The organism is Acidimicrobiia bacterium (genome assembly GCA_040880805.1).
GTDB lineage: Bacteria > Actinomycetota > Acidimicrobiia > IMCC26256 > DASPTH01 > DASPTH01.
The window spans coordinates 1-41,557 of sequence record JBBDHW010000069.1 but is presented as its reverse complement, the minus strand read 5'-3'; the positions used below and the strand labels follow the sequence as shown (position 1 = coordinate 41,557).

The window sequence follows — 41,557 nt, the reverse complement described above, 5'->3', positions numbered from 1 at the left end:
GGGTTGGCGCCGCCTTCGGCGGCGAACGGCTGTACGGCCTGCCGTGCGATCTCGTCGATCTCGCCGGCATCGACCGTGGGGCGCGCGGCCAGCCCGGCGGCGTACTCGGCCGCGTACTGTCCCGCGCGCCGGCCGAACACAACGAGATCGGAGAGCGAGTTGCCCCCGAGCCGGTTGGCCCCGTGCAAGCCGGCTGCGCACTCGCCGGCGGCGAACAACCCGGGGACCGTAGATTCCTGGCTCTCGGCGTCGACTCGCACCCCACCCATCATGTAATGGGCGGTGGGTCCGACCTCCATCGCTTCCTTCGTGATGTCGACGTCGGCGAGCTCGAGGAACTGGTGGTACATGGACGGCAGCCGGCGGATGATGTAGTCCGCGTCGCGACGGCTCGCGATGTCGAGGAACACTCCCCCGTGGGGACTTCCCCGACCGGCCTTGACCTCGCTGTTGATCGCACGCGCCACCTCGTCGCGGGGGAGGAGGTCGGGGGTGCGGCGCGCGGTCTGCTTGTCCGTGTACCAGCGGTCGGCTTCCTCCTCGGTTTCGGCGGTCTCGGCCGCGAACATCGGAGGGATGTACCGGAACATGAATCGTTCGCCCAGTGAGTTCTTGAGCACGCCGCCGTCGCCGCGCACCCCCTCGGTGACGAGGATCCCCCGCACCGACAAGGGCCACACCATTCCGGTGGGGTGGAACTGCACGAACTCCATGTCGATGAGATCGGCACCCGCCCAGAGCGCGAGCGCGTGGCCATCCCCGGTGTACTCCCACGAGTTCGAGGTGATCTTGTAGGCCTTGCCGATCCCACCCGTGGCGAGCACGACGGCGGGAGCCCGGAAAGCTACGAAGCGACCGGTTTCCCGCCAGTAGCCAAAGGCACCCGCGATGCGGTCACCGTCCTTGAGCAGTCGGAGGATGGTGCACTCCATGAACACTTCGATGCCCTGGTGGACGGCGTGCTGCTGCAGCGTGCGGATCATCTCGAGCCCGGTGCGGTCACCCACGTGCGCGAGCCGGGCGTACTTGTGACCACCGAAGTCGCGCTGGAGGATGCGGCCGTCGGGAGTGCGGTCGAAGAGCGCGCCCCAATCCTCGAGCTCGAGCACCCGGTCGGTTGCCTCTTGGGCATGGATCTGCGCCATCGCGTAGTTGTTGACGAACTTGCCTCCCCGCATGGTGTCGCGGAAGTGCACCTGCCAGTTGTCTTCGGGGTACACATGGCCGAGCGCTGCGGCGATCCCCCCTTCGGCCATCACCGTGTGTGCTTTGCCGAGCAGCGACTTGCAGATGAGCGCGGTGCGTGCACCCTTCGCGGAGGCTTCGATCGCCGCGCGCAGGCCCGCGCCTCCCGCCCCCACGACGATGACGTCGAACTCGTGCGTCTCGTAGTCGGCCATCAGAAGATCCGCGGGTCGGTGATCGTGCCGTTCGCGACGAGGCGGATGTACACGTCGGTGAGGGCAACGGCGAAGAGGCTCACCCACGCGATCAGCATGTGGCGTTCGTTGAGCACCGAGACGAACTTCCATGCCTGGTACCGGCGCGGTGATCGCGACAGCAGGTCGAGGCGCCCGCCGCAGAGGTGTCGGCACGAGTGGCACGAGAACACGTAGGCGCCGAGCAACAGGGCGTTGGTGAGCAGGATCAGCGTGCCCAGGCCCATACCGAAGCCGTCGGGGAAGTCGAACGCCTCGATGGCGTCGAACAACAAGATGAACGGGAACGGCAACACGAGGTAGAAGAAGAAGCGGTGGACGTTCTGGAGGATGAAGGGGAACCGCGACTCGCCCGAGTAGCGCGACCGGGCGTCGGGGATGGCACAGGCGGGCGGCGACCAGAAGAACGCCCGGTAGTACGCCTTGCGGTAGTAGTAACAGGTGAGCCGGAAGCCAAGCGGTATCGGCAGGATGATCAGCGCGGGAGAGATCGTCCACCAGCTCCCGACGACATTCCACGAGGGGCCCTGGCAATTCGTGGCCAGGCACGGTGAGTAGAAGGGCGAGAGGTAGGGATCCGCGAAGTAGTTCTTGTTGACGAACGTGACGTAGAGGCCGTAGATCACGAACGCGCCGAGCACGAGCACCGTGAACACTGGTGCGACCCACCATCGATCGTTCCGGCGGGCGACGCTTGCTTCCGGAAGCCGCGCGTCGCGCACCCGCAACTGATCCGTGGCAGCCGTCATTCCCCGTGCCCCTTTGCGTCGGTGGCGGCGACAACCTAGCTGCCCGCGACGCGGTGAGCGGACTTCTGCGGCTGGGCGGCCGTCAGGTCGCGGCGGCTACTCGAGGGGCTGTTCCGCCTCGGCCGGGCGAGGATGGAGCGTGTTCGCTCTCTCGAGTGCGCGCGGCATCGCGGCCTTCCACGCCCTCCGTGTTCTAGCTATAGTTCTGGCTATGACGTTTGCTGATCACGTTCCCCTCGCCGACGCGAAAAATCGGCTGTCGGAAGTGGTCGAACGGCTCGAACGCGAGCACGGCCGAGTCGTGATCACCAAGCACGGACGGCCCGCGGCCGTGATGCTCAGCATCGAGGACCTGGAGTCGCTCGAGGAGACGTTGGAGATCCTGAGTGATCCGGCCTTGATGCGATCCATCCGGCGCGCTCAGCGGGAGGCGGAGTCGGGCAGGGCGATTCGCTTGAGCCGAGACGAGGCACTCGGTCGGATCAAGCGTTCGTGACCACGGGCAAGCCGTTCGAGATCGCGTGGTCGCCCAGCGCACTACGGGACTTGGCGAAGCTTCCCGAGAAGGTAGCGACGGCGGTCGTGGAGTTCGTGTACGGCGGCCTCGCTGACAACCCTCGACGCGTCGGTCACGAGCTTCGTTTCGAGCTCGAGGGTAAGCACAGCGCGAACCGTGGTGACTACAGGATCGTCTACGAGATCGACGACAAAGTCCGTACAGTCACGATCTTCGCGATCGATCACCGGAGCAAGATCTACCGGTCTCGGTGAGCAGCACGCGGAGTGATGTGGGAGCTATCCCGGGGGTAGTTCCCGAATCATGAGGCGCAGGATCGGCCGCGGCCACCTCGAAACGGCCGATCGCCAACAGTCGGGCATCTCAAGGACAAGGGCCTACGAGCTTGTACGCGCAGTCGCCGGGCTGGTCGACGATCGCCGGCTTCCAGAAGGCGACTTCGGTGGTCGGCCCTCCTTGCGTGGCCATTCCTCGACGAATCGATTCAAGCTCGGCCGCGTCCAGACGGGTCCGGAAGCGAGCGTTGCGACAGCAGCCGGGAACGCCGGTGTCTTCGCGAGTGCGGATGCGCGCTGGCGCGTGACCCCGAGGATGTCAGCGATCTCGCTCACGCCGACGAGTCCTGGGAAGTTCGGCGTTTCGATCTCACGGTCGAGCTCATCGAACCTGAGCGCTTCGGCACGCACAACCGGCCAGCGCGGCAGCCCCGCCTTCTCAGCAAGGGCGGTGAAGACGTCGTGACCGAGTGCCACGGCCGCTGTTGCATTCTCGACGCCTTCCTCGAGGCTGAACGTCGCGCCGTACCGATCTCCCGCGGTCGAACAACTGACCGCACCACCGCGATCGACCAAGAGGTCCACGAATTCCTCGAGGGCGTCGTCGAGCCTCGCGGGGGCTTCGCCGTGCACTTCGAAACTCACCGTCCAACGCATTCAAGTCACCCCTTCGGTGGCGGCCAGATGAAGCCACCTTTCGTCTGCTTGGCGCGCCAACCCTGGCGCTCCGCGTGCCGGACCAGCTCGCTCGACCTCACTCCAGCACTCAACTATTGACGATGGCAATAGTAAGATCACAGCCGCGCACCTGATTCCGGGCGACACCCCTCGCGTTGGATACGCCGTTGCCCGATCTCTGTCACGGTGCGTTCGTCGAGCGTGACGACGCGCGCGTTGGCCGTCTTTGTCGGAACGTCCTCACAACTGGTTGGCCGTCACCGCGCACGCGCTGCCGTCGATGATGAGGCGATCACGGTCGACGTCGTCCCAACGAAGTGGCGACGCTCGAAAATCGGCTGCGGAGCCCGGAACCTGGAATCACCGAATGTGCATGCCGGAGATGGCGCGCGCGATGACCAGACGCTGGATCTCGCTGGTTCCTTCGAAGATCGTGGAGGGCCTCCACGGGAGTCCACACGTTGCGTTGCAGTGCTCTGACGTGCGCTTTCGCGACCAGTGCGTCTTCCCAATCACGGGCTTTCCATCCAGTTGTAGGGATGAAAGTAGGGATGGATGCGCGTTACTCGAGCGGCCCGAGTGCGTCGAGCACCGCGGGCAGGTCCTCGGTGACGGTGGCCCAGAGCACGTCGGTGTCGATGTCGAAGTAGTGATGCACAAGACGGTCGCGCATGCGCGCCGCATCGATCCACTGAAGGCGCGGGTATCGAGCGCGAGTTTCGCTGCTGACCTGTTTTGCAGCTTCACCGACAATCTCGACGAGCTTCGTCAACGCGAGCCGCAACATCTCGTCGTCATCGAGATCAGCCCGGTCGCGCCCCTGCGTAAACGCGATCGCGCTTGCCGCCGCGTCTCGCAGGTGTCGGAGGCGTATGTCGTCAGCCGACAGCGTCATAGAGAGGGGTGGCGGTCGAGCGGACCTTGTCGCGGAAGTAGCGGCTGAGGTCGCCGTAGGTACGGAGATCGACTCGGCGCCCGCCAAACATCGCGTGTAGTTCTCGCTCCATGGCCGAGAGACGGATCATTCCAGGCGTGGATCCTGGCTCGAACTCGACAAGCAAGTCGATGTCGCTGTCAGGACGGAAGTCGTCGCGCAAGGCAGATCCGAACAGCGCGAGCTGCCGGATGCCGTTGCGGCGGCAGAAGTCGCGCAGCGCTTCCTCGTCAACATCGACGTCCGGTCTGAGCGGCACCCTGTCATTCTCGCACTCGCGCCGCGACCACTGGATCCGCCGTTTCGTCCGCGATCATTCGCTGATACTGAGCTGGGTGGACCTGGCATCACGTCCAGCCTCAGGTGGCGTTGCCGCTCGGCGTCGACGTCGCGTTTCCCGGCGGGGCGGCCCCGTCGGGGAGCAGCGCTCCGCATATCTGGTCGGCGGCCTGGAAGGTGGGGTCGTTGCGGTCGAGGTTGCGCAGAGCGGCGGACGAGGGCACTTTCACGCCGTGGTCACCGAGGCAGCTCAAGTAGGCCTGGAACTGACCCGACTGCGCGCCGCCGGAGCCGCCGAAGCCACCGGCGGGGAGCTTGCTCTGGCACGCCTTCTGCGCGGCTTGGTACTTCTTGAGGGTCACGCCCTTGGGGAGGTTTGGCGGCACGAACGTCCCCGAGCCGGAGCCGGAAGCGGCGGCCGCCGCGCCGTTCGGGGGCACCCCACCAGGAGGGTTGGCGTCGGGGTTGTTTCGACCGCCGGTGGGAACGGTGAGCTTCACGCCGTGTGCCTTCATGCACGAGCGGTAGGCGTTGAATGCTTTTTGGGCGGGCCTCGTCGTCGTCGGGGTGGTCGCCGCGAAGGCGGGTGGCGCCACCGCGAGCACGCCGAGTGCGATCGCCACGCCGGCGATCGCGCGGAGCGGATGGCTCGTGATCATTCCATGCCCTTCCTATTGCCCGCCTGTGGGCGTTCCGCTGGCGGTGTTCGAGGTAGCGGTGATCGAAGTGGCGCTGACGGTCCCGTCGGTGCCGGTGGTACCGCGCACGACAACCGTGTCGCCGAGCTCGAGCGCGTCGAGTGTGGTCGTTTGCGCGGTCGAGATCGTCGAGCTCGGCGACGTCGACACCTTCACGGTGTTTCCTTGCGCGTCGACGATGTAGAGGTTCGTCCCGTCGATGAGCTTGATCTGACCCGAGGTTCCGCCCCCGAAGCCGGCACCCCCGGGAACGGCATTTGCTGCGCCGGCACCGCCCGCGCCGGCACCTCCGGCGCCGAAGCTCTGGGCCAGCGCGGCGAACGAGTCCGCGCCGCTCGTCGTCGAGTTGTTCTGATTCTTCTCGATCAGCACACCCACCAGGAACCCCGCAGAGATCCCGAACGCCACCAGCAGACCGATGGTGAGCCCCGTCGTGGTCCGTGAACGCCGCGAGATCGGCAGCGTGTCACGGACCGCGAGTGGTTCGGCCTCGATGAGCGCGTCGCCGGGCGGGTTTGTTGTTGTCATCGAAGTGCTCCTCTACTCGTGACGTAGCGCGTCGATCGGCCGCATGGAGGCGGCGCGGTTGGCGGGATAGATGCCGAAGAAGAGGCCCACGGCGAGCGCGACGCCGAACGCGAGGAACACCGAATAGGTCGCGACGACCGGAGTGATCCCGACGACGCGGAAGTGGCTCCCGATCAGGCCGGCGACCACGCCGAGAATCCCGCCGATCATCGTGAGGAGCACCGCCTCGATGAGGAACTGGCCGAGGATGCTCCCGTGCTGAGCACCGAGCGCCTTGCGGATGCCGATCTCACGCGTCCGCTCGGTCACCGTCACCAGCATGATGTTCATCACCCCGATCCCGCCGACGAGCAGCGAGATGGCGGCGACGGCACCGAGCAGCGTCGTGAAGACACTGCTCGTGTTGCTCGACGTCTCCAGCAGCTGGCCCTGGTTCAAGACCCTGATGCCCGAGGCCTGCTCCGGGGTCAGATGGTGATTCGCGGTGATCGTGTCGGTGATCTCCGTCGAGGCTCTGTCCATCGCGTCGCGCGAGGTCGCCTCGACCGCGATGCTCTGAAGGGTCGAGGCATTGCCGGTCAGTGTGTCCTGCACTGCGGTGTAGGGCGCGATGACGATGTCGTCCTGGTCTTGGAAGCCGTTCGTCCCCTTCGACGCCAGCACGCCGATGACGGTGTACGTAGCGTTGCCGAACTTCACGTTCTCCCCGACTGGGTTCTTCGTGCCAAAGAGATTGGAGACCACCGTCTGGCCGAGCACGGCGACACGCCGATGATCGTCGACGTCGTCGTGCGTGAAGAACGACCCGGCGACCGTGCTGTAGTTGCGGATTTCCGAGTACTCCGAAGTGGTGCCGATGAACTGTCCGGGGCTGTACGTGGCGCCCTGGTACGAGCCGGTCACCGAGCTCGCCTGGACCACCGGCGCGACCTTCTCGACGTCGGGCGCGTTCACGCGGTCACGCAGCGCCTTGACGTCGGCCAGGGTCAGGACGGCCTCGCTGCTCTGGGTCCCGAGCTGGCTCCGGCCACCTCCGCCACCGAACCCGCCGAAGCCGCGCGAGACGATCAGGGTGTTGGTGCCGAGGCTGTCGATCTGCTTCTGCACCGCGACCTTCGAGCCATTGCCCACGGCGACGAGCATGATGACGGCGCCGACACCGATCATGATGCCGAGCATCGTCAGCGCCGACCGCATCCGGTTGGCGCGCAACCCGTGGCCGGCGATGCGGAGGCTCTCGAAGAACGTCAACTCGCCGCTGCTCCCACTGCGTGCTTGGGCAACCTTCGGTCCTCGACGACCAGCCCGTCGCGCAACACGGCGACGCGGTCGGTGTGGCTCGCGACCTCGTCCTCGTGGGTGATGAGGATCACCGTCCGGCCCTCGCGGTTGAGCCGCACGAAGACCTCCATGATGTCGTGGCTCGTGCTCGAGTCGAGGTTGCCGGTCGGTTCGTCGGCGAGGATGATCGCGGGATCGTTCACGAGCGCACGCGCGATGGCGACGCGTTGCTGCTCGCCCCCGGAGAGCTCGTTGGGCATGTGCCGCATGCGATCGACGAGCCCGACCTGCTCGAGCGCGCCCTCTGCGCGGTTTCGCCGCTCCTTGGACTTGACGCCCGCGTACACCAACGGGAGCTCGACGTTCGAGACCGCTGACGTGCGCGGGATCAGGTTGAAGCTCTGGAACACGAACCCGATGAGCAGGTTCCGGATCTGCGCGAGCTCGTACTCGCCGAGGTCGGCGACGTCGATGCCGTCGAGCACGTACCGTCCTGACGACGGCACGTCGAGGCATCCCACGATGTTCATGAGCGTGCTCTTGCCACTCCCCGACGCGCCCATGATCGCGACGATCTCGCCGTGGTGGACCGTGAGCGAGACGCCACGCAGCGCCTGCACCTCGATCTCGCCGAGTTGATATGTCTTCGTGACGTCAAGAAGCGCGAGCGCGGGGTACGCGCGACCGTTCACGGTCCGCCCCGCCCGGCTCCGCCACCGGGGAACGCGCCGCCGCCGAGCCCGCCGCCGGCACCACCGAGCCCACCCGTGCCGGTCCCTGCCCCCGTCCCTGTGCCTGTTCCCGTTCCCGTCCCGGTGCCCGTCCCCGTGAAACTCCCGCTGCTCGTCGACACGACGATCGTCTCGCCGGACGTGACGCCGCTCGTGATCTGTGTGTACGAGTCGCCGCGGAGCCCCACACCGACGACGACCGGGGACTGCTTGCCCTTCTTGACCACGGTGACGGTCCCCGTGGTATTCCGTCCCGTCACCGCCGCGCTCGGTACACGCGTCGCGTTGTCCTGCTGCGCCGTCGTGACCGTCGCCGTTGCGGTCATCCCCGTCTTGACGTTCGCGGGCGGCTGTTCGAGCCCGATGGTCACGTTGTAGGTGACCACGTTGCTGACGACGGTGGAGTTCGAGTCGATCGCCACGACCGTGCCGGTGACCGTCGTTCCCGTCAGCGCCGAAAACGTCACCGAGGCAGGCTGGCCCACCTCGATGTTGGCGGCATCGCTCTCACTGAAGCCCGCCTTCACCTGCAGGCTGCTCACATCGGAGATCGTGATGAACGCCGACGACGAGCTACTCGACGACGACGACGTCGACGACGTCGGCGACGTCGATGCGCTGTTGGCGTTCGACGACGAGGACGAGTCGCTCGACGACGAGGACGACGAGGACGACGACGAGCCGCCGCCCGACACGTTCGTGCCGACGGTGCCGTTGATCGCCGAGACGGTCCCCGCGGACGGTGAGAGCAGCGTGGTCTCGTTCTCGGTCTTCTGGGCACTCACCACGCCCGCCTGCGCCGAGGTCACCGACGAGTGTGCCGAGGTCACCGACGCCTGCGCCGACGAGAGTGAAGCGGGGTTCCCCTGCTCCGCGGTCGCGAGTGCGATCTGCGCGGATTGGAGTGCGTTCTCCGCGCTCGTCAGCTGATTCTGCGCGGTCACGATCGCCTGCTGGTCGGCGATCGACTTGGCGTATTGGTTCGACAGTGCCTGACCCAGCGCGAAGTAGTCGGCCGTGACCTTGGTCCACGCTGCCGGGCAGGTCGACGGGTCTGTCGGCGAGGTGGGCTGGCCGGGTGGGTTCGGCACCGCGGCCGGCGGTTTGGGCGGCGCCGGCAGCGACTCGCCGCAGGCGGCTTCCGCCGTGTCGTTGTCAGCGTTGAACGTGTTCGTCGCCTGCGTCACCGCGTTCTGCTGCGATGTCGCGTCGGTCTGCCCGTTCACCTGCGCGTTCGTGACCCCCACCTGCGCAGTGGAGAGGCCCTGCTGCGCGGCGACGACCGCTTGCTGCTGGGACGGAAGATCGAGGGACTCCTCGACTTGCGTGAGATGCGCCTGCGCGGAAGCGCTGTTTGTCTGAGCCGAAGCGAGGTTCGCGTTGGCGGTGGCCAGGCTCGCCGCCTGGGTCGTGTCGTTGATCTTGGCGAGCGGTTGGCCCGCCTCGACCGGCTGGCCGACCGAGACATAGATCGCCGCGAGCTGTCCGCCCGACTGGAAGTTCGCGGTGACGCTGCTCGGTGACTGCACATTCCCGCTGGCCGACACCGTCTGCGACACAGTGCCGGTCGTGACGGTACCGGTGCGGACCGTCGTAGTGGTTTCGGAATCGCGCTGGAGCGCGAAGACCCCGACAACAACGCACACGATGGCCGCGACCGCGATCGCAGCGTTGAGGAACACGCGCCTTCTCCGCAGCCGGTTGATGTTCTTCAACTGCTGGTTCGCCCGCGTAACGAGGTCGTCCCCCGCGTCGGGACCCGGCGATTGCTCCACCGGCGCCTCGAAGAGGACGCTCTCTGCATTGGTCACGTCAAGATCTCCATGTCGCCCCTCAGCCCGGTCGCCATGCCTCGCGTCCCCACGCGCGCACGCATGCCTGCCATCCGAGCGCGTGCAATTGAGAGTCCTCTGTGAATCAGCCGTGAGTTTCTGAGGTCAGTGCCTTCCGGCGTCCTCGGAAGCTTCAGAGCGCGCGGGTGCGCCTTGGGCGAGGGGCAGCTCCACCCGCACCGTGGTTCCGACGCCGATGGCGCTTGCGAAGGACGCCGTGCCCCCGTGCGCTTCGGCGATCGCCTTGACGATGGCGAGCCCGAGCCCTGACCCGCCACCGTTGCGCGACCTCGAGGCGTCGGCGCGCCAGAACCGCTCGAAGGCTCGCGCCGCGTGTTCGGGCAGGAGACCTGGGCCTTCGTCTTGCACTTCGACGACACCGCGCGACCCGAGCGTACGCACGCGGACGACGACGGGCGCGCTGTCGGGTGTGTGAAGCAGCGCGTTCGCGACGAGGTTGGCCAGCACCTGACGGATGCGGTCCTCGTCACCGTGCACCGTCACGCCCTCTGCGACGGCAGCCTCGATCGAGCGGTCGGGTGCCAGCACCCGCGCGTCGGCGGCCGCGTCGACCGCGATCACACCGAGGTCGAGGGGCGCACACTGAAGCGGCCTCCCCTCGTCGAGACGAGCCAGCAAGAGCAGGTCGTCGACGAGCGAGCCCATTCGCACCGTCTCCTGCTCGGTGCGCCGCATCGCCTGCCCGAGCTCCGCTTCGTTCTTCAACCCCCCCTGGCGGTACAGCTCGGCGTAGCCGCGGATCGTTGTGACTGGCGTGCGCAGCTCATGGGACGCGTCGGCGACGAACTGGCGAAGCCGTGCCTCTGACAGCGAGCGCTGATCGAACGCGTCCTCGATGCGCGACAGCATCGTGTTCAGCGCGTCACCGAGCTCGCCGGCCTCGGTTCCGCTCCTCTCCGCCGGAACCCGCTGGGACAGATCACCCGACGCGATCGCGGTGGCGGTCGCGGTCATACGCTTGATCGGTCGCACCCCGAGTCGGATCACCCAGAACGTCACCAAGCCGAGGATCGCGATGACCAAACCGGTGGCCAGCATCTCGACGAGCACGAGCCGGTGCACTGAGGCGTCGACATCGCGCAACGACAGCGCAAGCACCAGAGTGCCTCCGTCGGGTTCGGCGATCGCCCGCACCCGCCAACCACTCGAGCCGCGCGTCGAGGCGACCGTGAAGTTCTCGGGAGAGTCGTGGTCCGCGCCAGCGACAGCACGCGCCGGGGAGACTTTCGGCCGACCCGAGCCGCTCGAAGAGGCATTCGGCGTCGACAGCACGGTCAAGACGTCGTCGGCGACGCGAGCCACGTAGGCGGAGCTGAGCGATGGTCGCGACGGAAAGGTTCTGGGCGACGCGCTGGGGAACGTTTCGGTGATGCGATCGAACGCCCGCGCCGGAATGTCCGCGAGCTGCGCGTCCACGCGTTCGATCAGGTACGTCTCGGTGGTCCGCACGATGACGACTGCGGCGGAAACGAGCACGAACGCGACTACTGCCATGCCGGCAAGCATCCGACCCCGAAGTGACACTCACCGCTCCCGCAACGTGTAGCCGAACCCACGCACCGTCTGGATCAGGCGCGGCTCGATCGCGTCGACCTTCTTGCGCAGGTAGCCGATATAGGTCTCCACGACGCCGCCGTCGCCACCGAAGTCGTAGTGCCACACATGGTCGAGGATCTGCGGTTTGGAGACGACGCGTCCTTGGTTGATCAGCAAGAACCGGAGCAGGTTGTACTCGGTCGGCGACAGCAGCACTTCGACACCGCCACGGCGGACGACGTGCGCGTCGTCGTCCATCTCCAGATTCCCGCATCGGAGGACGGCCCCAGCTTGCACGAGGCCGGCGCGCCGAAGCACCGCGTTGATCCGTGCCACCAGCTCCTCGAGGCTGAAGGGTTTGACGAGGTAGTCGTCACCGCCGAGTGTGAGACCTCGGACCTTGTCGTCGGTCGCATCTCTCGCGGTGAGGAAGAGAACCGGCGCACGACAACCGTCACGTCGCAGCCGCCGACACACTTCGAAGCCGTCGAGGTCGGGCAGCATCACGTCCAGCACGATCAGATCGGGCAGCACACAACCGGCTGCCTCCACCGCCTCGCGGCCGGTTGCCACCCCGTGGACCTCGAACTGCTCGTAACGGAGCGCGGCCTCCAGCATGGACCGCAGGTTGTCCTCGTCGTCGACGAGCAGCAGGCGTTCACCGGGCACACCGTCACCGTCTCACACGAACCTCAGAGAAACCTGAGAGAACGTCCAGGGCGGATCTCACGAGCAACTCTGAGGTTGCCCACAGTCGAAACAGAGATCGGCTCGATACGTTCACATCGACCAACGACCAGAGGTCGTAACCGAACGACGCCCTCAACTCGCTTCGGCGCTGGTCGCGATCGTTCCGCTCGTAGTCGCGACCCAAGCCCGGCGGCGGGATCGAATACGCGCACTGAGACCGAGTAGGGATGAGAGTCCCAAGAGGGCCTCAGCGGAGGCGACGATTCACCGGATATGTACGCCGGAGATGGCTCGTGCGATCACCAACCGCTGGATCTCGCTGGTTCCTTCGAAGATCGTGTAGGGCCTCCATGGGAGTCCACACGTTGTGCAGAAGTGCTCTGACGTGCGCTTTCGCGTCCGGTGCATCTTCGCGATCACAGGCTTTCCATCCAGTTGTAGGGATGAAGGTGGGGATGGACGGGCTCAGTCGAGCGGCCCGATTGCGTCGAGCGCCGCGGGCAGGTCTTCGGTAACGGTGGCCCAGAGGACATCGGTGTCGATGTCGAAGTTGTTGACGCCGCCGTAATTCACCGCGGGGTCGTTCAGGTATTCCCGCAGTCGTTGGTTCCGTGGTGTTCTAGCCGATGGCGTCTCCTTTCTGCTCGGGTGAGCGGGCGCCGGGCCGTTTGTTGGGCCGGTAGCTGTTGCCGTCGAGGTGGAGGTGGTGCGCGGTGTTGATGAGACGGTCGAGCACGCTTTCGGCGACGACGGGGTTGGGGAACAGTGGATACCAGTCCACGGGCGCGCGGTTCGAGGTGAGGATGAGGGACCCGTGGTGGTGGCGTTCGGTGATGAGTTCGTAGAGGTCATCGGCTTGGACGGCGGTGAAGTCGCGCATGGCGAAGTCGTCGAGAACGAGGACGTCGGGTTTGGCCCAGCGTCGGAGCCGCGCTCCCCAGGTGCGGTCGGCGTGTCCGCCGGCGAGGTCGGCGAGGAGCCGGCTGGTCTTGGTGAACGCGGCGCTGTGCCCGCGCCGGCACATCCGGCGGTCAACGGCACGGCGCTTACGTCTGGACCGACGACCGGAGCCGCGTTTAGGGTTGTTGGTGTTGGGCGGAGTTCGCGGGGAGGGGCACCCGTGGCGGTATTCCTAATCGTATGGGTCGTCTGCGCGTCTATCAGAGGCGTTGACGTCTGAGTGCTCGAACTCGGTGCGCTTCGACGACCACGACCCGCGAAACTAGCGATCGGTTGCGCGATGGTTGTATCTGTCGGGCTCTGCGTCGCTGTGTTCACGGGCTGTTCCTCCGAGAGTGACCGCGCGACTCAACTCGCGACGACGCTGAGACCGGATTTTGGGTTTCCTGAGCCGAGCTCCGAGACTGCGACCACGACCCTCTCCTATCTCAAGCGCGACGGTCATGCGCTTCAGCAGATGCACGAGCGTGCCTCGGGCATAGCTCGCTCGAAGGAGTGGACCGCCGCGAGGTGCCGTCGAGCAATAGCTGGGCTTGACGGGGTCGCGGCTCCCGACGAAGTGCTGGTGATGATCGACGGGGTCGCTGATCCTGTGTTGCGCGCGGCATTGCATGACGAGCGCAGCAAGTTGGGGTTGGCGTTGACGACCTGTCTGTCGGGAGCGCCCGAGCCGTCGCCACAACTCGCACAGAGCGTCGACCGGGTGCGCGTGCGTCTCGGCCAACTCAAGGACGCGCCATGACGAGACGCTCCGTAGTGGTGCTGGTGTTCTTGGTGGCCGCCGCGGCGCCCTTTCCCGTGTCGCCGCGCGACGGAGCCGCGCAAGCCGCTGGTCGTGGCTGGCTTGCTTTGGGTGACTCGTACTCGTCGGGTGAAGGGATCCCCGGGACGCTCGCACGGGAGGCCGAAGGCTCGGGTGTCGCGACGCAGGGCCGCGACTGCCGTCGCGCGACCGGCGAGGACACCGGTGCTGCAGCTTGGTCGGTCGGCGCTTATCGGGAGATCGCGGGCGAGCTTGGGTTCGACGAGATCGCACTCGTCGCCTGCACCGGTGCTATGTCGTCCGAACTCGAGGGGCAGATCGGCGAGGCCCGCGCACGATTCGGACGCGGCCGCTGGGATGTCGTGACCTTCAGCGTCGGCGGCAACGACGTCCGCTTCGCCGAAGTGCTCAAGGGGTGTCTCGACGTCAACTCGGCGTGGGGAGCGTTCGACCTCACCCCGGGTTGCGATTTCTCCGAAGCCGAACTCAGGCACCGTATCGACGACCTGCGGGCCAGCCTCGCGGGCGTCTACGACACGGTTGCGCAAGTCGTGTCGCCTGGTGGAGATGTCGTCGTCGTCGGTTACCCGCACCTTGTTGAGGAGGTCGCACGCTGGGACGGCTGGCGACGGACCCTGATTAGGAACTGCGAAGGGATTCAGAGTTACGACGTCGGTATGCTGCGCAGCGTCACCGGCTATCTCAACCAGCAGATCGCGCTTGCTGCACAAGATGCTGACGCGCGGCAGGGTGACCGCGGCGTCCGGTTCCACTTCCTCGACATTTCCCGAGATCCCTACGAATACAGCGGCAACGCGACCGACCGGCACGCGCTCTGCAGCGCCGATCCATGGCTCAACGGTCTCACCGTCGGGATCACGTCGGGCGACTGGTGGGAACTCGGCCGATCGTTCCACCCCAACCAGACCGGACACACCAAGACCGCACGCGTCCTCGCCGCTTTCGTACGGTCGAATGTCTCATTCGACGACATCCCACCGCCGTTGCTGGCACCATTCGCCGGCAGTTGGGGGATACACGGCGGCACGATCTCCATCACAAGCGACGGGGCTGTCACGATCACCTGGTGGATCAACGAACCTCTAAAACACCCGCCGGTGTCGGGCTATGTCGAGATTGACCTGCAGATCAACGCCACCTCAGGATGGACGGCGACCGCCGTCGTCACGGAGCGGAGCGTCCCTGCGGGCGTCGACCCGACAGCAGGGCCGGGATCTGGGCCAAACCTGCAAGTGGGGGACACCTATACGTTGACGCTGAAGTCGCCTGGGATCGTCGGCACTCGGCCCCAGGGCGAGACGTCATGGTGCGATGTGGATCACTACGGAGCTTGTGGCGCGTAAGAAACGTCGAGCGTGGGCCAGTTCACGGTCGTCGATGTAAAACGAGACGAAGTATCGACGCTGGAGGGCATCTTGTGTGGTGAGGTTGTTGTGGGAAGCGTTGGTCGCAGGTCTGGATACCGCTTGCTGCGGAGAGCAGCGTCACTGGAGGCCGCCATGAGCACTTGTTCTCCCCGCCCCGCAAGCCGGCCCCTCAGCGGCGGGTCTTCTCTTGGGCGTCGAAACAATGGGAGACGCAAGGCGCGGTGGGCTTGCGCGGTGGCCATGAGTGTCCTCCTAGTCACAGTTGGCTGTGGTAGTGGAGGTGGTAGCGCAAATCGCGCGCAGACGAAGACCCAATCAAGTACAGGTGGCTCGTCGACTGTCGCTTCGATACCGACATCGCCGTCGACCTCGACCACTACAAGGCCCTCCGCGACCTATTACTCGGGTCCAATCTCATTCACAACGAGTGACGGATGGCGGTACACCTACACACCCGATATATCGCCGATTTCCCTATCCCTGTCGAAAGACGTGCAGACCTCGCCGCCTGGGAGCGCAAGACTCAGAGTTTCGGGAGCGTCGAGTATCCCCGCTTCGTTTCCCGGAGTAGTCGCCGGAGATACTCCCGGACGAACGCCACCCCCCTTGCATTCCGCCTTCTATTTCAGTAGCGCCGAGCCCTACCTGATTGCAGAATGGCCGGTGAATGCTGGAGCAGCGGCCAACCTACTTCCGAACCAGTTGCTATACAAACTTCCGTCGACATGTACGTTTGAGAGCAACGGAACGACTTTGGTGGCGCCTACGGTCTTTATGTGTAAGGTCGTGGTCGGGGCCCGAGCTGAGGATCCGCTTCTGAGCTCTGACGTAAGCGAAGCCTATGTAGACTCAGTCCTGCAGGTGGTTCCGATCCTGAGCGCGCCGTATCTCCGGGTTGAGGTCTATACGGAGTCAGGGCAATCTGTCCAAACGATTGTCCTCGCGCCCGACGGCTCCTACAAATCAAATCCGTAGCGATGGATCGCGTCCTCTTCGCGACGCCAGATCCGAGGCGGCAAGGGTGATGATGGCCTTCGGGTAGCTGGCGGGTGACACCGTCGCCGGATTCGTGCTGATCGACGTCGTGGCGCTCGGGGTCGACCCAGCTCCGGACGCCTTCCCGCTTGGCGAGCCCCTGTGAGCAGGCCACTTGATTCGGAATGCCAATCCATCTGACGCCGTATCGAGACGAAGTGGGCCATCGACATCGATCACACCAGTCACGCCCTTGGCGTGGAACGACGGCATAGCGGCTCTACGCGTCAGGGTAGGGATGGCGCCGAGTGTGAGTGCGGATGCGCGGTGGTGATGGTCGCGCCGGCCAGGTGACTCCGCCAGCGTGGAGGAGCACGCGCAGTCGGTAGTGCTCGAAGCTGGTGAACCCGTGTCCGCATCGCTTCACTTTCTTGACGCAGAGGTTGAGTCCTTCGGTCGGTCCGTTCACCCCGGCGCATGGCCGAAGTCAACGCCGCGTACGAACAGCTGAGAGACGCTCCACGCTGATGAGCTTTGGGCCGCGTCTGCCAGTGTACCTATGCGCCGGCGGTCGTTGCCTGAAGCGCGATTCGCTCTGTGTGATCGCGCTCGTCTCACGCCCCCTCTGACCACGGCTCAATCCGCCAGTGACAATCACGAGTGCGGCGCGCGCCATGCCGACTCCATGCACGGGAGCCGCGTTCGACAACAAGAGAGCACTTGAAAGCTCGTCGACCTGCGAGCGCGGTCACATCTGTGTACTCCTTTGTCGCCTATGGCGGTCGGCGTACTGGTGTGTTGCTCATCGGGCGTTCCAGCCCGCTGGCACCTCGAGTGCGAGCACCTCGTCGCTGTCGGGCAGGCGGTTCCCGATAGACGTCGCGAGAGCGTTCGACAGCGCTCGAGCATGATCTCGTGCCGTTTCCGGATCCGACCTGTCAAGAAGCCTTCGCCAGATCGGTGAATCCGGCGCGGAGCGAGCAAGAGCCGAGAGTCGGTTCTGCAGGTCCCAGTAGTCGGTACGCAGCGTGTCACGAAGTTCGTCCAGGAGCGATAGTGCCGCGATAGGTGCGCCGTCTGTGGCAAGGACTCCCGCAGTCACTGCGCCGAGCCGAGCACGAGTCACCATTGCCCGGAGGAACACGACCATCTCGTCGACAGCGGTGCTTTCACCTGTCAGCTGCTTGGCGACGTCGCCGGCCCATGCCTTGCGCTCGCCAGTTTTGGCCTCGTGAGCGGTCTGCTGATCCTCAATCGCGCGTTTGAGCCGATCGACGAAGCGCCGCCGCGAGAAGTAAATGCTCTCTGCCTGCCGGCGCGTTACAGCCAGCTCTTCCCGGAGCTGCTGCGGGACGCGCTCGAAACCGAGCTTTGCGACGAGATCCACCAACACGTCAGCCGCGTCTAACACGCCAAGATCGTCATCAAGAAGTCGAGTCTCGATCCTTTCGAGCTGCGAGCCGAGGCTCGCGAATGTCCTCTCCAGCCATCGTTGCTGCGCCACTGCCGCAGCTGTGGCGACGCCGACGGCGAGGACTACCGGCCACGCCGCGACAGCCATCGCGCCCAGACCGAGTCCTGCTACTGCGGCCGCTTCAGCAGCAGGAACCCCCGACCGCTTGGCAATCTCCACGACCTTCCCGGCTTGGTCGACTGCAACGGGCAGTCCGCCGTCTCCCATCAAGCGGGCCGAACCTTCAGCGAGAGCCCTTCGCACCTCGGGTGAGAAAACGACCCGCATGGCACCGCGATCACGAAGTGCTTCGCGTAGAAGCGGCAGCGACTCGACGAGTCCGGCGACTACCCCTTGCGCAGCCGCGCGGTTGTAAGCCGCGCTTTCGGAGAGCTCGGCCAGCGGCTCGAACCTCACAACCCAGCTGTCGAAGACCGCGTCGACGACCTCGACTGCATCTCCACGCGTCGCAATCGACAGAGACTTCGAAGACGTCGAGGTCTGATCACGATCTCCGCGGCGCGAGAACCGTCGCGAGCGCATCAGCCTCCGACGGGCCAGACCTCGGCGATCACCGTCGCGAGGTATGTGTTTCGCGTTGCAATGTCCTGCTCGCTCCACGCTTGCTCATGCGGATCAACGATGTCCTTGTTGATCAAGAGCACGCTATATCTGTTCAGCAGCGATCGCTTACCGAGGCCCGCGTCCTTCCCGGTAGGCGCGACCTCTTGCGCCTCGGCGTCGGTCCACGGCCTGTTCGAGAGCGCGACGTTCAACTTCTGTGTCACGAGCGTGAGGTTGCCAATCGTGTTCACCAGGTGGTCCCGCCGAGTAGCCGCCTCAAGATCATTCGCGATGCCGGCGCCCCAGTAGCTGCGCCATCCCTGCGGCATGACGTGCTCAATCTCAAGCTTCGCCGGGAGCGTCACTTCCTCATGGCGCTCGGAGCGAAGTTGCAACTCGACGCCAGCAAGTAGCGCGCGAAGCCGCTGCTGTTTGATGTTGCCGTACGCCTTCACTGTCGGCAGCGCGGTCAAAAGCTCCTCATCCATCGGCCAGGTCCGCGCGTCGGCTGTCTGTGCCCGGAGGTATGCGACGGTCGCGTCACCAACGACTTCGGCTGGATGCTCGTCCAACTCCTTGAGGAGCGCGACCACGAGTTTGTTGACGTCCTTCATCGTTCGGCGGAGCAGCGTTCGACGGACGGCCCAGCTCTCAACAGCGGCGAGCGCCTTGTCGGACTGGTCGGCCGACGCCTCGTGGTGCTCGCTGATCAACCACAGAAGGAGCGGGATGAATGCGCCTAGCTCCAAAGCTTCGACGACCCGCGTGTAGAAGCTACCCCTCGCTGATCTCGGATCGAGCTGAGCGAAGTCTCGGAATGTATCGGCATCACGACGCAGACCGGCAAGGAACTGCTCAGCAACAGCACGTCCTGCCAGTTGCTCGTTTGCGTAACCTCGAAACCGAGCGAACACTGCATCGGTCGGGATCTCGTCCTTGATTCTCATGGTGAGCCAGTACTGAAGGAAGAGGTCGATCCGCGAGCGGTACATCCGACCCTGGGAGACCTGGTCGCGCCACCAGTCGTCATCAAAGTCTCGCCAGTAGGTGTCGCTCCAGCCATCGACGTCAGCTCCGAGGTCCTCGCACCGCTGGAACACGTAGTTCTTGATCAAATCGGCGGCCAGAAGCGGCGTGCCCCGGTCGTTGAGAGTCTCGAAGATGAGCTGATCGTCGTCGTTCCCGGAAAGATCGATCGCCACGATCTGCAGGTGCCGCTGGAGGACTTGGGCGAGAGCAGCGAGCCTCCGGCCCGCCTTCTCCGGATCGCCCGTTACCTCAGCCCACTCTGCGATCGCTGCTCGAAAAAAGCGGTGCGCTTGAGAAATGCGGTTGTCGACCACGTCGTCCGGAACGGCCAGCTCGTTGTCCATGACGTGCTCGAACGCGACCCGGTCGATCCTGGATGGCCAGAGCTTGAACCGCTTGGGAGTCGCACGGAATCGCTTCGAATCATTGAGCACGAGCTCTTGCAGGCTCTCCGCCACGTCCTCGTGGTCGAACTGCTCCATCACCAGCTGTGCCGCATCGAGCAGGAGCTGCAGCGTTGTGAGACGTTGCTGCCCATCGATCACCGACGATCGCAGTGGATCGCCGGCCGCACTGGCGAGCTGCTTCACGACCACAGCGCCGAGGAAGTGCCCAGCGAGAACGGCAAGAGCCTTTTCGTCTTCCCCGATGTCGATCACCGCATCCGTCACGCGTGCGATGTCATCCCACAGCGGCTGCCACTGATCTTCCTCCGTCCATACATACGGCCGCTGGAACGCGGGTATCTCGTAACAGACCTTGCCGTCAAACAGATCGCGCGGAGTGAGTGCCTTTGCTTCCACACGGTGATCTTCGCGCGAAGTCTGAAGAGTCCGCTGGGGCGAAGGGGCAGAATCCCAGGGCTTCGAGCTCGGCGCGCTCGACTTCCTGACCCGGTAGATCGACGGGAACACCACGCCCGTCCGTCCCGAGTTCTCTCCGAGAAGGCGACGACCCGGAAGAGTCCATCGCTTCTGCTCGTCGCGTCAACCTTCGTCGACCTGCACGTCATCGAGCCCGAGTTGGCGGAGGCCTTCGAGAACGACGAGGTTGAGAGTCTCACGCGGGATGCCCGCGAGACCGCCATCGGCGTGGATCGTCATCTCGACGGTGACGTCCGGGCTCGCGGCACCGAGGGGTAGCACAGCGACCTTCACGACGTCGCGCGCCTTGCTGCCGGGGATGCCGCGCACGTGCACGGTGACTCCTGGGAGGGTCGCGCCGGTGGCGGGCGGTGGCTGATCAGTGGCGCCTGCCTCGCCGGTCGTCTCCTCCGACGGCCTGCCCTGAGTCACCCCGGCAGGGCTCGTGGTTGGTTGCTCCTCACCGCGCTGCGCGATCAGCTCCTTGATCGCCGCGGCCCGGACGAGGAACGTTCCCGGCTGGAACTGGATCTCGCTCGGGTCGATGGACTTGCCGAAACGGAGCACAGCGTCCTCCGCGTCCCAGCGCGCGCCGCTGGACAGACCAAACAAGCCCTTCGCCACACCTTCGGCGAGCGACGTACGCAGGACCTCCGGTCCCGCGAGCTTGGGCAGCTGGGGCAGCCGAGCGAAGTAGCCGAGCAACGTGTCGAGCTCGACCGCTTCGGTGCCCTCGGGAAGCAGGCCAAATCGGGCCGCGAGCAATGCTGCCGGGGCCAGGTTCGTCTCGACGATTCGGTCTGCGCTTCGCAGATAGTCGAGCACGCGATCGCCGATGCGCGCGTCGACGCGCGCCGGTCCGAGGTCGATGTGGTCGAGCTGCGCGCCGCCGTTGTCGTCGCCTCCGAGCAGGAGGAGATGGCGGTATGCCATCGCAACTTGCTGCGGTAACCGCTCCTCCGCGGCCGCGAGACGCTTGTCGAGTTGCTCGCGTTGCTCAACGTTGAACCGGTTGAGACGGTGTCGGTCGCTCTTCAGGTCGCGCAACGCGGCGAGCGTGCGCGCGGAACCGCGCGCCTTCGCGACTGCCGGGCCATCGGCTGCTATGAGCATGACCGCGTTCTTATTCGCCCGCCAGGAAGAGCCGCGATGATCAATGATCTCGCGCGCGACGCGCAACGTGTCACTTGTACCGTCGGCTCCGATTCGCAGGTCGAAGTCGAGCACGCCGAGCGTGAGGTGCGGATCGTCGGGCAGGTCAGTGGAAGTTGCCACCGAAGGCTCGATCCGGAGCACCGGGCTGCTCGGCGCGACCGTGCCAACGGCCTCGCGCAGGAGTGCTTCAATTCGATCCTCGCCGATCGCGCCTTCGCGTTCGAGGACGACCTTGTTGAGATTCGGCTCGGTCGTGAACCGGTACCGGCCTCCTTCGAGACGCATATACCAGAGCGATCCTTCGAGCGCGTCGCGCACGTCGTCGATCAGGCCCTTCGAGAGTCCCGGCCGGCCGACGCCCAGGGCGAGCTGAGCGGTCGACGCGCCGAGCACGCGGTCGGAGCCGAACGAGTTCAGGAACGCCGTCGTCGCCAATCCGGTGGCCAGCTTCAACTCCTCGACCTGACCACCCCGACGACGGTCCTCTTCGGCTGCCTTCGAGTCGGGGCGGATGATGTCGGCGTTGAGCGCTGCCTTGTAGCTCTCACCCGCGAACCGCAGCACCTCACCGCGGATCCCCGAGTCCGCGAGCATCACGTCACCGGTCAGGATGAGCGCCTCCGGGTGCCCGCGCTGGCTGAGCGCCTTGACCACGTGCGCGAGCGTTCGCAGCGCGCCCCGCGTGCGCTGAAAACCCGAAAGCGATCCCCAGCGGTTCGTCAAGATGTCTACGAGTTCCGGATGGAATGGATACGCGTTCGCCAGCCGTTCCCGGTAACCGGTCTCGCGGTACGTCCCTGGCACTGCGTCGCCAAGCAACTCGTAATAGTCCGCGTAGGCGTTTGCGACGGCGCGCCGCTCGTCCTCTTCGCCGAGGGAGACGAAAAGCCGTCGATGAAGAATCGGAAAGATGTCGTCGCCCTCGACGGGTGTGACGACATTCTCGGTCCGCCCGACCACTTTCGACAGCCGTTCCTGCATCTCCTCACCTGCGACGCTCGCGTAGTCCTCGAGATTCGAGCTCGTGAGCGTCGCGACGACCGCGGCTCGGGGCACGCTCGCCACCGCGGTACAGAGCTCCTTGACGAACGTGAGCGTCGTCGCCGCGAGATTCCCGTCGTGCGAGGGAACCGAGAGCGCCTTGGCAAGATATTGAAGCGCCTCGTCGAGCAGGATCAGACACGGAGCGTGTGCCTCGATGAGCTTGACGAGTTCCGCCGTCGACGACCCGAGCAGCAGGCGGTCCTGCTCGGAGACCTTGGCATAGGCCTCGAGGCCACCAAGGCCGTACGCGAGCTGGCCAAGCATGGTGTTCACCTCGGCGTCCGCGATGTCCGGGTCCGGCCTCCCCGCACTCAAGGCGGCGCCCTCGAGCACCACTACACGCGCCTGCGGGAAGTGCACCCGGCCGACACGCTCGGCGAGTTCGGAGACGAACGGAGTGCCCGCTACGCGAGCAGGGTCGCGGAACAGGTGATAGGCGGCGAGCAGGGTGTGCGTCTTCCCGCCGCCGAACTCGGTCTGTAACCGGTACACGCCCGCCGCAGCCATGTCGCCCGACAGGCGAGCCGTCAGCTCACCGAGGAACGCCGAGAGATTCTCGGTGAGGTACGTCTTCTCGCAGAACGTCACCGGATCGAGGTAGTCGGCGGGCCCGCGGCCGCGGTCGACAAGACCCAGGTCGGCGGCGAAGAGCGATTCGTCGAACGAGCCGTCGGCGATGTCGGGTCGCGGAACCGCGACCTCCCGCCACGGTCGAAGCGCACTGCTCATGGGGCCTCCTCGAGAATCGCGAGGACAGACAGGACGCCGTTTCGTTCGCCGTTCAGACCAGTCATAGCGGCACCGCGCCGCACCGGACGCGGCCGCGTCCCGTCGATGACGTCTCTCATTGCGCCTCCAGCCCGAGTCCGAGCTGTTCCATTGTGGTCGTCGCGCGCGCCGCAGCTTCTGCGAGCGTGTCGCGGTTGCCGGTGAGGCCGAGCAACATGGTGCGTTCCTTGTTGCCATCGGGGAGCACTTCCGCCAGGGCGCGGGCGGTGGCCCAGAATCCGGGCTCGACGCCCATAGCGGTCGCGCCCAGGACCTCTTCCAGTTCCTTGCGTCGGCCGGCGTCCCACAGTTGGCAGGACAAGTGCAACACGTCGACGAGCGACGGTGCCATGCCGAGCCTTATGACCTTCCGGTCCTGCGGGCCGAGCACCGAGAAGTTGGAGCCAGTTCGCTGCACGAACCCCCGCGGGGTGGACAGCGCACCGAGATCGACATCGAAGGCCTTCTCCAGCTTGTACGCCTCGTCGGCGGGGATCGCTGCGCTCAGATAGGCCCAACGCCACGTCAAGTAGAAGAGCGACTCGGGATCCAGCGCGGCAAGCGACTCTTGGCCAAGGAGCCGACGCATCGCGTGACTTGCGACAGCCTGACGCGCGAGCACCATGAGGTCGGAAACATCGACTTCCTCGCCTGACAGCTTCACGATGCGCGCGTACCGGGCGAAGACCTCGAACGCAGGTCCGATCGCGGAGACGAAATAGTCGGCGCCGACGAGACCCATATCCTCGAACGCGTCGAGCCGCTCCGCGATCCGTGCTTCGAGTGCGCGTACCACGTCGTCATAGAATCCTTCCTCCGTCGCGCGCTGCGGACGACACACGAGCACAACAGATGATCCCAGCACCGCGCTGATGGCGGCGGTGCTCCGGTTAGCCATCTCCGACCTCATGGGCCACGAGGTGGTCACGACGAGGTCAGCCGCGCGCAATGCACGCAGGAGGCGCTCCCACGCGGCGACGTCCGTATGAGCGAACACGATCGCGACAACGCCTTCCGGCTTCACGACCCGCGCCATCTCGTTCAGCGCGTGCTGTAGTCGGCTCTCGAATTCGTCGTGAGAGATGTACTCGGGCGACTTCTTGTCGGCTCGACTCTCGATCACCTCCTGCTGCTTCGGGGTGAGCAGCGTCGAGAACAACTCGGGATGGAGGTCGCCAATACTTCGCTTCAACCAAACGAAGAAGAAATCCGAGAGATCGCCGTACTGGATCGCGTCGTAGTACGGAGGGTCAACGATCAATGCGTCGAAGGTCGCCGAGTCGAACGGCAGGTGTTGCGCGTCACCACGCTGGATCGACGCGGCCGTTTCCAGTTGGGAGCAGTGACGGATCGCGAGCTCGATCCATCGGACAGCCCCGTCCCAGCTGCCCGACACGTCCTGGAACGGATCGATCTCCACGTAGTCCCAGATCATCTGGATGGCTTGGCGCGGGAAGGTGTTGCGGACCAACTCGCGCGTCACGTGCCAACTACAGAACGACGAGTTGTAATCCGCAACGCGGTCAACGCACAGGCCGAGGTACGTCGCGACCGCGACGGCGCGTTCGGGCTCCATCCCCTCCGCGAGCATCTCGGCGTGAACTGCGCGTACGGCTTCGCACAACATTCCGAGGACGTAGAGCTGGCGGTCGTTGAAGAGCCCGCGGAACGTGTCGATCCCGTACACGAGGCTGCGGAGAATGCGAAACTGCGACTTCGTGATCGCTTCATCAGGCAATGGCGTCGTGCCATCCGGCAGCTCGTCGAGATCCGCAAGCAGCGAGGCCACGAGCTTCTCGGCGCCTTCGATCTCATCGTCGCGCGGCTCCCGGTACGTGCGCTCGCGTCCGTCGATATCAAGCACCGCGTAGAGACGGCGACCGAAGCCGATTCGCTTGCCGTACTCGCGTACTGCCGTGGCGGCGGTCGCGGTCCCGCACTTCGGACAAGTGACCGAACTTGTTTTCACCGTGCCAGCCGACAGATCGCGCCCCTCCGGCGGCTTGCCAGTGCGCACACGCAGCGCCACCTCACCATCGACCGGCTCCGCATCGACCCAAACCGTGCGCCGTGCGCTGTTGGCGAGCCAGAACGACGAGAGCAGCGGGATCTGAACTCTGCACGTCGGGTTCGGGCAGGTCATGGTGCGGGCCCAGAAGTAGACGGCGGGCCGGCGCCCTTTGGCGTCGGCGGGAAACACCTTCGCGAGCTCGGGCGCAACCCGGTCGCGTACCCAGCCTGCCCACTTCACGAAGTCGTCGGCGAGCGGATTCGCGCCGATGGCGTCGGCTCCGCCGAAGCGCTGTGGGTACTCCAGCACGCATTTCTCGATGAGGTGCGCGACGGGATTGAGGTCCATCGCGGTTACGTCACAGCCGAGCCGCAACGCCTCGAGCGGAATCGCGCCGCCACCCGCGAAGCAATCGAGCACTTTCGGAGGACCATCGGGGTAGGCATGAGCGAGCAGCTCGCGCAGTGGATTGATCCGGCTCGGCTGCACCGACGCCTCGAACGACGCCGCCTGCGCAAGAAGGTCGAGGATCTCCTTCCGGCGCGCGGGATCGGCGGGGTCCGGAAGGAGCGTCCCGAACACCACTGCGCGGCTCATCGCGAGGGGGCGTCGCGCCCACCAGAGGTGCATCGTCGAGATGTGACCATGACGGAGCGACTTCTCGCGCGCCGACTCGGCGTTTACCACCGCAAGCGGAAGCTCCTCCTCGATCAACCGTCGCGCGGTCACACCGAGACCAGTGCGACCAGGCCGCTATGAAAATGCTGGAAACTCCGCGACCTGTTCCGGAGGGGGTCCATGTGAGCGGCAATGTCGCGTGCTGCCAAGGACTTCGCCAGGCCTCCGCGGTGGTAGCCAGCCTGCTGCAGCACCTTTTCGAGGCGCTCCCAGGTCCCGCCCAAGATTGCATCGGGATCGCGGAATGGCGCACGCTGCTCGAGCGTGGTCGGCACGCCCGGGTAGGCGGCACGGACCGCGTCGCAATCACCGAAGAACCACGCCTCGAGCTCCTCGACGGCAAACCGTGTGAGCACGAGGAACGGGTCGCCGGGCGCGGCGCTGCTTTTCGTGACCAAGCCCGCGTCGGCCGCAGCGCGCTCCAGCTTCCGCTTCAGCGCCAGGCAATCCTCTCGATCCTCGTCGACGAGCACAGCTACCTTGGCGTGCGCATGTTTGATCCACCGCGCGTAGCCGCGTAGTCGCCCGGGGAGCTTTGCGAGAAGATCGCGCTTCCCTCGGAACACGTGAATCTCAAACATGTGCTCGTCCCCAAGCATCTTCGGAAGGAGCACGCGGAGAGCCTCCTCGGCCGATGGTTCCTCAACGAGAAGCTCGACGTACATCAGGTGGAGACCCTCGGACCACCCGCCGCGGTGAGCGGATCGCCCACGTCGAAGTACCCCTCCATCCAAAGGTCACCGAGCTGCGCTCCCTCTGCCATGAAGTCGCGCACCTTCTCCATATCGCTCGCGCGAACCGCGCGGGCGAATCCGTCTTCGGCTCGATACAAGACCCACAGCTCGTCGGCACGGAGGCCATCGACGAAGTACGGCGAATGGGTCGTAACAAGGAGTTGGCTCCTGCTCGCTGCTTGCCGGCATTCTTCGGCGAGCTGCGGGAGCAGCCGCGGATGGAGCTGGTTCTCCGGCTCTTCGATTCCGATGAGCGGCGAAGGTTCGGGGTCGTACAGCATCGTGAGGTACGCAAGCATCTTGAGCGTTCCATCCGACGCGAACTTCGCGAGGATGGGCTCGACGAACGGCGCGTCCTTGATCTGCAACAGGAGCCGCCCGTCGGCAAGGAGTTCTGCATCAACGCGCTCGAGTCGCGGGATCCGCTGTGCGAGCACGTCAAGGATGTGCGCCAACCGATCCGGATGTTGCTCCTTCAGGTACTGGATGACGTTCGGCAGGTTGTCGCCAGTCTGCGACAGGTGCTCTTGAGGCCCTGACTCAGGCACGCCTCTGGTGCTGTCAGCACTGAGGTACGACAGGTACCAGCCGCTGATGAACCGGCGCAACGCACTCACTCGAGGATGTCGAGCGAACTGACCGAGTGTGTTGACGGCGAGAAGATCCGGGGCTTCCAAGGTCTCGTTGACTCGCTGATCGGTGATCTCCGGAAGATCACCCGAGATGACATTGCCGGTACCGCGTTGGAATTCGAGAAACCGAAACGGTCTCCCGAACTGGCCGCGTCGCCATTGCAGCCACTCCTCGGCGACGATTGGCCCCGCGCGGGTCTCGTCGATGGCCAGGTGGTAGGTGATGAGCCCAGTCCCGGGACGCTCGCGATACTTCAGCTCGATGACGATCGGACCTTCAGCGCCGCGGCTGCGGAGCTCCTTGAAGCGGTTTCGCTTGTCCCAGGCTCGGCGAAGGCCCACGGTGAAGCACTCAGACAAGAACGCGAACACGTCGAAGACGGTCGACTTCCCGCTGCCATTCGGGCCCAACAGCACGGCAAGCGGCGTAAGGTTCCGCATCTCCAGGTCTCTGAGCACGCGGTAGTTCTGGATTCTGATGCTCTCGATGCGCGCGGGCGCTACCGCAACTTCTGGTGTCGGCATCACGAATACCTATCCTCGGATCGCCCTCAAGAAGGCGTCACCCTCGTCAGGCGTCAGCCCTTCGATGCGAAGCTCACTCATCGAGCGGAGTGGTCTGGCACCGGCCAGGAGCTGATCGAGTTCGACTCCGCGCCAGAAGAACTGATGGTCAAGACCCTCGATCTCGCGAGACGCTACAGGCCGCGACGCGGGGTGGCAGCGTCGTCGTCTAGTCATCCGCAACCTCCTTTCCTCGCGATCAGGCTGGTGCCGACCGAGCTGCTTCAATCACTGGCTCGGGGTCGATCCGGTAACGCACATCGAGAGAAGGCTGCCACGCGCCTGCGAGTGCCTGCGCGGGATTCTGCACCCGATAGAGGCGCGGCGCCGGGGTTCCGCAGTCGAGCACGACGTACAGCCAGTAGTCATCGCCCAGCTCCTGGCACTTCGCGAACTCGCTCCAGGTGAGCTCGACGCGGCCGACGCCTGCTCTGCCCTTCACCTCGATGCATCGACGTTCGAGGTCGAGAAGGGACAACAGGTCGAAGCCGACGTTGTCTGACTCGACCGACCGGACGGTCGCGCCGCGTCGCTGCTCGTACTCGCGTGCAACCTGAACCGCGATGTGTTCGACCTCCGCATCAGTGAGATGCTCCCCGCTGGCTGGCGTCGCACTTACCAACTCAGTCGGGTCGGGAAGCGGGAGGAGAAGCGCGCTGCCGACGACGGTCACGTCACCGCGGCTGACGCGCCGGCCTCGCTCGGTCTCTTCGATGCGCTGTGACCGACGCAGTTCGTACTGCTCCTTCACGAGCTCGGCCTTCCGGAGCCGACCTTCCGCGCCTTGCACGCCGCGGTCGCCCTCTTCTTCGGATGCGATGATCGCCTGGTCGGCCTGGGCGAGCAGCGCGCCGAACGAGCGACGTAGAAAGTCACTCTGGATCGCGGCGACATGCTCGCGTTCGGCCTTCGCTTCGTCGAACACGGGCTCGAAGAGATGCTGGCGCGCCCACATCACCAGCTCCTCATCCACCGGTGCTGCGACAGTTGCGATCTCACTCGGCGCTGCGCTCATCTCGTCGTTCGGCGGAATAACGTCGTAGAGAGAAGCCGAAGAGCCGCGCTCGGGTCGACCATCGATGGAGACGCGCGCCACCGCGAGCGAACGCCGCACAACCTCGCCGTTGCCGTCGACCACGTCGCCGACGAGGAACCGGACCACGACGGGCTCAGTCGCGTCAGGATCGAAGAACACCGCACCCTTGGCGAGTTCCGCGGACGCGCGATCGATCACGAAGCTGACGAGCGCATCGAAGAGCGGATGACCGGGACCACAGAGTTCCGCCGCGGGAAGACCCGCCTCCTCGTCGGCTCGCCGAGCCCGACTCACGACCGACTTGTCGAAGGTCAGGCGCGCGTACTCGGGCTCGATGCGGCGGAGACTCGACGCGGTGCGACTCATCGCGACCAAGGTGTCCGGCGAGCGATCAACTCGTACGGTGCCGGTGTCGAGGCGGCGGCTGGCCTTGCCGCCCGAAAACGTGAGCGCGTCGAGGAAGAACCGCTCGAAGTACGTGGGTGGAAGCCGACGTTCCTCGGCTCGTGAATGCCGATCACGTTCGGTCTGCCAGTCGAGATGGTGGCGGGCGAGCGCGCTCTCGAGCAGGTCGTTGGCGCGAGCGACGGTAGCGGGGTCGGCCTCAGCTCCGCCGAACGATTCGACGGCCTCTTCCTTCGTGAGCTCGCCGGCAAGCACCGCTTCGATGAGCTCGCGAAGGTTCGTCGCGACGGCCAGGCCGACGACGTCGAAGACCTTGTCGCCGAGCGCGATGCCCATGTTCTCCATCTTCTTGAGGAGCGTGTTGAGGACGTATCCCTCGCGGGTATTGGCGGCGATGAGGTTGAAGATGTGCACGTCTTGGGTCTGACCGATGCGGTGGATACGACCCATGCGCTGCTCGAGCCGGTTCGGGTTCCACGGGATGTCGTAGTTGACCATGAGATGGCAGAACTGCAGGTTGATGCCCTCCCCCGCGGCTTCCGTCGCCACCATGATCTGCGCCTTCTCGCGGAAGAACCGTTCCTGGGCAATGCGGTCGGGAAGTTTCATCTGGCCGTGGATCACCGCGACCTCGAACTCGCCGGACAGGTTCTCGACGAGGTAATCGAGCGTGTCCTTGTGCTCGGTGAAGATCAGCAGCTGCTTGCGCCGATCCTCCTTGAGCCCCTGGCTGCGCACAACCTCGAGCAGCTCGGTGAGCTTGCGCTCGGTGCGCTTCGCCTCGACCTCTTGGGCGCGGGTGAGCAGCGGCCCGAGCGCGTCGCGCTCCGCCTCCAGCTCGTAGACCGTGTCGGGCAGCCACTCCTCGAGCGCGCGCTCCTCTCGCAGCCACCGGTCCTCTTCCTCGAGGTCGTCCAAGTCCTCGCCCTCGTCCACAAGTGATGCCTGGAACGAGCGACGATTGCGCAGGTAAGCCTCGGGGTCCTCCAGTGCCTTCTCGATGTTGGCGAGTCTGCGTTCGAGGGTCCTGCGAATTGCGCGAGTGCTCGACGCGACCCGCCGTTGCATCGTGGTGAGCGCGAAGCCGGCAGTCGACCGAGATGACTCACCGCGGATCTCGCGCAGCTTGCGCGAGACGAAATCGGTCACCGCCTCGTAGAGATCCCATTCGTCGCCAACGAGTTCATACTCGACGCGGTGAGGATGACGGTCCTTGAAGAGCTTCTGACCGGCCATGTCGGTCATGATCTCCTTGGAGACCTTCCGGAACGACTGCTGGGGAACCTCGAACTTCGTCGGACACCGATCGCCCCACGCGTCCAGGTCAAGCAGCCGCAACAGACCCCACAGGCTGTGATTGCGACCGGAGTGTGGCGTGGCCGTCATCAGCACGAGCCGATGGCTGCTCCTCGCGACCGCTTCGGCGGCCTTATAGCGCTCGGTCCGGTCTTTGATGTAGCCGCGCCCATCGACGCTCAACGTGAAGCCGTGCGCCTCGTCGATGACCGCCAGGTCCCACTCGCGTTCTGCCGCGTCGAACGACTCGCGCGCGCGGTCGGTGCGCAGGAAATCGCGGCTCACCACGACCCGGTCGAACTGGTCCCACGGATTCTCGGTGAGGCTGGCGTCGAAGTGCGACGCGCCCAGCTGCACAAAATCGAGTTGGAAGCGCTCCGCGAGCTCCCGGACCCATTGAGGCCGCAGGTTCGCAGGCGTCACCACCAGGATGCGATCGCCCGCGCGGCGGAGGATGAGCTCCTTCATGTAGAGCCCCGCCATGATCGTCTTGCCCGCGCCCGGATCATCGGCCAGCAAGAACCGAAGCCGGGGCTCACGCAGGAAGCAGCCGTATACCGCTTCGAGTTGGTGAGGGAGCGGCTGGATGTTCGACACCGCGACGGCCGCCATGTCGTACGCGAACGCGATGTCGATTCGGCGCGCTTCGATACCCAGGCGGAACTGAACTGCGTCGCCGTCGAAGCGGAGATCGGCCGGCGTCTCGACGAACTCGATGCCGGCAAGCTCGGACTCAGCTAGCACGACCTTGCCCGGACCACTTGGCCCCTCGAAGAAGAACTCCCAGAAGGGCCCGGTCTTGACCTTGACGAGCGTCACGATCTCGGCTCGACCGGGAAAGCGAACCCGCGCATCTTCCTGCAACCGCTCGACATCGACCGGCATGGCCGTCACACCCCTCGGATACGGTCCGGGGAGCACTTCCCCCTCGAGTAACCCGCCGATCCCGAGGGGAAAGCAGTGCCATACCTCGATGCTCTTGTGGCCGCGTACCGGGCCGCGTTAGATACGCCCAGTAACCACCACCCCGGGAAGGAGTGGCGCTCGCTCCCGACCGGGTGCTGCGCGGAGGCGCGCGGACGTGCCCTCGCCGCGATCGCCATCGCACTCGCCCGCGAGCTGGCCTTCACGAAATCCCCCTCCTGAACGCCCGGCACCAATCGGCCACAAGCGTACGAGACGGGTGCGACAACTTCGCGCGAGGCGGAGCCGGCGGCTGCACCGAAACCCGAACCGACGACCACCGCCGTCATCTCTCGGCTCCAATCGGACGTGTTCAGTTGCCCGTCGTCTCGCCCTTCGGTGGCTGTCATGACCGAGCCCTGTGAGGATGTCAGGCCGAACTCCAGGCACCTTCACCGAACTCTCGGAGAACCCGCACGCCCTTGCACTCTTCGGAGTGCGACTCCTTGCTCACGACTCGAGAAGCAAGGGCCCACCTCCCCACCGGCGTCGCTCGGCTCTGCTCCCGTGATGCGCGACAAGACGCGAGGTGAGCGCGGGGGCCGCTTCTCTGCCGCAATTGCGTCCCGGCCATCGCGCTCGAGCGATGGAACAACCGCTTCGACTGGCGATGGTTGGCATGACGTCGCTGAAGCTGGCGCGCGTCGCACGACCCGACTCTTCGCAATTTGCGCCGAACGTGCGACGGAGTGGCAGACGCGTGAGCAGGGCCGTCCTTCATCCTCTCTGCATCTCTCTGAGCAAGGAGGAACCCATGATCCACCTGGACCCCGAACCGCCGCTCGTCTTTTCGGTTGAACAGGCGGCCGCGCGGCTGGGGATCTCGCGGGCGTTTGCGTATCAGTTGGTCGCCCGCGGCGAACTCCCGGCGTTGCGACTCGGCAGGCGCATCGTCGTGCCGCGCTTCGCGATCGACGAGGTGCTGGCGCGGGCTTCCCGCACGACCGACTGAGGCGCGTCGATGCTGGGAATCGGTGTGCTCGGGCCGGCTCGCGCCGCCTACTACCTCGAGAGCGTGGCCGCCGGGCGGGAGGACTACTACCTCGGATCGGGCGAGGCGCCCGGACGCTGGTTCGGCCAACACGCGATCACCCTCGGGCTCGGTGGGTCAGTCAAGGCTGAGGATCTTCACGCGGTGCTCGAAGGCCTCGACCCGCGCACCGGCGACCGCCTCGACCGGGCCCGGGAGAACCGGACACCAGGATTCGACCTCACGTTCTCGGCCCCGAAGTCTGTGTCGATCGTCTTCGCGCTCGCCGACGATGCGATCGCGGCGCAGGTCCGCGACGCGCACGACGCCGCAGTCGAGAGCGCAGTCGACTGGCTGGAACGCAACGCCTGCGCGGTACGACGAGGCGCTGGCGGTGCGCGCGTGCTCAACGGTGACGGGTTTGTCGCGGCCGGATTCCGGCATCGCACCAGCCGGGCCGGCGATCCGCACCTGCACACCCACGTCCTGGTCGCCAACCTGACCCGCGGGCCGGAAAGCCGTTGGTGTGCGCTCGATGGCCGCCATCTCTTCGGGCTCTCCAAGACCGCGGGTCATCTCTACGAAGCCCAGCTGCGCTACGAGCTCACGGCCCGGCTCGGCGTCGAGTGGCAGAGCGTCCACAACGGCATCGCCGACCTCGCCGGTATCCCGCGCAGTCTCATCGAGCACCTCTCACAACGCCGTCAGGCCGTGCTCGACCGCCTCGACGAGCTCGGCCTCAGCTCTGCGCGCGCCGCACAGATCGCGACACTCGATACCCGCGCGCCCAAAGACCCGCACGTCGACCTCGACGCGTGTCGCATCGAGTGGCAGGAGAGTGCCGCCGACGACGGCATCGACGCAACGGCCATCGGCAGACTGACGGGCAGAGTGCGCTCGACCGGCGTCACCGATACAACACTGCAGGGAATCGAGACCGAGCTCCTCGGCCCGGACGGGCTGACCGCGCGCGCATCGACGTTCGACCGACGTGACGTGATCCAAGCCTGGTGCAATCAGCTCCCCCACGGTGCTCCCACCACCGAGATCGAACGGGCCGCAGACCAAACGCTGGCCCGAAGCTCCGTCCTCGAACTCGATGGCACGGCGACAGTCCGGATGCGCCGACACGACGGCCGCCGCACGGAAGCACCGAGCCTCGGCGCGCGTTACACAACTACCGAACTCTTCTCACTCGAGCTGAGACTCCTCGGCGACGCCGAAGCCCGCGCCCACGAACGGACAGCCGTCGTCGGCCCCTACATCGTCGAAGCCACCCTGATCGATCATCCTCACCTCAGCGACGAGCAACAGCAGATGGTGCGCGCGCTCACCCAAACAGGACGCGGCGTCGAGGTCGTCATCGCCCCCGCGGGCGCGGGCAAAACCACCGCGTTGACCGCGGCACGCGCCGCCTGGGACGCCGCCGGCTACCAGACTGTCGGGTGCGCAGTCGCGGCCAAGGCCGCACGCCAGCTCGAGAACTCAACCGGGACCCCGTCGCACACCATCGCAGCACTGACACGAGAGATCGCAGCCGCCGGCTTACCAGCCCACGCGGTGTTGATCGTCGACGAGGCGGGGATGGCCGGTACCCGCACCCTGGCGTCCCTCCTCGACGCGGCCCAGCGCGCACAGGCCAAGATCGTTCTCGTCGGCGACCCCAAGCAGCTCCCCGAGATCGAAGCCGGCGGACTCCTCGCCGCGCTCGACCACAGCCTCGGAGGTATCCACCTCCAGACCAACCGACGTCAGCGCGCGGCCTGGGAACGGACTGCCCTCACCGAACTGCGCGACGGTCACGCTGCGCCCGCTCTCGACGCCTACTTCGAACACGATCGGATCACCTCGGCGCCCACCGCCAGCGCCGCGAGAGTGCACCTCGCGCGCGACTACGCGGCTGCCCATCGACAAGGCGCACACGCGCTGATGCTCGCGAGCCGCTGGAAAGACGTCCACACCCTCAACTACCTCGCGCGTTGCAACCTCAACGACGCGGGCCTTCTCACCGGACCCGTGTTCGACATCGCAGACCGACCGTTCCAGGCCGGCGACCGCATCATGACCTTGCGCAACGCGCGCCGGCTCGGCGTCACCAACGGCACGACCGGCACCGTGGTCTCGGTCGATGCCGAAGGTCGATCGCTCACCGTCGGAACCGACGACGGTATTGCCGTCACGCTGCCCGCGACGTACCTCGACAGTCGCGCCGTCGTGCACGCCTACGCGACCACGATCCACAAAGCACAAGGCCTCACCGTCGATCGGGCCTACGTACTCGCTGACGACCGACTCACCCGCGAGACCGGCTACACCGCGCTCTCCCGCGGGCGCGACGAGAACCGCCTCTACACCGTCGCATCGCCAGTCCTCGAACACGACCACGGACACCTCATCGATCGCAACCCGATGCAAGACCTGCGACGCGCGCTCGAACGCACCACCGCCCAACAACTCGCCGTCGAACACGACCTCGGGATCGAAATCGACATCGGATGAGCAGACGGCCCGGGGCCCAAACGAGACCTGGGCTCGAATCCGACTGTTACGGGGCGCTGCTCAATGACACTCCGACGGTGAGGTAGGCCGCTGGTTGGTCTGCGTGCCGGTAGGTCGGACGGGCTCAGTCCCACGCGTTTCCGCGGTGGGTGCATGGTTTCCGTCGCGCCGTGGGTGCAGCTTCGCCAGCGGCCCCCTTTCGAACCGTGCATGCGGTTCTCCCGCACACGGCTCTCGGACACCGTTCATCGCGAGGCATGCGCAGGCGTCCATGGTCGGACGTTGCCGCTGAGACGATAGATCCCGAGGTCGCTGAGCCAGCCGTAGGTGTATCTGCTGACCCAGTTGCGGCCTCGGAGTCCGTGCTTGTTGCTTGCCAGGATGGCGAGTCGTTCATGGGCGTAGCTGTCGATGACGGCGAACTTGCGTGCCGAGTTGCCGTGACGGAAGTAGCCGCCCCAGCCGCGCAGCACGGAGTTGAGTCCGTCGACAATGTCGACCATGTCATGTCCGACCCACCGCCGATCGGTGCGGTCGCGGATCTTGGCTCGGATGGAAGCCATGGCCCGCGTCGAGGGCCACTTCTGTAAGTAGTAGCGACCCGGATACTTCTTGGATTCCTTCTTGCGATGATGGAACCCCAAGAAGTCGAAGCCCTGTTCGCCGCCGGCGAGACACACGATCGTGGTCTTGTCGGGATGTAACACCAACCCGAGTCGACCAAGACTCGCACGCACTCGCCGTCGTGCTTCTTCGGCGCGACTGCGCGTCGAACAGAGCACCACGAAGTCATCGGCGTAACGGACAAGCACACCGAGCCGCTGGCTCGCTTGTTCCCACTCCACGTCGACGACGTGCAGCGCGATGTTGGCGAGCAGCGGAGAGATAGGTGAACCTTGCGGGGTTCCCGACCCACTGTCGGTGATCACCCCGTCCTCCAACACCCCGACTCGCAGCCACGCCCGGATCAACTTCAACATCGCCCGGTCCGATACCCGTCGGGCCACTTGGCCCATCAAAGCGTCGTGGTCGAGCGAGCCGAAGCAGTCCGACACGTCAGCGTCGAGTACCCACTCCGCGCCCCGGTTGGCCTCGACCCGAATGACCTCGAGGGCCATATGAGCCGAACGTCTCGGGCGAAACCCGAAACTGACCGGACGAAAGTCGGCCTCGAACAACGGCTCGAGGACGATCTTCGCCGCGGTCATCACCACCCGGTCGCGCACCGTGGGGATACCGAGCGGCCGCGTCTTACCCGGCTCGCTCTTGGGGATATGCACCCGCCGCAACGGCTGGGGCCGATACCTCTCGGCACCCAACTCCACGGCGAGTGCATCGAGGAACTCCCCCACCCCGGACTCCACGATCGCGTCGATGGTCATCCCATCAACACCCGGAGCCCCGGCGTTGGCACGGACATCACCCCAGGCCCGGACAAGTACGTCGCTGCGAGCGACCTTGTCATAGAGGGCATGGAAACGTCGCCGTGGATCCTGCTTGGCACTGCGATACAGCACGCGTTGGAGCGCTCGAACCCGATCGACACCCTCGGTGTCGCTGACGGACCTAGCCGATCGCTCGGCACTCATCAGAGTCCCTCAACTCCTTCACGTGCACCGGTGAACCAGGGGCCCTTCGCTCGGGCCGGGTTGTGTTGTCCCGACCGTCACCACTAAGCCCGGTAGGGACCGCCCTTGCGGGCGGCCCCCCGGACAGATCCCGGCGTGCGGAACTACCGCACCGGGCTCCTGCCTTGGGTCCTGGCAGCGAAGCGCATGCTGGGGTGGGGATGCACGATGCGGGCAGGGGGTAGCCATCGATTGGCGATCCGGCCATAGCGCTCCCAGGTGAGTCTGCTGCGCTGGCTTCGGCGCCGAAGCGTTTCATGCCAGTGCCGTCTGACCTCGTCACGGAAGGCCGACACCGCGTCGATGTTGCCTGGTACGGCGTAGTAGGCGAGATGTCCTCGCACCACGCTCGCGAGCCAGCGCCCCTGATCGGGGACGGGGAGGTGCCGGCGTCGCCGAAGCTCGGCTTTCACCTGCTTCAGCTTGGCCCGCAACCTCTTCTTGATGGTGACGCGCCGGAGCCAGAAGCGCCCGTCCTTCGTCTTCCCGCAAATATGCGTGAAGCCCAAGAAATCGAACGTCTCCGGTTTCGGAAGACCGTGCTCTCGCCGGTTCGACGCCGCGAAGCGGCCGAACTCGATCAGGCGGGTCTTGTCCGGGTGCAGCTCCAGGTTGAACTTCGCGAACCGCTCGCGAAGATCGTGGAGGAACCGTTTTGCGTCACCGAGATGCTGGAACCCGACCACGAAGTCGTCGGCGACGCGGGTGACGACGATGTCGCCCCGGGCGTGCCTTCGTCTCCACTGTCGGACCCAGCGATCGAAGACATAGTGGAGGTACACGTTCGCGAGCAACGGCGAAACCGATGCCCCCTGCGGTGACCCCTCGATCGTCTCCGACCAATTGCCGTCCTCGACGACCCCTGCAGCCAGCCATTTCCGGATGAGCCGCAGGACTCGCTTGTCCGCAATGCGATGCTCGAGGAACCTCATCAGCCAGGCCTGATCAAGCTTGGAGAAGAAGTCGCTGACATCAGCGTCGAGTATCCAGTTCACCTTTCTCTCCGTGATCCCAACCGCGAGCGCATCCAACGCGTCATGCGGGCCGCGCCCCGGCCGGAACCCGTAGGAGAAGCCGACAAAGTCCACCTCGTAGATGGCGTTGAGCACCTCGACCACCGCCCGCTGGACGATCTTGTCCTCCAACGTGGCGATACCGAGCGGGCGTTGTTGCCCGTCCGGTTTCGGGATGTACACCCTCCGAGAAGGGCTCGCCCGGTACGCACCGCTGTGGACACGGCCGAGCAGGTCTTCGAGGTTGGCTCGAAGGTTCTGCCCGTAGGCGTCCCACGTCACCTGATCGACACCTGATGCAGCCTTCGGGTTGATCGCCGCGTAGGCCGCCCAGAGCCGAGACAGATCGACGTGGTGCAGCAGTGCAGTGAACCGTGCTTCTTTGTCCTTGCGTGCTACTTCGCGCACACGATCCAGCCCGCTTGACACGCCAGACCCGGCGCTGCGTCCGGGGCGTGTCGAACTGTCCGTGTTCCCCTTGGCCAACCCCCTTCCCTCCACCACCTCCGCAACCGGTCCCCCGGCCTTGTTCGGCGGCTTCGCAGGTACTACAGAGTTGTCTGACTTCCCGCGCTCGTACATCTCAGGCGTGCGGCCTCAGCCTTTCCTGAGCGGCCCGCCCGGTGATCAACCCGACGGGCAAGCGCGGGACCTCCCGGTTCTCGCGCATGGAGGTTCCGTACATGCCCTGGTTCTCTGACCGCGCGGGGCCCACCAACAACTCGCGATAACGCTGCTGGCAGTGTTGCCTTCCGTTTCCGTAGACCACGTCGGCACCCCGAACTCCGTGATTACGCGGCTCAATAGCCCGGCCTGCACGTGCCCCTACCGACGCTTCGCCAACGCCCTCGCGAACGCCAACGCACGGTTCGGGGTCATCGTGGGTCGCTACCCCTTCGACGTAGAGCTCTTCCATCTCCTCCTCCATGCCGGTTTATCCCGGCGCACCTACGACCCCCTCCGACTCCCTCTCGGCCGCCTGTCACTTCCCGGGATCACCGGTTATAGACACGCATGCTTCCCGGGCCCGCAGCCCGGGGCCGAGGAGGGCCTCTCCAGTTCCCAGGACAACCTTCTGACCATTCCACGCCCCCTTACGCCGGAGGGTTCATCGACGCTCGCTCCAGGACCAAAAGCGTCTTCCATGGCCTTCGCCCATCGGCAACAGGCTCGGCTCCCTCTTGTCCCGCACACAACGTGCGGGTGCGCCATGACGACGTTGCAGGCTTCGCTTCATGCTGCGGACTGGCCAGTCGCCACCCCCTCAACGAGGTGTTGTCGCTCCGCTTCGACGGCGAGATCTCTCTCGACGCCGGGAGCCAGCTACCAGGGACCCTGGCGTCTCCCCGGACCGGACTCACACCGGCTGGCTGACCTGAGCTTGTCGCTCGGTTACGTCACAACAACCTCCTCGTTGTCATGGCGTCCAAACTCCTGGACGCACTGCCGATCTGTCGCGTCGGGCGACCGGTCGGCGGCCGCGATCTTGAGCGCGTGTTATGGCGCGATCGATCGACGTGGGCGGACGAGGGTACCGGTTCCGGATAGGAATCGTCTTCAACGGCCACGGTGGAGGACAATGGTTGCGTGACTTCTGGAGTCGCGCCCGCACAAGACGGCGGTGACGATGGCGGCCGCGCATCGGGGTGGCAGGCCGTGTCGGAAGATCCTGTGCTGGCCGGGCCGGTCGCTTCGCTCGGTCCAGGCAACGTCCCAGCCGGGGGCGACCTGCGGCTCGATATCGGCTGGGAAGCGTTCGAGCAGTTGGTGGCGGCGATATCTCGCTATGTGTTGGGGTTGAATCAGATGCGCTTTCGCCGGTATGGCATGCCGGGGCAAGCCCAGTTCGGTATCGACCTCGCCGGAAGGCGGCCCGGCGGCGGCTACACGGTCGTGCAGTGCAAGCATGTCGCGACGTTCGGAGCCGCATCGCTCCGTGCAGCCGTGGAGAAGTTCGCGTCGGGGCGCCGGCCGTTTAATGCTCTGCAGTTCATCGTGGCGGTCAGCAACCACGCAGCGCGGACCACGCAGGTCTTAGACGAGCTCGCGGCCCTACAAGACGAGTACTCGGACGAATTCGAGCTCGACCTCTGGGGACCAGATGAGCTGAACGATGTTCTTCGCGAACGGGCGGACATCGTCGCGCGCTTCTGGACACGGGAGACAGCCGAAGCGTTCTGCACGGGCGCGCCACTTCCCGGGGTTGCTGCTCCGCCACCGGAGTGGACTCGTGTAGCGGACCAGGTTCTGCTTAGCCCGCTCGGTGTCGATGGGCTCGATCGAGATGTCGTCGAAGCCGAACGCTTGGAAGCAACAGATCCGGTGGCCGCGGCTGCAGCGTACGGGCAGATTGGCGAGCGGCTGACCGCGCAAGGGTTCGGCGGGCACGCTCACGTGATGTGGCGCCGCCAGCTGGATGCGCTCGCGACCGCGGATGACGTCGACGACGCTTGTGCGCTTGATGCACGGCTTGCCGCGCAAGCGCTGCACGAGGGCGACCTGCACCAGGCGCGCCTCTTGAGCCACAGGATGAACGACCTCATTCGCTCGGACTCCGAGGACGTCGTAGCGGAGCGGAGCCCCGTCGCCACAACGCACGCGGAACTCATTAGTGCCGCCGTCTACACAGCAGAGCATCCGTTCGGCCACAACAATGAATTGCTTCGCCTCCTGGCCAACACGCCAGATGGTGTTGCTGTACCCGAGTACCAACCCTTGCTCGTGTTGCTCCTAGCCGAGCTTGCGGCGGCAGACGGAGTCGCGGCGACGGCGAGCGATGACCTCGACCAAGACATGACCGACAGCGGATCTGATCGCGCTGGAGCCGTTCGCGATCTAGTCGCGTCAGCGCTTGACCAACTTGAGATGCCACGACCGGCTCCCCCGAACGAAGACCTGGCAGTGCGCCTGCGCATGATCGGCGCGAGCTATGACAATGAAGAGCGCGGGCGTCTGCTCGCCGAAGCGCGCCAGATGCGGCTGCCGCGGTCGCAAGCCGCGTTAGTGCTCGCTACCGAAGCCCGACGCAATGCCATGGACGGATCATCGGACGATGCTCTCGAGCATTGGCGGCAGGCAGTAGCGAGCGCAATCCATGACGGCCGTACCGACGACGCCGCAGGATGGCTTTACGCCATTCGCGCCGTTCATATCAGGTACGGCCCATGGAGCGGAAACATCGACGAGGAGCACTTGCTCGCGCAGGCGCTACCGAAGGCGACGAGTGGCCGCATCCTCCGCCGCGTACGTGATCCAGAGATGGACGCGCGTCGCGCCGCGCTCGACAACCGGCCCGTTGACGCGATCCGGTCCGCGCGCCGATGGCTCGCCGACAGCATCGTCACCGGCGACTGGGTCGATGAGGACGCGGCGGTCGAAATGCTGGGCGATCTCTACGCTGCCAACGCCGAGCCGGACCGCGCAGCGATGTGCTACCAGTGGGCCGGCGAAACGAAGAAGCTCCTCCAACTTGCGGACGCAGTTGGAGACCGTCCGCTGCCAGTGGCGAACCTGAATTTAAGCCCGTGGTGGCAACAGGTCACGACCCTGGCTCTTGTTGCGGCGCAACACGACCTCGTCCCCGACGACACCGCTGCACAACTACTCACCGGGCTGCTCGACATCATGACCCGAGGTCGTGCGGGAGAACTCGTAGAAGGGCCAACGCGCGCGCTTACTACGCAAGCGACAAAGACGGCCTGCGTGTTCGCTGCTCGCGGTACGAGTGACCAGGCGCAGGCACTTCTGGACGTGCTAGCGGGCGATGTCGCCAGGGAGGAGAATCAATACCGGTTCCACGACGAAGAGCACGTTCGCGCTTGTGTTGACATAGCCATGCATTTCCCAAGCTTGGAGTTTCTCGCGCTGGCGCGGCTGTTTAGTCTCGCTGAAGTTGGCACTCACGAGGCTCTCGAGGCACTAAACCTCGATCCACCGATTCACGGTCGGTTGGTGCCTCGGGTGTCGTTGGTTGACGCG

The 41,557-nt window shown here is 65.5% G+C and carries 28 protein-coding genes and 1 pseudogene; 7 read left to right on the top strand and 22 right to left on the bottom strand.

What is annotated here, in order from left to right:
* Positions 1–1,400 (bottom strand): fumarate reductase/succinate dehydrogenase flavoprotein subunit (locus WD271_17830; protein MEX1009682.1); only part of this gene is annotated, 1,400 nt, incomplete at its 3' end.
* Positions 1,400–2,188: a hypothetical protein gene (locus WD271_17825; protein MEX1009681.1), complete on the bottom strand. Its 789-nt coding sequence runs from the start codon at positions 2,186–2,188 to the stop codon at positions 1,400–1,402. The genes WD271_17825 and WD271_17830, both read right to left, overlap by 1 nt.
* A 211-nt stretch (positions 2,189–2,399) precedes the next feature.
* Here WD271_17825 and WD271_17820 point away from each other — a divergent pair, with 211 nt between their 5' ends.
* Positions 2,400–2,684, top strand: coding sequence for a type II toxin-antitoxin system Phd/YefM family antitoxin (locus tag WD271_17820; protein MEX1009680.1), 285 nt, complete (start codon positions 2,400–2,402; stop codon positions 2,682–2,684).
* Positions 2,681–2,959: a type II toxin-antitoxin system RelE/ParE family toxin gene (locus WD271_17815; GenBank protein ID MEX1009679.1), complete on the top strand. Its 279-nt coding sequence runs from the start codon at positions 2,681–2,683 to the stop codon at positions 2,957–2,959. The genes WD271_17820 and WD271_17815 overlap by 4 nt, the downstream gene beginning before the upstream one ends.
* Before the next feature lie 123 nt (positions 2,960–3,082).
* Here WD271_17815 and WD271_17810 read toward each other — a convergent pair whose 3' ends face one another.
* The 11 genes and pseudogenes from WD271_17810 to WD271_17760 all read right to left on the bottom strand — a co-directional run bounded on the left by WD271_17810 (position 3,083) and on the right by WD271_17760 (position 13,206).
* Complete coding sequence (locus tag WD271_17810) at positions 3,083–3,625, bottom strand: hypothetical protein (GenBank protein ID MEX1009678.1); 543 nt, start codon at positions 3,623–3,625, stop codon at positions 3,083–3,085.
* A gap of 595 nt (positions 3,626–4,220) precedes the next feature.
* Positions 4,221–4,553, bottom strand: coding sequence for a HepT-like ribonuclease domain-containing protein (locus tag WD271_17805; GenBank protein MEX1009677.1), 333 nt, complete (start codon positions 4,551–4,553; stop codon positions 4,221–4,223).
* Complete coding sequence (locus WD271_17800) at positions 4,537–4,851, bottom strand: nucleotidyltransferase family protein (protein ID MEX1009676.1); 315 nt, start codon at positions 4,849–4,851, stop codon at positions 4,537–4,539. The genes WD271_17805 and WD271_17800 overlap by 17 nt, the downstream gene beginning before the upstream one ends.
* A 100-nt stretch (positions 4,852–4,951) precedes the next feature.
* Positions 4,952–5,530, bottom strand: a complete 579-nt coding sequence (locus WD271_17795) for a hypothetical protein (protein MEX1009675.1) — start codon at positions 5,528–5,530, stop codon at positions 4,952–4,954.
* A 12-nt stretch (positions 5,531–5,542) separates the two neighbouring features.
* Positions 5,543–6,097, bottom strand: coding sequence for a hypothetical protein (locus WD271_17790; GenBank protein MEX1009674.1), 555 nt, complete (start codon positions 6,095–6,097; stop codon positions 5,543–5,545).
* Between the two features lie 12 nt (positions 6,098–6,109).
* Entirely contained in the window at positions 6,110–7,348 is a 1,239-nt protein-coding gene (locus WD271_17785; GenBank protein ID MEX1009673.1) for an ABC transporter permease, read from the bottom strand.
* The gene (locus WD271_17780) at positions 7,345–8,070 is read right to left on the bottom strand and encodes an ABC transporter ATP-binding protein (GenBank protein ID MEX1009672.1); all 726 of its coding nucleotides are present in this window, start codon (positions 8,068–8,070) and stop codon (positions 7,345–7,347) included. Before WD271_17780 ends, WD271_17785 begins: the two co-directional genes overlap by 4 nt.
* The gene (locus WD271_17775; protein ID MEX1009671.1) at positions 8,067–9,920 is read right to left on the bottom strand and encodes an efflux RND transporter periplasmic adaptor subunit; all 1,854 of its coding nucleotides are present in this window, start codon (positions 9,918–9,920) and stop codon (positions 8,067–8,069) included. Before WD271_17775 ends, WD271_17780 begins: the two co-directional genes overlap by 4 nt.
* Before the next feature lie 126 nt (positions 9,921–10,046).
* Entirely contained in the window at positions 10,047–11,456 is a 1,410-nt protein-coding gene (locus WD271_17770) for a HAMP domain-containing sensor histidine kinase (GenBank protein ID MEX1009670.1), read from the bottom strand.
* Positions 11,457–11,486: 30 nt separating this feature from the next.
* Positions 11,487–12,167, bottom strand: a complete 681-nt coding sequence (locus WD271_17765) for a response regulator transcription factor (protein ID MEX1009669.1) — start codon at positions 12,165–12,167, stop codon at positions 11,487–11,489.
* A gap of 640 nt (positions 12,168–12,807) precedes the next feature.
* Positions 12,808–13,206: pseudogene (locus tag WD271_17760) on the bottom strand (ATP-binding protein).
* A gap of 510 nt (positions 13,207–13,716) precedes the next feature.
* Between WD271_17760 and WD271_17755 the strand changes: the two are divergent.
* Together WD271_17755 and WD271_17750 are read left to right on the top strand one after the other, a co-directional pair.
* Complete coding sequence (locus WD271_17755; protein ID MEX1009668.1) at positions 13,717–13,890, top strand: hypothetical protein; 174 nt, start codon at positions 13,717–13,719, stop codon at positions 13,888–13,890.
* Positions 13,887–15,275, top strand: a complete 1,389-nt coding sequence (locus tag WD271_17750) for a hypothetical protein (GenBank protein MEX1009667.1) — start codon at positions 13,887–13,889, stop codon at positions 15,273–15,275. The genes WD271_17755 and WD271_17750 overlap by 4 nt, the downstream gene beginning before the upstream one ends.
* Positions 15,276–17,076: 1,801 nt before the next feature.
* Here the strand turns inward: WD271_17750 and WD271_17745 are convergent.
* The 7 genes from WD271_17745 to WD271_17715 all read right to left on the bottom strand — a co-directional run bounded on the left by WD271_17745 (position 17,077) and on the right by WD271_17715 (position 31,391).
* Positions 17,077–18,270, bottom strand: coding sequence for a hypothetical protein (locus WD271_17745; protein MEX1009666.1), 1,194 nt, complete (start codon positions 18,268–18,270; stop codon positions 17,077–17,079).
* Positions 18,270–20,123 carry a DUF262 domain-containing protein gene (locus WD271_17740; GenBank protein ID MEX1009665.1) on the bottom strand — a complete coding sequence of 618 codons (1,854 nt, stop codon included), beginning with the start codon at positions 20,121–20,123 and terminating at the stop codon, positions 18,270–18,272. The genes WD271_17745 and WD271_17740 overlap by 1 nt, the downstream gene beginning before the upstream one ends.
* 183 nt (positions 20,124–20,306) lie before the next feature.
* The gene (locus tag WD271_17735; protein ID MEX1009664.1) at positions 20,307–23,111 is read right to left on the bottom strand and encodes a DUF499 domain-containing protein; all 2,805 of its coding nucleotides are present in this window, start codon (positions 23,109–23,111) and stop codon (positions 20,307–20,309) included.
* A gap of 115 nt (positions 23,112–23,226) precedes the next feature.
* On the bottom strand, positions 23,227–25,890 hold the full coding sequence (locus WD271_17730; protein MEX1009663.1) for a DUF1156 domain-containing protein: 2,664 nt from the start codon (positions 25,888–25,890) through the stop codon (positions 23,227–23,229).
* Positions 25,887–26,504, bottom strand: a complete 618-nt coding sequence (locus WD271_17725; GenBank protein ID MEX1009662.1) for a DUF4276 family protein — start codon at positions 26,502–26,504, stop codon at positions 25,887–25,889. Before WD271_17725 ends, WD271_17730 begins: the two co-directional genes overlap by 4 nt.
* On the bottom strand, positions 26,504–27,730 hold the full coding sequence (locus WD271_17720; GenBank protein ID MEX1009661.1) for an AAA family ATPase: 1,227 nt from the start codon (positions 27,728–27,730) through the stop codon (positions 26,504–26,506). The genes WD271_17725 and WD271_17720 overlap by 1 nt, the downstream gene beginning before the upstream one ends.
* Before the next feature lie 238 nt (positions 27,731–27,968).
* Positions 27,969–31,391: a helicase-related protein gene (locus WD271_17715; GenBank protein MEX1009660.1), complete on the bottom strand. Its 3,423-nt coding sequence runs from the start codon at positions 31,389–31,391 to the stop codon at positions 27,969–27,971.
* An 832-nt stretch (positions 31,392–32,223) separates the two neighbouring features.
* On the opposite strand from WD271_17715, the gene WD271_17710 reads away from it, so the two are divergent.
* Positions 32,224–32,421 carry a helix-turn-helix domain-containing protein gene (locus WD271_17710; GenBank protein ID MEX1009659.1) on the top strand — a complete coding sequence of 66 codons (198 nt, stop codon included), beginning with the start codon at positions 32,224–32,226 and terminating at the stop codon, positions 32,419–32,421.
* A 9-nt stretch (positions 32,422–32,430) separates the two neighbouring features.
* A complete protein-coding gene (mobF, locus tag WD271_17705) occupies positions 32,431–34,938 on the top strand; it encodes a MobF family relaxase (GenBank protein MEX1009658.1) in 2,508 nt (835 codons plus the stop codon).
* A gap of 245 nt (positions 34,939–35,183) precedes the next feature.
* Here the strand turns inward: mobF and ltrA (WD271_17700) are convergent, their stop codons facing one another.
* A complete protein-coding gene (ltrA, locus tag WD271_17700; protein MEX1009657.1) occupies positions 35,184–36,527 on the bottom strand; it encodes a group II intron reverse transcriptase/maturase in 1,344 nt (447 codons plus the stop codon).
* Between the two features lie 143 nt (positions 36,528–36,670).
* Positions 36,671–37,987, bottom strand: a complete 1,317-nt coding sequence (gene ltrA / locus WD271_17695; protein ID MEX1009656.1) for a group II intron reverse transcriptase/maturase — start codon at positions 37,985–37,987, stop codon at positions 36,671–36,673.
* 1,248 nt (positions 37,988–39,235) lie between these two features.
* Between ltrA (WD271_17695) and WD271_17690 the strand changes: the two genes are divergently transcribed.
* Positions 39,236–41,557: hypothetical protein (locus tag WD271_17690; GenBank protein MEX1009655.1), on the top strand; the 2,322-nt coding region annotated here is incomplete at its 3' end.

Bases quoted from the DNA above. Each gene is read 5' to 3' on its own strand.
- WD271_17825 (MEX1009681.1), bottom strand. From the start codon at position 2,188: ATGACGGCTGCCACGGATCAGTTGCGGGTGCGCGACGCGCGGCTTCCG.
- WD271_17820 (MEX1009680.1), top strand. From the start codon at position 2,400: ATGACGTTTGCTGATCACGTTCCCCTCGCCGACGCGAAAAATCGGCTG.
- WD271_17805 (MEX1009677.1), bottom strand. From the start codon at position 4,553: ATGACGCTGTCGGCTGACGACATACGCCTCCGACACCTGCGAGACGCG.
- WD271_17795 (MEX1009675.1), bottom strand. From the start codon at position 5,530: ATGATCACGAGCCATCCGCTCCGCGCGATCGCCGGCGTGGCGATCGCA.
- WD271_17790 (MEX1009674.1), bottom strand. From the start codon at position 6,097: ATGACAACAACAAACCCGCCCGGCGACGCGCTCATCGAGGCCGAACCA.
- WD271_17770 (MEX1009670.1), bottom strand. From the start codon at position 11,456: ATGGCAGTAGTCGCGTTCGTGCTCGTTTCCGCCGCAGTCGTCATCGTG.
- WD271_17755 (MEX1009668.1), top strand. From the start codon at position 13,717: ATGATCGACGGGGTCGCTGATCCTGTGTTGCGCGCGGCATTGCATGAC.
- WD271_17750 (MEX1009667.1), top strand. From the start codon at position 13,887: ATGACGAGACGCTCCGTAGTGGTGCTGGTGTTCTTGGTGGCCGCCGCG.
- WD271_17745 (MEX1009666.1), bottom strand. From the start codon at position 18,270: ATGCGCTCGCGACGGTTCTCGCGCCGCGGAGATCGTGATCAGACCTCG.
- WD271_17735 (MEX1009664.1), bottom strand. From the start codon at position 23,111: ATGAGCAGTGCGCTTCGACCGTGGCGGGAGGTCGCGGTTCCGCGACCC.
- WD271_17725 (MEX1009662.1), bottom strand. From the start codon at position 26,504: ATGTACGTCGAGCTTCTCGTTGAGGAACCATCGGCCGAGGAGGCTCTC.
- WD271_17720 (MEX1009661.1), bottom strand. From the start codon at position 27,730: ATGCCGACACCAGAAGTTGCGGTAGCGCCCGCGCGCATCGAGAGCATC.
- WD271_17715 (MEX1009660.1), bottom strand. From the start codon at position 31,391: ATGCCGGTCGATGTCGAGCGGTTGCAGGAAGATGCGCGGGTTCGCTTT.
- WD271_17710 (MEX1009659.1), top strand. From the start codon at position 32,224: ATGATCCACCTGGACCCCGAACCGCCGCTCGTCTTTTCGGTTGAACAG.
- mobF (MEX1009658.1), top strand. From the start codon at position 32,431: ATGCTGGGAATCGGTGTGCTCGGGCCGGCTCGCGCCGCCTACTACCTC.
- ltrA (MEX1009657.1), bottom strand. From the start codon at position 36,527: ATGAGTGCCGAGCGATCGGCTAGGTCCGTCAGCGACACCGAGGGTGTC.